Origin of the sequence: Pseudoalteromonas sp. Z9A6 (assembly GCF_011378805.1) — a bacterium.
GTDB classification, from domain to species: Bacteria; Pseudomonadota; Gammaproteobacteria; order Enterobacterales; family Alteromonadaceae; genus Pseudoalteromonas; species Pseudoalteromonas distincta.
This window is the reverse complement of sequence record NZ_WTKZ01000022.1, coordinates 1-57,671: the sequence shown is the minus strand read 5'-3', so window position 1 is coordinate 57,671 and position 57,671 is coordinate 1. Positions and strand designations below refer to the sequence as shown.

Annotated in this window: 48 protein-coding genes (1 of these 48 running past the window's edge); 27 read left to right on the top strand and 21 right to left on the bottom strand. The window is 39.2% G+C overall.

The window, feature by feature from the left end; all coding sequences use genetic code 11:
- Positions 1-649, bottom strand: the start of a protein-coding gene (locus GQR53_RS10355; protein WP_033020723.1) for a GGDEF domain-containing protein. It extends 1,232 nt beyond the left edge of the window; only the first 649 of its 1,881 coding nucleotides appear in the window; its start codon is at positions 647-649; its stop codon lies off the left edge, out of view.
- A 264-nt stretch (positions 650-913) separates the two neighbouring features.
- Between GQR53_RS10355 and panP the strand changes: the two genes are divergently transcribed.
- Positions 914-2,539: a pyridoxal-dependent aspartate 1-decarboxylase PanP gene (gene panP / locus GQR53_RS10350; protein ID WP_165743885.1), complete on the top strand. Its 1,626-nt coding sequence runs from the start codon at positions 914-916 to the stop codon at positions 2,537-2,539.
- 51 nt (positions 2,540-2,590) lie between these two features.
- Here panP and serA read toward each other — a convergent pair whose 3' ends face one another.
- The 5 genes from serA to metK form a co-directional block, all read right to left on the bottom strand.
- Positions 2,591-3,820: a phosphoglycerate dehydrogenase gene (serA, locus tag GQR53_RS10345; protein WP_024595232.1), complete on the bottom strand. Its 1,230-nt coding sequence runs from the start codon at positions 3,818-3,820 to the stop codon at positions 2,591-2,593.
- 9 nt (positions 3,821-3,829) lie between these two features.
- Positions 3,830-4,483, bottom strand: a complete 654-nt coding sequence (gene rpiA / locus GQR53_RS10340) for a ribose-5-phosphate isomerase RpiA (RefSeq protein ID WP_165743884.1) — start codon at positions 4,481-4,483, stop codon at positions 3,830-3,832.
- A gap of 53 nt (positions 4,484-4,536) precedes the next feature.
- Complete coding sequence (locus GQR53_RS10335) at positions 4,537-5,133, bottom strand: 5-formyltetrahydrofolate cyclo-ligase (RefSeq protein WP_165743883.1); 597 nt, start codon at positions 5,131-5,133, stop codon at positions 4,537-4,539.
- An 18-nt stretch (positions 5,134-5,151) separates the two neighbouring features.
- Positions 5,152-5,700 (bottom strand): hypothetical protein, encoded by a 549-nt coding sequence (locus GQR53_RS10330; RefSeq protein WP_165743882.1) that lies wholly within the window; start codon positions 5,698-5,700, stop codon positions 5,152-5,154.
- A 175-nt stretch (positions 5,701-5,875) separates the two neighbouring features.
- Complete coding sequence (gene metK, locus GQR53_RS10325; protein WP_002958976.1) at positions 5,876-7,027, bottom strand: methionine adenosyltransferase; 1,152 nt, start codon at positions 7,025-7,027, stop codon at positions 5,876-5,878.
- Positions 7,028-7,331: 304 nt separating this feature from the next.
- Between metK and tkt the strand changes: the two genes are divergently transcribed.
- The 7 genes from tkt to GQR53_RS10290 all read left to right on the top strand — a co-directional run bounded on the left by tkt (position 7,332) and on the right by GQR53_RS10290 (position 14,680).
- Positions 7,332-9,323: a transketolase gene (gene tkt / locus GQR53_RS10320; protein ID WP_165743881.1), complete on the top strand. Its 1,992-nt coding sequence runs from the start codon at positions 7,332-7,334 to the stop codon at positions 9,321-9,323.
- 184 nt (positions 9,324-9,507) lie between these two features.
- Positions 9,508-9,822, top strand: a complete 315-nt coding sequence (locus GQR53_RS10315) for a pyrimidine/purine nucleoside phosphorylase (RefSeq protein ID WP_002958974.1) — start codon at positions 9,508-9,510, stop codon at positions 9,820-9,822.
- A gap of 177 nt (positions 9,823-9,999) precedes the next feature.
- A complete protein-coding gene (gene raiA / locus GQR53_RS10310; protein ID WP_007584763.1) occupies positions 10,000-10,356 on the top strand; it encodes a ribosome-associated translation inhibitor RaiA in 357 nt (118 codons plus the stop codon).
- A 202-nt stretch (positions 10,357-10,558) separates the two neighbouring features.
- On the top strand, positions 10,559-11,734 hold the full coding sequence (locus tag GQR53_RS10305; protein WP_165743886.1) for a divalent metal cation transporter: 1,176 nt from the start codon (positions 10,559-10,561) through the stop codon (positions 11,732-11,734).
- Between the two features lie 72 nt (positions 11,735-11,806).
- Complete coding sequence (locus GQR53_RS10300) at positions 11,807-12,262, top strand: GNAT family N-acetyltransferase (protein ID WP_165743880.1); 456 nt, start codon at positions 11,807-11,809, stop codon at positions 12,260-12,262.
- A 95-nt stretch (positions 12,263-12,357) separates the two neighbouring features.
- Positions 12,358-12,504, top strand: coding sequence for a hypothetical protein (locus GQR53_RS10295; protein ID WP_240917461.1), 147 nt, complete (start codon positions 12,358-12,360; stop codon positions 12,502-12,504).
- 307 nt (positions 12,505-12,811) lie between these two features.
- Complete coding sequence (locus GQR53_RS10290; RefSeq protein WP_165743879.1) at positions 12,812-14,680, top strand: NACHT domain-containing protein; 1,869 nt, start codon at positions 12,812-12,814, stop codon at positions 14,678-14,680.
- Positions 14,681-14,813: 133 nt separating this feature from the next.
- On the opposite strand, the gene GQR53_RS10285 is transcribed toward GQR53_RS10290, so the two are convergent.
- The 3 genes from GQR53_RS10285 to GQR53_RS10275 form a co-directional block, all read right to left on the bottom strand.
- Positions 14,814-16,001 (bottom strand): VWA domain-containing protein, encoded by a 1,188-nt coding sequence (locus tag GQR53_RS10285; protein WP_165743878.1) that lies wholly within the window; start codon positions 15,999-16,001, stop codon positions 14,814-14,816.
- A gap of 266 nt (positions 16,002-16,267) precedes the next feature.
- Positions 16,268-17,113 (bottom strand): MoxR family ATPase, encoded by an 846-nt coding sequence (locus GQR53_RS10280; RefSeq protein ID WP_165743877.1) that lies wholly within the window; start codon positions 17,111-17,113, stop codon positions 16,268-16,270.
- Positions 17,114-17,165: 52 nt separating this feature from the next.
- Positions 17,166-17,405 carry a DUF1653 domain-containing protein gene (locus tag GQR53_RS10275; protein ID WP_039486721.1) on the bottom strand — a complete coding sequence of 80 codons (240 nt, stop codon included), beginning with the start codon at positions 17,403-17,405 and terminating at the stop codon, positions 17,166-17,168.
- A 60-nt stretch (positions 17,406-17,465) separates the two neighbouring features.
- Between GQR53_RS10275 and GQR53_RS10270 the strand changes: the two genes are divergently transcribed.
- From GQR53_RS10270 to rpoS, 11 genes are all read left to right on the top strand, one after another.
- Entirely contained in the window at positions 17,466-17,945 is a 480-nt protein-coding gene (locus GQR53_RS10270) for a DUF2947 domain-containing protein (RefSeq protein WP_024596335.1), read from the top strand.
- 75 nt (positions 17,946-18,020) lie between these two features.
- Complete coding sequence (locus tag GQR53_RS10265) at positions 18,021-18,656, top strand: hypothetical protein (RefSeq protein ID WP_165743876.1); 636 nt, start codon at positions 18,021-18,023, stop codon at positions 18,654-18,656.
- 37 nt (positions 18,657-18,693) lie between these two features.
- Positions 18,694-18,981 (top strand): cell division protein FtsB, encoded by a 288-nt coding sequence (gene ftsB, locus GQR53_RS10260; protein ID WP_002958963.1) that lies wholly within the window; start codon positions 18,694-18,696, stop codon positions 18,979-18,981.
- Positions 18,971-19,672, top strand: coding sequence for a 2-C-methyl-D-erythritol 4-phosphate cytidylyltransferase (gene ispD / locus GQR53_RS10255; RefSeq protein ID WP_165743875.1), 702 nt, complete (start codon positions 18,971-18,973; stop codon positions 19,670-19,672). The genes ftsB and ispD overlap by 11 nt, the downstream gene beginning before the upstream one ends.
- Positions 19,669-20,166 (top strand): 2-C-methyl-D-erythritol 2,4-cyclodiphosphate synthase, encoded by a 498-nt coding sequence (gene ispF, locus GQR53_RS10250; protein ID WP_024604077.1) that lies wholly within the window; start codon positions 19,669-19,671, stop codon positions 20,164-20,166. Before ispD ends, ispF begins: the two co-directional genes overlap by 4 nt.
- Entirely contained in the window at positions 20,163-21,215 is a 1,053-nt protein-coding gene (locus GQR53_RS10245; RefSeq protein WP_165743874.1) for a tRNA pseudouridine(13) synthase TruD, read from the top strand. The genes ispF and GQR53_RS10245 overlap by 4 nt, the downstream gene beginning before the upstream one ends.
- The gene (surE, locus tag GQR53_RS10240; RefSeq protein ID WP_024600608.1) at positions 21,196-21,960 is read left to right on the top strand and encodes a 5'/3'-nucleotidase SurE; all 765 of its coding nucleotides are present in this window, start codon (positions 21,196-21,198) and stop codon (positions 21,958-21,960) included. The genes GQR53_RS10245 and surE overlap by 20 nt, the downstream gene beginning before the upstream one ends.
- Entirely contained in the window at positions 21,950-22,588 is a 639-nt protein-coding gene (locus tag GQR53_RS10235; protein WP_165743873.1) for a protein-L-isoaspartate(D-aspartate) O-methyltransferase, read from the top strand. The genes surE and GQR53_RS10235 overlap by 11 nt, the downstream gene beginning before the upstream one ends.
- Before the next feature lie 9 nt (positions 22,589-22,597).
- Positions 22,598-23,176 (top strand): YqaA family protein, encoded by a 579-nt coding sequence (locus tag GQR53_RS10230; RefSeq protein ID WP_165743872.1) that lies wholly within the window; start codon positions 22,598-22,600, stop codon positions 23,174-23,176.
- A 40-nt stretch (positions 23,177-23,216) separates the two neighbouring features.
- The gene (locus tag GQR53_RS10225; RefSeq protein ID WP_165743871.1) at positions 23,217-24,041 is read left to right on the top strand and encodes a peptidoglycan DD-metalloendopeptidase family protein; all 825 of its coding nucleotides are present in this window, start codon (positions 23,217-23,219) and stop codon (positions 24,039-24,041) included.
- A 35-nt stretch (positions 24,042-24,076) separates the two neighbouring features.
- On the top strand, positions 24,077-25,051 hold the full coding sequence (gene rpoS / locus GQR53_RS10220) for an RNA polymerase sigma factor RpoS (protein ID WP_024604081.1): 975 nt from the start codon (positions 24,077-24,079) through the stop codon (positions 25,049-25,051).
- 253 nt (positions 25,052-25,304) lie between these two features.
- Here rpoS and mutS read toward each other — a convergent pair whose 3' ends face one another.
- Positions 25,305-27,890: a DNA mismatch repair protein MutS gene (mutS, locus tag GQR53_RS10215; protein ID WP_165743870.1), complete on the bottom strand. Its 2,586-nt coding sequence runs from the start codon at positions 27,888-27,890 to the stop codon at positions 25,305-25,307.
- Positions 27,891-27,911: 21 nt separating this feature from the next.
- Here mutS and GQR53_RS10210 point away from each other — a divergent pair, with 21 nt between their 5' ends.
- Both GQR53_RS10210 and recA read left to right on the top strand, forming a co-directional pair.
- On the top strand, positions 27,912-28,400 hold the full coding sequence (locus tag GQR53_RS10210) for a nicotinamide-nucleotide amidohydrolase family protein (RefSeq protein WP_165743869.1): 489 nt from the start codon (positions 27,912-27,914) through the stop codon (positions 28,398-28,400).
- A gap of 67 nt (positions 28,401-28,467) precedes the next feature.
- On the top strand, positions 28,468-29,511 hold the full coding sequence (gene recA, locus GQR53_RS10205) for a recombinase RecA (RefSeq protein WP_002958952.1): 1,044 nt from the start codon (positions 28,468-28,470) through the stop codon (positions 29,509-29,511).
- 189 nt (positions 29,512-29,700) lie between these two features.
- On the opposite strand, the gene GQR53_RS10200 is transcribed toward recA, so the two are convergent.
- Positions 29,701-31,824: a TonB-dependent siderophore receptor gene (locus tag GQR53_RS10200; RefSeq protein WP_165743868.1), complete on the bottom strand. Its 2,124-nt coding sequence runs from the start codon at positions 31,822-31,824 to the stop codon at positions 29,701-29,703.
- 219 nt (positions 31,825-32,043) lie between these two features.
- A complete protein-coding gene (locus tag GQR53_RS10195) occupies positions 32,044-33,240 on the bottom strand; it encodes a DcaP family trimeric outer membrane transporter (protein ID WP_165743867.1) in 1,197 nt (398 codons plus the stop codon).
- 442 nt (positions 33,241-33,682) lie between these two features.
- Between GQR53_RS10195 and acs the strand changes: the two genes are divergently transcribed.
- On the top strand, positions 33,683-35,623 hold the full coding sequence (gene acs / locus GQR53_RS10190) for an acetate--CoA ligase (RefSeq protein ID WP_039486744.1): 1,941 nt from the start codon (positions 33,683-33,685) through the stop codon (positions 35,621-35,623).
- A 104-nt stretch (positions 35,624-35,727) separates the two neighbouring features.
- Positions 35,728-36,378 (top strand): response regulator transcription factor, encoded by a 651-nt coding sequence (locus tag GQR53_RS10185; protein ID WP_007376082.1) that lies wholly within the window; start codon positions 35,728-35,730, stop codon positions 36,376-36,378.
- Between the two features lie 99 nt (positions 36,379-36,477).
- Here the strand turns inward: GQR53_RS10185 and purU are convergent, their stop codons facing one another.
- Both purU and GQR53_RS10175 read right to left on the bottom strand, forming a co-directional pair.
- Positions 36,478-37,308, bottom strand: coding sequence for a formyltetrahydrofolate deformylase (purU, locus tag GQR53_RS10180; RefSeq protein ID WP_024597310.1), 831 nt, complete (start codon positions 37,306-37,308; stop codon positions 36,478-36,480).
- A gap of 206 nt (positions 37,309-37,514) precedes the next feature.
- On the bottom strand, positions 37,515-39,401 hold the full coding sequence (locus GQR53_RS10175) for a hypothetical protein (protein WP_165743866.1): 1,887 nt from the start codon (positions 39,399-39,401) through the stop codon (positions 37,515-37,517).
- Between the two features lie 311 nt (positions 39,402-39,712).
- Between GQR53_RS10175 and GQR53_RS10170 the strand changes: the two genes are divergently transcribed.
- The 3 genes from GQR53_RS10170 (at position 39,713) to GQR53_RS10160 (ending at position 43,239) form a co-directional block, all read left to right on the top strand.
- Positions 39,713-40,690 (top strand): DNA topoisomerase IB, encoded by a 978-nt coding sequence (locus tag GQR53_RS10170; protein WP_165743865.1) that lies wholly within the window; start codon positions 39,713-39,715, stop codon positions 40,688-40,690.
- Positions 40,691-40,900: 210 nt separating this feature from the next.
- A complete protein-coding gene (locus GQR53_RS10165) occupies positions 40,901-42,226 on the top strand; it encodes a L,D-transpeptidase family protein (protein WP_024604087.1) in 1,326 nt (441 codons plus the stop codon).
- An 11-nt stretch (positions 42,227-42,237) separates the two neighbouring features.
- Entirely contained in the window at positions 42,238-43,239 is a 1,002-nt protein-coding gene (locus tag GQR53_RS10160) for a D-Ala-D-Ala carboxypeptidase family metallohydrolase (protein WP_024604088.1), read from the top strand.
- A 269-nt stretch (positions 43,240-43,508) separates the two neighbouring features.
- On the opposite strand, the gene pelG is transcribed toward GQR53_RS10160, so the two are convergent.
- Genes pelG through GQR53_RS10125 form a run of 7 tightly spaced genes read right to left on the bottom strand, consistent with a single transcriptional unit; the run spans position 43,509 to position 55,171 of the window.
- Positions 43,509-44,873, bottom strand: a complete 1,365-nt coding sequence (pelG, locus tag GQR53_RS10155) for an exopolysaccharide Pel transporter PelG (RefSeq protein WP_024604089.1) — start codon at positions 44,871-44,873, stop codon at positions 43,509-43,511.
- Positions 44,861-46,378, bottom strand: a complete 1,518-nt coding sequence (pelF, locus tag GQR53_RS10150; RefSeq protein ID WP_165743864.1) for a GT4 family glycosyltransferase PelF — start codon at positions 46,376-46,378, stop codon at positions 44,861-44,863. The genes pelG and pelF overlap by 13 nt, the downstream gene beginning before the upstream one ends.
- A complete protein-coding gene (locus GQR53_RS10145) occupies positions 46,371-47,354 on the bottom strand; it encodes a HEAT repeat domain-containing protein (protein WP_024604990.1) in 984 nt (327 codons plus the stop codon). Before GQR53_RS10145 ends, pelF begins: the two co-directional genes overlap by 8 nt.
- The gene (locus GQR53_RS10140; protein ID WP_165743863.1) at positions 47,351-48,649 is read right to left on the bottom strand and encodes a PelD GGDEF domain-containing protein; all 1,299 of its coding nucleotides are present in this window, start codon (positions 48,647-48,649) and stop codon (positions 47,351-47,353) included. Before GQR53_RS10140 ends, GQR53_RS10145 begins: the two co-directional genes overlap by 4 nt.
- Positions 48,646-49,161, bottom strand: coding sequence for a hypothetical protein (locus tag GQR53_RS10135; protein WP_002958938.1), 516 nt, complete (start codon positions 49,159-49,161; stop codon positions 48,646-48,648). The genes GQR53_RS10140 and GQR53_RS10135 overlap by 4 nt, the downstream gene beginning before the upstream one ends.
- Before the next feature lie 14 nt (positions 49,162-49,175).
- Entirely contained in the window at positions 49,176-52,463 is a 3,288-nt protein-coding gene (locus GQR53_RS10130) for a tetratricopeptide repeat protein (protein ID WP_165743862.1), read from the bottom strand.
- Positions 52,463-55,171, bottom strand: coding sequence for an endo alpha-1,4 polygalactosaminidase (locus GQR53_RS10125; RefSeq protein WP_165743861.1), 2,709 nt, complete (start codon positions 55,169-55,171; stop codon positions 52,463-52,465). The genes GQR53_RS10130 and GQR53_RS10125 overlap by 1 nt, the downstream gene beginning before the upstream one ends.
- A gap of 826 nt (positions 55,172-55,997) precedes the next feature.
- Between GQR53_RS10125 and GQR53_RS10120 the strand changes: the two genes are divergently transcribed.
- Entirely contained in the window at positions 55,998-57,590 is a 1,593-nt protein-coding gene (locus GQR53_RS10120; RefSeq protein ID WP_240917460.1) for a methyl-accepting chemotaxis protein, read from the top strand.
- Positions 57,591-57,671 lie beyond the last annotated feature (81 nt).

Here is a 57,671-nt window from a genome sequence, read left to right as displayed (position 1 = left end):
TTAGTAAATAAATATATATGGCGGCAACAAGTATCGCGATAAAAAAGAAGAAGCTAGCCATTGCAGCAGCTTTCGATACGCTTTCTTTAAGTTTCTCGTTTAAGTCATAAATAGTTATATCGGCACCCGTTAAATAGGTATTGCCGTTGATTGGGTCAACGTAAGGAATAAAAATTGTTTTAAAGTGGCCCCACTGATCGCTCGATATTTCAAATACTGGCTCTGTTGAATAAAAAGCACTTATATTTGCATCGGTAGCTTCAGGGTAGAGATCTAAAAATTGAGTTACCTTGCCATTATTCTGATCGTCTTGCGTGTAGCTTGATGAGCTAAAAAGCACCTTACCGTCTTTTAAAATCATTGAATAGACATAAGCAATATCAAGTGCTTGAGCAAACTCAGAGAGTTGTTTACTTTTATCTTGATAGTAAGAAAAACTTATATTATCGCCTTGATTAACCGCACTTAAATAATCGTCACCTAAAATATGTTTAACGCTGGTGGCGGCATTAAGTAAGCGATTATCAACCGACTGCATTATTTCAGCACGCGTGGTTTGGTAAGTGTAGTAAACGTAGGTTAGCAAGCTTATTAAAAACAAGCTAAAGCCTGCCACTATCCAACTAACTTTGACTCTTCCTTCTGGCATATGTGTCCCTTTTTTGTTATCAAATTTATTATACCCAAAATAAGTAAATGCCCAATAAATAATTAGGTTTGGTAGAGTTTTAATTAAATTATCATTTTTTTGTCATCGCTTTGATTGCTTTTATAGGTTTAAACGAGACATTTTAGTTATATTGCAGTAAAGTTAGCGCAATTTTTAAAGAAACACGATTGCTCCAAATGTCCTAATAAGTAGGCGTTTTTGATGGGTAAGCGCGTGTTTTAGCTACACACACTAGGTATTAAGATGGATCAAAAGCGTTGTGCCGTCGCCTCTAAAGAAAGCCTTAAGCGTATATTTACTGTACCTGAAGCGCCAGACTCAACTTTAAGCAAAATCGAGCTTGAAATTTCGAGTAATTTAGCAGGTTTTCTAAACGAAAATATAGCGGCAATTGAAAAACCATTACATGAAATAGAAAAAGATTTTCAATCGGCAGTGATCCCAGAAGATCCAACGTTTGTCTCTGCTTATGCCCAAGACATAATGGAGCAGCTTGTTGCACATTCTGTGCATACAGCTGCGCCTAGTTTTATTGGTCACATGACCTCAGCCTTGCCGCACTTTTTATTACCGCTGTCAAAATTGATGGTAGGGCTAAATCAAAATCTAGTAAAAATAGAAACATCTAAAGCGTTTACGCCTCTTGAGCGTCAAGTGCTTGGGATGATGCATCATTTAGCTTATGGGCAAGAAGACTCATTTTATTCTAAATGGATGCACAGTGCTAAAACCTCATTAGGTGCATTTTGCTCTGGTGGTACGGTTGCTAATATTACTGCGCTTTGGATTGCGCGAAACCGCTTATTAAAACCTGATGGCGATTTTAGAGGTATCGGCGCACAAGGCTTAATTGCCGGTATACTGCATTACGGTTATAAAGGTTTAGCGGTATTAATATCAGAACGCGGGCATTACTCGTTAGGTAAATCGGTTGATTTACTCGGCATTGGTCGCGATAACTTAATTGGTATTAAAACCTGTGAAAATAATAAAGTAGATGTAGGAGCTATGCGTGAAAAAGCACGTGAGCTTGAAGCGCAAGGCATTAAAGTAATGGCGATTATTGGGGTCGCGGGAACAACCGAGACCGGTAATATTGACCCACTTGATGAAATGGCCGACTTAGCACAAGACATTAACTGCCATTTTCATGTAGATGCTGCATGGGGGGGAGCGACCCTTTTATCGAGTACGCACCGTCCTTTACTAAAAGGGATTGAGCGAGCAGATTCAATTACCATCGATGCACATAAACAAATGTATGTACCAATGGGAGCGGGTTTGGTTTTATTTAAAGACCCCGCTGCAACTGATGCAATAGAACATCACGCTGAGTATATATTACGTAAAGGTTCAAAAGACTTAGGTAGCCACACGCTTGAAGGCAGCCGACCGGGTATGGCAATGTTAGTACACGCTTGCTTACGTGTTATTGGTCGCAAAGGTTACGAAATGCTGATTGATCGAAGCATCAAAAAAGCACATTACTTTGCTGATTTAATTAAGGCTGATGAAGACTTCGAGCTTATTTCGGAGCCTGAGTTGTGCTTATTAACGTATCGTTATGTACCTAAGCAAATTAAACAAGCAATAGCCGATGCAGATGCTGCAACTCGGTTAGATATTTTTGCTTCACTGAACCGTTTTACTGCCAGTATGCAAAAGCGTCAGCGAGAGTCTGGTCGCTCATTTGTATCACGTACACGCTTAACGCCTTCTAAATACGACAATCAACCAACGGTTGTATTTAGAGTGGTCCTTGCTAACCCGCTTACCTCAGGCGCTATTTTAAAAGAGATATTAGCTGAGCAAAAAGAGTTGGCTGCAACAGATCCGGTATTCAAAAAATACTTGAGAAAGTATATGTAATCTAAATACAAAAAGGGTCCATAAGGACCCTTTTTTAATATCAAAGAATGGTTAATGTAAGATACGTGCTCTAATTGTACCCTCAACAGCGCTTAGTTCTTTAAGTGCTACTTCAGATTGATCTGTATCAACATCAATAACTACATAACCAATAGATGCGTCTGTTTGTAGGTATTGCGCAGCAATATTAATACCGTGCTGTGCAAACGCTTGGTTAATTTGCGTTAGTACACCTGGGCGGTTGTGGTGTACGTGTAATAAACGGCTACGATTAGCAAGCTCAGGTAGCGATACTTCAGGGAAGTTAACCGCAGTAATAGTTGAGCCATTATCTGAATATTTAGCCAATTTACCCGCTACTTCAATACCAATGTTTTCTTGCGCTTCTTGTGTAGAACCACCAATGTGTGGCGTTAAAATAACATTGTCGAATTGGCGCAGTGGCGATACAAATTCTTCATCGTTAGATTTTGGCTCAGTAGGGAACACATCGATTGCTGCACCACTTAGTTTTTTCTCTGTAAGCGCTTCTGCAAGAGCATCAATATCAACAACAGTTCCGCGTGAGGCATTGATCAAAATAGACCCCTGCTTCATAACTGCAAGTTCTGCTGTACCAATAAGGTTTTTAGTTTGCGGTGTTTCTGGTACATGTAAGCTAATAATATCAGAGCGTTGTAACAGCTGAGTAAGGTTATGAACTTGTGTTGCATTACCCAGTGATAACTTATCTTCGATATCGTAAAACTCCACGTTCATACCGATATTTTCAGCCATAATACCTAGCTGAGTACCAATGTGACCGTAGCCAATAATACCTAATGTTTTACCACGTGCTTCAAACGAACCATTTGCTGTTTTTAACCAGCCACCACGATGAGCCGCTGCATTACGCTCTGGAATACCACGTAATAAAAGTAGAATTTCGCCAAGTACAAGTTCAGCAACTGAACGAGTATTAGAAAATGGAGCGTTAAATACAGCAATACCACGTTCGCGTGCTGCATCTAAATCAACTTGGTTTGTACCAATACAAAAACAACCAATAGCAACTAGCTTTTCAGCTGAGTCTAATACGGCTTGGTTAATATGAGTACGAGAACGAAGTCCTACAAAGTGAACATCTTTAATGCGCTCTTTAAGCTCGTCCTCAGGTAAGGATGTTTTAACGTAGTCGATATTGCTGTAACCGTTACGTTTTAGCGTTTCAACAGCGCTTTGGTGAACACCTTCAAGCAAGAGAATTTTAATTTTGTCTTTTGCTAACGATACCTTACTCATAACCTCATCCTATTTAATTTGTGGCCCATTTTTGGTACCGATAATCACTTTATCAGCACCTCGCATCGCAAATAGGCCGTTGGTAACTACGCCAACAATTGAATTTATTTGTGTTTCAAGTTGTTTGGCATTGGTAATTTTTAAGTTAAATACATCTAATATAACGTTACCATTATCGGTAACTACGCCTTGGCGATAAACAGGGTCACCACCAAGTTTTAATAATTCTCGTGCAACGTAGCTGCGCGCCATTGGAATAACTTCTACCGGAAGCGGGAAGTCGCCCAATGTATCTACCAGCTTTGTGTCATCAACAATACACACAAACTGTTTTGCAACTGCTGCTACTATTTTTTCACGTGTTAGCGCAGCGCCGCCGCCTTTAATCATTTCGTTTTGAGCGTTAATTTCGTCAGCGCCGTCAATGTATACATCTAAAGCATCAACGTTATTAAGTTCAAACACTTCAATACCTAACGCTTCCAGACGTGCAGTTGACGCTTCTGAGCTTGATACAGCGCCTACAATAGTGTCCTTTACTGAGCCAAGGGCATCAATAAAGTGATTAACAGTAGAGCCTGTACCGACACCTACAATGGTGTTTTCTTTTACAAACTCGAGTGCTGCCCAGGCAGCTGCTTTTTTTAATTCGTCTTGTGTCATTGCTTTGTGCTCATGTATGTCAGAAATATGCGGCTAGTAACCAAAATTAAATGTTACCAACAGTATGTTTTATCTGGGGTGATAATGGTTTCAAGTGGTACGTCCCATGACTCGATTGGTAGAGCATCAACTTTTTGGCATTCATGTGCAAGGCCAATTAGTTGCGGTTTTTGCCAGTTTTGTTCATGTAAACGCGCCAATGTCCGGTCGTAAAACCCACCTCCCATTCCTAGGCGATTACCTTGTTTATCAAATGCAACTAATGGCATAAGGAGGTAATCAAGCACTGGTAATGGGCATATTTGAGAGCAGTTCAGCTTAGGCTCCAAGATACCATAGCGATTTGCCCTCATGGGTGAGTTTTTCTCATAGCGCTGAAATAGTAAATTAGCGCCATTGAATGGGTGTATTATAGGTAGATAAACAGCATGGTTTAAGTTCCATAATTCTTTAATTAACAATGAAGTGTCTAGTTCTCCGTCGTTACTTAAATAAATGGCAATATGCTTTGAATTCGTTGTATTTTCGCTTTTTAAGTGTTGAATAAAATTCATTTTTAGCGATTGCGCAGCAATTATTTGCTGATTATTTGACAAGTTTTTACGGGTGTTACGAATTTCAGCTCTTATTTGTGCGCGTTTATTGCTCATTAAACTAATTAGCCATTTTTAAAAAGAGAATAAATCGGGAAAAATCAAAAAAACAGCCAGTACGACTAGCAAAATGGTGGCAGTTGCAATCAATGAATATAAAAGTAAGTTACTGTGTTTTTTAGGAGTCGCTAAATCCTCATCTAGCATTAGGTCGTCATTTTGCCATTCGTCTACACTTTCGTCTGGTGCATTTAATTGAGCTTCAGGAAGGCGTTGCTCTAGCTCATCTAGCTTTTCTTCAAGGCGTATTAAGCTGCTAGTGATGTAATCAAGTGCATCAAAAATACGTTCATCACGTTGGTTGTTATTTGCAGCTGCGGGGGAGCTATTTTGAATCGCATTTGAAACAGCTTGCAGCTTACTTTTAATACCTAAGCTTGCTAATAACTTAGTCTGTTTTAACGCTTTGTCTTTATCGCTTGGCGCAAACAGCGGCTTACCTTTAAAAAAAAGAGCTACTTTTTCATCTGACGTTTTTAATTTTGCAGCTAAGTTTGCGCACGCTGTTTTTATGTCAACGTTATCGGCAAGTCCTGCAAATATAACGCGAAAGTTATCGGCCATTTAACTATCCCTAAAGCTTTTATAATGAAATGAGTATATACCTAAAGTACAAAAGAATTCGAGGTTGATTTTATAGTTATTTTGTAGACGCACTATAAACAATGTAACTGATAAGTTTTAGATACAAAAACGGCCCTATTAAGGGCCGTTTTTAATTTACTTCAACACTTTTAGCTCAAAGGCCAGCAGCTGCACGAAGTGCATCAGCTTTATCTGTACGTTCCCAAGGGAATTCGTCACGACCAAAGTGGCCGTAAGCCGCTGTAGGAAGGTAGATAGGGCGCTCTAAATCAAGCATTTGAATTAAGCCGTAAGGGCGTAGGTCAAAGTGTTCACGAATAAGCTCGATTAAACGGCTTTCTTCTAACTTGCTTGTACCAAACGTTTCAACGCTGATAGATGTAGGCTCTGCAACACCGATTGCGTAAGAAACTTGTAATTCACATTTATCAGCAAGGCCAGCCGCAACTACGTTTTTAGCAACGTAACGTGCAGCGTATGCAGCTGAGCGGTCAACTTTTGATGGATCTTTACCAGAGAAAGCACCACCACCGTGACGAGCCATACCACCGTATGTATCAACGATGATTTTACGACCTGTTAAACCACAATCGCCCATAGGTCCGCCAATTACAAAGCGACCCGTTGGGTTAATGAAAAATTTAGTCGCGCTTGTAATAAGCTCTGCAGGAAGTACCGGCTTGATGATAGTTTCCATCACCGCTTCTACTAAATCTTTTTGTGAAATGTCTTCACTGTGCTGAGTAGATAGTACTACTGCATCAATACCTACTGGCTTACCATTTTCGTATGCAAAAGTAACTTGAGATTTTGCATCTGGACGTAACCAGTTTAGCTCGCCGCTTTTACGTACTTGCGCTTGGCGCTGTACTAAACGGTGTGAGTAAGTAATTGGCGCAGGCATTAGCACTTCTGTTTCGTTACATGCGTAACCAAACATAAGGCCTTGGTCGCCAGCACCTTGTTCTTCCGGGCTAGTACGGTCAACACCTTGGTTAATATCAGGAGACTGTTTACCAATAGTGTTTAAAATTGCACATGAATCTGCATCGAAACCCATGTCTGAATGCGTGTAGCCAATTTCACGTACTGTTTTACGTGTAATTTCTTCAATATCAACCCATGCGCTAGTAGTGATTTCACCACCAACCATAACCATACCTGTTTTTACGTAAGTTTCGCACGCAACACGGGCATGAGAATCTTGCTCTAGGATAGCATCAAGTACCGCATCAGAGATTTGATCGGCGATTTTATCCGGATGACCTTCAGAAACTGATTCAGAAGTAAATAAATGTTTTGCCATTGTATTTCTGCTCACAAATATTGCGCTTCACAAACGTCGGTATTAGCGCTAAAAAATTAAGGGGCGTATTTTATCGAAAACAAAACACCTTGCATAGTGTTTTTACGCCTAGACGTCTAAATAAAATTACTAATAACTTTTTGGTCTTAAAAAATATTCATAATGCCTCACTTTTATAGGGTTTTTAATTGCACACAGCCCCCACAATAAGTAAGAATGGTCGATATAAACAAACCCAAGTTACTTGGGTGCATAAACAAACACATAAATACCCGCGCAAATACACATAAAGGTAGGAGAATTCATGCCATCTCGCAAAGAACTTGCAAATGCTATTCGCGTCTTGTCAATGGACGCAGTACAAAAGGCCAAATCTGGTCACCCTGGAGCCCCTATGGGCATGGCTGATATCGCAGAAGTATTATGGCGCGATTATCTAAAACACAACCCAACAAATCCAGAGTGGGCTGACCGTGACAGATTTATTCTTTCAAACGGCCACGGTTCAATGCTTATCTATTCTCTATTGCATCTAAGTGGTTACGACTTACCACTGGACGAAATTAAAAACTTCCGTCAAATGCATTCTAAAACACCAGGTCACCCTGAATATGGCTATGCACCAGGAATCGAAACTACTACGGGTCCATTAGGTCAAGGGATCACAAATGCCGTAGGTATGGCAATTGCTGAAAAAGCGCTAGCTGCACAGTTTAACCGTGAAGGTCACGATATTGTTGATCACTTTACCTATGCATTTATGGGCGATGGCTGCCTTATGGAAGGTATTTCTCATGAAGCTGGTTCACTTGCAGGCACATTAGGTCTGGGTAAACTTGTTGCATTTTGGGATGACAACGGCATTTCAATCGATGGTGAAGTAGAAGGTTGGTTTACAGATGACACGCCAGCTCGCTTTAAAGCATACGGTTGGCATGTAATTAGTGGTGTTGATGGCCACGACAGCGGTGCTATAAGTGCTGCAATTGCAGAAGCTAAAAGTGTTACCGATAAACCATCACTAATTTGTTGTAAAACAATTATTGGTTACGGCTCACCTAATAAATCTGGTAGCCACGATTGTCACGGTGCACCACTAGGTGATGACGAAATTAAAGCGTCTCGCGAATTCTTAGGTTGGACTGGCGATGCGTTCGAAATTCCTGATGATATTTACGCACAATGGGATAGCAAAGAAAAAGGTCAGCAGCTTGAATCAAGCTGGGACGAAAAATTTGCAGCATACGCAAAAGCATACCCAGAGCTTGCGGCTGAATATAAGCGTCGTATTAATAAAGAACTGCCTGGCGATTGGGCTGAAAAATCTCAAGCGTACATTGAGCAATTACAAGCAAACCCAGCAAACCCAGCGTCTCGTAAAGCATCACAAAATGCATTAAACGCATTTGGTCCGTTATTACCAGAATTTATGGGTGGCTCAGCCGATTTAGCAGGCTCAAACTTAACAATTTGGGATGGCTCTAAAGGTTTAACACACGACGATGCAAGCGGTAACTACATTTACTACGGTGTACGTGAGTTTGGTATGTCGGCAATTATGAATGGTATTGCCCTTCATAAAGGCTTTATTCCTTACGGTGCTACGTTCTTAATGTTTGTTGAATATGCAAAAAATGCCGTACGTATGGCTGCATTAATGAAGCAACCAAGCATTTTTGTATACACGCACGATTCAATCGGTTTAGGTGAAGATGGTCCAACTCACCAACCAGTAGAGCAAATCGCAAGCATGCGTTTAACGCCTAACTTATACAACTGGCGCCCATGTGACCAAGTTGAGTCGGCAATTGCATGGCAACAAGCTATTGAGCGTAAAGACGGTCCTACATCGTTAATCTTTACTCGCCAAGGTCTTGAGCAACAAGCGCGTGACGCACAGCAATTAGCAGACGTTAAAAAGGGTGGTTACATCCTTAGCTGTGACGGCAACCCTGAGATTATTTTCATTGCGACGGGCTCTGAAGTGCAACTAGCACAAGATTCAGCAACTGAGCTACGCAGCCAAGGTAAAAAGGTACGTGTTGTATCTATGCCATGTACTGATGCCTTTGAAGATCAAAGCGCAGAGTACAAAGAAAGCGTATTACCGGCATCTGTTACACGCCGCGTAGCAGTAGAAGCAGGTATTGCTGACTACTGGTACAAGTACGTAGGTCTAAATGGCGCAGTAGTAGGTATGACTACCTTTGGTGAGTCGGCACCTGCTGGTGAGCTGTTTGAGCACTTTGGTTTTACAGTGGCAAACATTGTGAGCAAAGCAAACGAGCTTTTTTAATCGCTTTGATTAAATAAAGTAAGTAATTGAAAAACCCGCACATGTTGCGGGTTTTTTTATGCCCTTACATGAAGCAACTTCACCTTGAGCAATGCTACTTTCCTTGCAAGAAAGTAAGCTATCAGGCAAGGTAGTGCGATAAAATTTATAAATAAAAATCTTAAATTAATAGCAGGAGCTAAAAATGCCAAAGTTCGATAACGTGAGTGTAGTAAAAAAAGCCAATGTATATTTTGACGGAAAAGTGTCGAGCCGTACCGTTATTTTAGGTGATGGCGAAGCGAAAACGTTAGGTTTTATGCAACCAGGTGAGTTTGTTTTTGATACAAACCAAAAAGAGTGCATGGAGCTTTTAGCTGGCCAATGGGATATTTTATTACCAGGGGCAAGTGAGTGGAAAACATTTAACGCGGGTGAATCGTTTAATGTTGATGCAAATGTAAGCTTTAAAGTAAAAGTATCTGATTTTGCTGACTACTGTTGTTCGTACACAGATTAATCAATACAGCTAGACGTCTGAAAGCCCATGTACTATGGGCTTTGCATAAACTTTGCGCAACGCATGATTTAAATCACCAAAAACCGCAAATAAACCTCAAATATCTCTCTTTTTTCCTTGTGTTAATCTAAATAGCCCCCAATACTATTTATGAGGTAACAAATAAAAGGATACCCTATGAAAATTAATCTTTCTGGTCACCATGTTGAAGTTACTGACTCTATTAGAGAGCACATCAACGAAAAATTTTCAAAAATCGAGAGCCATTTCCCATCGCTTATTGCACTCGAAATTATTTTGTCTAAAGAACATCATAAAATCCAAGCTGAAATTAGCACTAATTATGAAGGCACGCGCATATCGGTAAAAGGGGAAAACGAAGTTATGTACCCTGCCATTGCAAGTGCAGCTAAAAAACTCGATGCAGCACTAAAACATCGAAAAGGGCAGATAAAAGCAAACTTACACGAAAAGCCTGTTAGCACTACACCTGAAATCGCACACGAGATCATCCAAGAGATGGATCTTAAATAAAATTTAGTCACAAAGTATTGTAAAAAAGAGCCGTATGGCTCTTTTTTATTGCCTGTAATTTAGGTAAGTTATGCGTTCTTGCAGTTTATTAATTATAAAAATTAATAAAAAGAACACACAACACACATATTTTGAGAAATTAATGCACACAACAAAAGCAGTATGGAAGTCTCGACTAGGTGCGCTTGGACCTGGAATACTCATGGCCACAGCCGCTATTGGCGGTTCTCACTTAGTTGCCTCTACGCAGGCTGGAGCAATATTTGGCTGGCAACTATTTTGGCTAATCCTCGTTGTTAATGTTTTAAAATATCCATTTTTTCGCTTTGGTATGGAATACACACTCGCCACTAAAAATAGCCTAGTGGAAGGGTATAAAAGCAAAGGCCCATTTTACTTCTACAGTTTTATTGGCTTAAACATCGTTGCCGCCGTAGTTAATACCGCCGGCGTGCTACTGCTTACCGCAAGTTTACTGCATTACGCACTGCCCGTAGTGATAGAGGTAACACTGCTATGTTGGATATTATTAGGAGTGTGCTTAGCCATATTATTGTTAGGCCACTTTAAAGCGCTCGACAGTGTGGCCAAAGGCATAATGGGGTTATTAACGCTGGCTACTGTTATTGCGTTAGTTATCGCGTTTAGTAATGGCCCAATGGCGCCTGCTGACTATGTTGGTCCATCACCTTACGAGCTGGCTATGCTGAGCTTTATGGTCGCTTTAATGGGCTGGATGCCGGCACCAATAGAAATATCAGCATTAAGCTCGCTTTGGCTTAAAGAAAAGCAAGCGCAGCAAACAGTGTCTAAAAGCCAAGGCTTGTTCGATTTTAACGTAGGTTACTGGCTTACAGCTGGCTTAGCCTTGGTATTTTTTAGCTTAGGTGTATTAGTGCAGTACGGGCAAACCAGCAGTATAGAACTTGGTGGGGTTGCGTTTGCCAAGCAGCTTATTGATATGTACGCACTTACAATAGGCGAATGGGCAAGGCCGCTTGTATCAGCCATTGCGTTTTTGTGTATGTTTGGTACCACACTTACTGTGCTTGATGGCTACGCCCGCACGCTTAACGAGTCTCATAAACTACTTGGCTTTGGGCAATCAAAACACAGCTTAAATATTTGGTTAATACTACAAGCACTTGCCGGTATGGCCGTTATTTTATTTTTTAAATCAGCCCTTGGCCCCATGCTTACGTTTGCAATGACACTTTCATTTGTTACAACGCCAGTGTTTGCATGGCTTAACTTTAGCCTTGTGCGCTCAGAGCCTGCTATAAAGCATAGCGTTTTACTACGTAGTTTAACGTGGTTAGGTTTAGTGTATTTAGTAGGCTTTGCTGTTGCGTTTGTAGTATGGAAACTAGCAGCCTAAATAGAGCCACTTACTTTAGGGTTTTTAATTAAAGCCCTCAAGCATTAAATTCTAGGATTAAACGAGGTATAAATGGATATTAGAATAGGTGAGCTTTCAAACCCACATGTTATAAAGTTACTACAAGCGCATCATAACGATATGTTAAAACACTCACCCGTTGAGAGCGTACATGCACTTGATGTGAGCAAACTCACTCAGCCCGATATAACTTTTTATAGCTTATGGATTGATAATAATTTAGCGGGTGTTAGCGCTTTAAAAACGCTAAATACAACGCATGGCGAAATTAAATCAATGCGCACATCATGCAGCTATTTACGTCAAGGCATAGCCGCTAAGTTACTCACCCATATTATTGAGCAATCCACTTTGCGAGGTTACAAAAAGTTAAGTTTAGAGACCGGCACGGCAAAGGCATTTTTACCCGCACAAAAGCTTTACACTCAATTTGGTTTTAAAGAATGCGAACCATTTGGTGATTATGAGTTAGATCCTTACAGCTTGTTTATGAGTAAAGGGCTTTAAGTTGTATGCGCTCACTATTTACAGTAAAAACGAAGTAACCGATTTAACAGCAGATCAGAAAAAGCAATTAAAAGAATTCTTAGAGGTGTGGCGCAATGAGCAAACGTGATTTATTTTCAGAATTAACTACAGCACTTGTGGACGCTAAAGCGCATCCACAAGGAAAGCTTACGTTACGTTCTCATACAGTAAATGATATCAACGATCTTGCTATCTCACCTGATGAAATAGTGGGTGCGTGAGAAACAGGTAATATGTCCGATTTGGTATTCAAAGAAGTTTACTTATATCGACAAGAAAGCCGGAGTAAGCGTATATGATATCTTGAAATACGAAGTTATAGAGCTGTGTTATAGTCCTTTAATTAGAGAAATGGGATAGAAATCGTTAGGCTTTTCCACAATAATTCATATATTGACGTGATGACTAGTGCGAACGAAAAAGAATAACTAGACCGACTCCCTTAATAGATTTGCAACTCACTGTCTAAGGAAAAACCAGTATGAATGTTCAGTATATACTCAGTATATTTAGTTGGAAGTTATAAACATGAGCATACTTGGTGTTATTGCCGTAAAAGCTGCCACTTCAAAAGTTGTTGGGAAGTCTGTAGAAAAAGTATTTTCCAGTGTGAAAAGGTCTCTTAATACAGCAAAGTTGAAGTCAGCCACTAAAAAATATATTCAAAGGCTTGATAATGATGTTCGTCTGCAAACATTCCTAGATAAGCAATCTATTGAATTAGATAAATTATACGTTCCCGCTAAAATTAGGAGTTTAATTGGTTCGAGTACCTATGAGCTTGATGACTCAAGTCCATTTGTATATGAGGGGCTTCAATTATTAGTAGGTGAGGCTGGTTTAGGTAAAACTACAGCCTTGAAAAGATTGTTAAGTATTCTTGCTAATACACATGGTAAAGTTCCTTTTTTTATTTCATTAAAAGAAATGCGGACAGGGGAATTATTTTCAGATTTTTTAGTAAGGCAGTTAGAGCAATGGGGCATATCACTTAGTTCTTTAGAGCTTAAAGGTTTTTTAAACTTTAAAGGTGTTACTTTATTATTAGATGGTTTTGATGAAATTAATGCCAATAATATTGATAGTGTGGCTCAGGATATTTACTCTATTTCATGTAACAATAAATGTAATTTAGTTGTTACAACTCGCCCAGATACATTGATAACGAAAATGGAGTATTCATACGAGTTTTCGATCCTTAGAATAGACAACTCTCAAAGAAAGCTGTTAATTGAAAAATATAAATTAGCTACAAAAATTGATTACGACATAAATAGAAAGTTAGAAAAAATAAGCTATCTTGACGAACTAATAGTTAATCCTCTCTTGATTGCTTTACTGTTTGTGATTTTTAAGTCTAAAAAATCTTTTCCTGAAAATGAGATAGATTTTTATGGTGGGATTTTTCTTGCGCTGTATAGAAATCACGATGATAGGAAAGGAGGCGTTAAGAGAGCTTTTAAAGCAAATCTAAGTTATTCAGATGCTGAAACTATCTTTAGAAAGTGTAGTTTTCTTTCATTTTCTAATAGAGATATAGAATTTAATAGATTCGAACTTGTTGATTATATTAGTAAATCAGTTGATAAGGGGTGCACGGTCGATCCAGAGCTTTTTTTAGAAGACCTAGTTGACGTAACAAATATAATTATGGAAACGGAATATGATACCTATAGTTATGTTCATAGAAGCATTCAAGAATTCTATGCCTACAAGTATATTTTAGACAGTGGATTGCTACCGAATTTTTTTAAGGAAAACTTGAAATATGGCTTTAAAAACAGCATTTGGAACAAACAAATAATAACTTTCGCGCTCAAGGACTTTAGTTCAAGTAATATTGCTGAGAGTTATTTATGTCCGCTATATAAAATCTTATTTTTAAATATGTTAGCTGCGGATTGCAAAGAGAATACAGACATGGGGCTTGCAGTTGATAAATACTTAAAAAACTGTTTTTTGGTTGTGCAGTATGGACATATAAGACAAAAAATTAAGTTAAATGAGCTCCCAATTGATTTGCAAAGAAAAGTAATTAATTATAAAGATGCAGAGGATTACGTAACTTTCCACGATGCTGTATTTAATTACGATAAATCAAAATTTGAAAACGATAACCCAGCTATTTGTTTTTGGAACTTCCAGCAAGATATCCAAAAAGCTATTATTCAGGTGCGTATTGAAATGAGTGAATTAGAGCTTCTTACTTTTACTGATCTAAATTATAGCAAAGAAGGTAAATATCGGCTTAGTCTTAGTCTGCTTGCAGAGATTTACGCTGGCAGTCTACCAACAAAAGATTATATTAAAGAATTACCTGATGTTAAAAGCCTTTGTTCTAATTTTCTAAATGACTCAGAGAGTAAGATAACTAGTTTAATCAGGAGGTTAACATGATTTTTTTGAAATGTATTTATATTTTAGAGCATGTTAATAGCACACTCAATTTTATCTGTGTGCTATTGGGATAACTCTTTTTTATTTTCACTTTAATCTTTTGATTCAAAGTTGAAATTATAATTTATTGGTACTAACTCAGCTCTTTTATCGCTCTACTTATCCCATCTAAACTCAGCGCATACATGCGGTTGTTCATTAACTCTTTTATAAAGCCAATTGATTGATAGTACGGCCAGTGTTCAACGGGTTGTGGGTTGAGCCACGCGACTTTATCAAAGTGATTAGTGATTCGGTTTAACCAGGCTCTGCCGGGTTCTTCATTCCAATGTTCTACTGAGCCGCCAGGATAAGCAATTTCATACGGGCCCATAGTGGCATCACCAACAAATATAACTTTGTAGTCACTGGTGAACTTGTTGATCAGCGTCATGGTATCAATAACGTTTGAATGGCGGCGCTGGTTATCTTGCCAAACATGTTCGTATAAGCAATTATGAAAGTAGTAAAACTCTAAATGTTTAAATTCGCCGTGGGCGGCGCTAAATAGCTCTTCACAGGTATGAATGTAGTCATCCATTGAACCGCCAATATCAAACAGCATCAAAACTTTTACTGCATTGTGGCGCTCGGGTGCCATTTTTACATCGAGCATGCCACCTTGTTTGGCGGTCGCGCGTATGGTTTCGTTTAAATCAAGGGTGTCACTTGCGCCAGTACGGGCGAACTTTCGTAGTTTTTTAAGGGCGAGTTTAACTGTGCGCGAACTAATTTCTCTGTCGGTGTCGAGGTTTTTGTATTCTCGTTTGTCCCACACTTTTACCGCTTGGCGGTTACGGTTGCCGTCTTGCCCTATACGCACACCTTCTGGGTTATAGCCGTATGCACCAAAAGGCGAGGTGCCGCCAGTGCCCACCCATTTATTGCCGCCAGCGTGGCGTTTTTGTTGCTCTTCTAAACGCTCTTTAAGAGTTTTCATAAGCTCGTCGAGCCCACCCATGGCTTTTAGCTGGGCTTTTTCTTTATCGCTTAGGTTTTTTTCAAACTCTTTACGTAGCCAATCTTCAGGTAAGTTGTGCTGTTGCTTTAAGCTCTCGAGCAAATCAAGATCGGCAATACCACTAAAGTAGTCGCTAAAGGCTTTGTCGAATCGATCAAAATGCGTTTCATCTTTTACCATTATGGTGCGTGCTAAATGGTAAAAGGCGTCTACGTCGGCAAATATAACGCCTTTTTTTAAGGCGTTAATTAAATCGAGTAGTTCTCGAAGGCTCACCGGTAGGCGGTATTCACGTAATTTGAAGAAAAATGCAATCAACATATAAGGGCCTGTTTATCTTTCGAGGTTAAATTTGCAGCAGTGAGTTTGGTATTTAGGTAAGGCAGAGCCTATGTAGTGTGGTTATTCCCCATAAATAGGCGATAACACAGCATAAATACCAAACACGCGCTGCCTGAAGGTTCGTCCTAGGGACGATTAACTCTTTGTTGCTCGGCTTTTACTTAGCCCACTAGGTTACAAACCTCGCGCCACGATAAAATCGTCCCTAGTTAGAACAAATTTTAATCCTGAAAGGTCAACAGGCCCTAGCGGCTCATAAACGCGAGCTTTTCGATTAGGCTTATGTCTTGCTCATTTTTAAGTAAAGCGCCAAACATTGGCATTAAACCGCCTTTTTTAGCTTTGTCGTGCAGTGTTTTAGCGTCTATGTCTTCAGCCATTAAAAGCTTTAACCAGTCGAGTAATTCGCTGGTAGAAGGTTTCTTTTTAAGGCCGCTTGCTTCGCGCAGGTTAAAAAACACTTCAAGTGCTTGGCGTACTAAATCTTGTTTAACGTTAGGGTAGTGCACGTCAATAATTTGCTGCATTTCGTCGCTGCTAGGAAAATCAATGTAATGAAAAAAGCAGCGGCGTAAAAATGCGTCCGGCAATTCTTTTTCGTTATTTGATGTGATGATTACAATAGGGCGCTCTTTTGCGACAATGCGCTCGTTAGTCTCATAAACATGAAACTCCATTTTATCGAGCTCAAGTAGTAAGTCGTTTGGGAACTCTATGTCGGCTTTGTCTATTTCATCAATCAAAAGCACTGGGCGTTTACCGTTGAGCTCTGCATATGTAAATGCCTGCCAAAGCTTACCTTTAACGATGTAGTTGCCAATATTGTGTACACGCTCGTCACCTAATTGACTGTCGCGCAGGCGCGAAACCGCGTCGTACTCGTATAAGCCTTGCTGCGCTTTAGTAGTCGATTTTATATGCCACTGAATAAGCGTGGTATCTAAGCTTTTAGCCAACTCCTCAGCCAGCATGGTTTTACCTGTGCCAGGTTCGCCTTTAATTAAAAGTGGTTTTTCGAGCATAATGGCAGCATTTACAGCTTGTTTAAGCGCGCTACTCGCTATGTAATTGTCAGTTGAATTAAATTGCACGGTGTACCCTTGTCTGGTCTGAGCAGTAAGTTATTTTGTTATAATGCCATAGTTAAGCAGCAGGTCCAATATAAGCAAAACGCTGTATGACCTCACCTTCTTTTTCAACAGTTTCTAAAAACATACTAAGTGGGCGCGCCCATATACCAAATTCACCATAAAGTGCTTGGTAAATCACAAGCTGTTCCTCGGTTTCGCTATGGGTGGCAACATGAATAACTTTATATTGCGGGCCTTTGTAGTGTTGGTATATGCCTGGTTTTAGGGAAAGTGGTTTTATTGCTGTAGTCATGTTTTGATCTCTTGTATAATTTGGCTTTGCACTTTTAATGTTAACTAATTTGCCAATACTATGAACTATATTTCTTTAGATGATTACAAAAAGGCGTGGGTTTTTCGCCACAAAGATTTACCTGTATCTGATGAAGACGCAGCAAAAATAAAGCCTATGAGCGACGAGCGCGCAGCCGTACTTTGGACAACCATGGTGAGCCGTGAGTTTGATCACCCTGATTTTTTTGAAGACACCGATTGGTGTGGTCAAGAAAAAAGCTTTAGCCAAGAAGTAGATTGGCAAGATGCGTGGGAAAATGGCGATGCGCAACCACCAGAAGCAATCTTAACGTTTTTAGATTGGGAAGCTAACACCACGGTTTATTTTTGTATGGCACGCGATAATATTATCGAAACGACGTTTGATGTATTTAAACGCAATTGGCAAAACTTTATGTTTTTAGCTGATGGCAGTTTATTGATTGGTAAAAAGCGCAATACGGTTGTGCAATTTTTAGAATCAGGTAAAGCAAAATTAGGTGAAAAGCCAAGCGCTTAAAATAGTGCGCTGCGCTTAAAAAATATTCAATACTGTGTTATAAAACATTTACCTGAATATTTTTGAGTACAGCTTTTGGTCGCTAAAAATCAGTCACTTGGTGCTCAACAGCAAGTTGAAATTTGGCAAACTGATGCACAAAAAGTGTTGTATGCACAATTGTGCAATGCGTTTTATCAGCGTGAGGTTCAGCGATTAGTTGCAGAGCCTAATGCCGATAAACTGCGCCGCCAGTTAAAAAGCCTACCTTATTATATTGAGCGAGCGGCAACGTTAGTTGCCAATGGTGACACGCCTTTTACGCTTGATGCACAAAATGGTACGTGGCTCGAAAAGCAAAAACCGACCTCACCAGATGTGAATGTTCAAGCTAATGAACTTTTTTATCAAACGTATGCCAAAGTGGGGCTTATAGTGCCCGTTATATTGCATGGCTACGATCAGGTGCGTCTTAGAATAGACAGTATCGATCAGTTAGGCGAAAATAAGCTGCATTGTAACGAGCTTGGTTGGTTTGATTTTTTAGGAAATGGGCTAGAGCAGCAAAATGCTCAGCTAATAAAGCCAAGTAAAGTGAGTTTAACCGCTGCATGTTGCGGGCATCAGTGGCAATTTTCGAAGCGTTGTATGCCACGGGTTTTATCACTACGCGAAATGCTTTTAGCGGGTAGTATTAATTGGCGCAATTTAAAGCGCCCCTTAGCGTATTAAAGTTAAGGTATTTGGAATTTAAAATAAGGAGTGTTAAATGCGTATTTTTCAAGTTGGCTTACTGTGCTTAGCACTGTTTGTACAATACAGGTTATGGTTTGGTCATAATGGTTTACAAGACTACACACGACTAAAAGGTGCAGTAACGTCGCATCATCAAACCAACGAAAAACTCATTAAACGTAATAAAGTACTTAAAGCAGATATTGAAGACTTAAAGCTTGGTCAAGAAGGCATTGAAGAGCGTGCACGCAACGAATTGGGAATGATTAAACCGGACGAAACATTTATTCGTGTTTTACCGGGCAAACAATATGACAAATAAACAGACTATTGCAGCAATTGTACCTGCGGCGGGTGTTGGCAGTAGAATGCAGCACAATGCGCCTAAGCAATATATACAATTAGCCGGTAAAACCATTTTAGAACACACCTTAGCTAAACTTTCTCAATTACCTCAATTACGCACTATTGTTGTTGCCCTTAGCGACAGCGACCCCTATTTTGACGAACTCCCACTGCTTGATAATCGCATTGTGCGAGCCAGTGGCGGAAAAGAGCGAGCCGACTCGGTGCTTAATAGCTTACTTTTTTTAGCGCCTAACCCGCCTACATGGGTGCTTGTACATGATGCTGCACGCCCGTTAGTTAATATTAGTGATATAGAACGTTTAATTGATGAATGTATACGCGCTGATGAAGGCGGTATTTTAGCTAGCAAAGTAAAAGACACCATAAAACGCGGCCACACTCATGCCCTACAAACGGTGCCGCGAGACGATTTATGGCAAGCACTTACCCCGCAGTTTTTTAAATATGACGAGCTTAAAAATGCACTGCAAAACGCATTAGCAAGCGGGGCTACTATTACCGATGAAGCCAGTGCAATTGAGTGGGTGGGTAAACCGGTTAAGCTTGTAGCAGGTCGTAGCGATAATATTAAAATAACCACGCCAGAGGATTTAGACCTGGCTGGGTTTTTATTACATAAACAACAAAACGAGAGTGGATTATGATACGAATTGGCCATGGTTTTGACGTACATAAATTTGGCGGCGAAGGCCCGTTAACTATTTGTGGTGAAAAAATTGATTACCCACAGGGCTTTTTAGCGCACTCAGATGGTGATGTTGCTATTCATGCATTATGCGATGCTATTTTAGGCTCACTTGCAATGGGTGATATTGGTAAGCACTTTCCCGATACGGCAAGTGAGTATGAAAATATCGATAGCCGTATTTTACTTCGCCATGTGGTGGGCTTAGCTAAAGAGCAAGGTTATGTACTTGGTAATGGTGATGTGACTATTGTTGCTCAGGCACCAAAAATGTTGCCACATATTCAAGCTATGCGCGCTAATTTAGCCAGCGATTTAAATTGCGACCTTAGCCAAATTAACGTTAAAGCCACTACTACCGAAAAGCTAGGCTTTGAAGGGCGCAAAGAAGGTATTTCTAGCCATGCGGTGGTTATTATGAGTAAAGAGCTTGCGAGTACAAAAAACGCATGAGCGATTTAAATTATTTATACGGTGCGCCGCTTTCTAAAGCTGATTTTAAAACCACAGCTGAAGACTTTATGGTTGATGAAGACTTAGGTATAGAATTTACCGGCAGTGGCGAACACGTGTGTTTGCAGGTGGTTAAAAAAGGCGAAAATACGCAATACGTTGCAAAGCTAATTGCGCAGCGTGCGGGTGTTTCACCGCGAGACGTAAGCTATGCAGGCATGAAAGATCGCCACGGCGTGTGCTCGCAGTGGTTTAGTGTAAAAGTACCGATTAAAAAGCCTATCGATTTTAGCGATTTAAATAGTGAGAGTATTTTTATTGTGTCGCAACAGCGCCACGACCGTAAGTTACGTACGGGCTGCCACAAAGGTAATAAATTTACTATTACACTTCGTAACGTAACCAACCCTCTTGATATTCTATGCCGTATTAATGCCGTGCGCGCAGGTGTGCCTAATTACTTTGGCGAGCAGCGCTTTGGTCATGGTGGTCATAACTTAGTTATGGCTGAAAAAATGTTTGCCGGTGAGCGTATTCGCGATAAAAAGCTGCGCGGTATTATTATTTCAGCAGCACGATCGCATGTATTTAATCAGTTAGTGAGCCTACGTGTAAAAGAGCATGGTTTAGCTAAAACAATGCACCGTGAAGTATTTATGCTCAGCGGCAGCAATGCATTTTTTGAAGATGCAATTAATGACGAAAACATAGAGCGATTAGCCACCGGCGATATTATGATGTCGGCACCTATGGTGGGAAAAAGCGAAAAAGGCTTAACCGAACAAGAAAAAATATGGCTCGAACCTTTCCAAACATGGTGTGATGGCTTAGGTGAGTTAGGCCTTAAAAATGAGCGCCGAATGCTGCGCTTAATTCCACAAAACTTAACTGTTGAAACACTTGATGAAACCACACTAAAACTAAGCTTTGGTTTGCCAAAAGGGTGTTTTGCAACCGCATTATTACGTGAGCTAGTGGATTACACAGATGCTAGCCCTCGAGAGCGCAAAGAAAAGGATAATGGCATAAATGAAGATACTGTTAAGTAACGATGATGGCGTAAATGCCAAAGGCATTGCGGTTTTATATCAGGCGCTTATACAAATTGCAGATGTAACCCTTGTTGCACCTGATCGCAACTGTAGTGGCGCGAGTAATTCTTTAACACTTATGAACCCGCTACGAGCAACTACACTCGAAAATGGTTTTATGTCGGTTAATGGCACACCCACTGATTGTGTACATTTAGGTGTAAATCAGTTAGCTGATGAAAAGCCAGATCTAGTTGTTGCAGGTATTAACCATGGTGCTAATTTGGGTGATGACACGCTTTATTCCGGTACTGTTGCCGCTGCAACTGAAGGTCGCCATTTAGGTCTGCCTGCAATTGCGGTATCGCTTTGCTCACATAATGGCGATCATTTTGAAACAGCCGCTGCAGTTACCGTCAATATTATTAAAGGCTTGGCTTCGCATCCGCTTCCAAAAGATCAAATAATAAATATTAATGTGCCAGATATTCCATTAAGTGAATTAAAAGGGGTGCAAGTAACACGTTTAGGTGCTCGTCATAAAGCCGAAACGATGACGAAACAAACCGATCCTTGGGGCCGTGATATTTATTGGTATGGATCGCTTGGCACCGAAAGCGATGCTGGTGAAGGCACCGACTTTTACGCAATCAATAATGGCTATGCCTCAGTTACGCCACTGAGTGTTGATATGACAGCTAAAGATAGCTTAAAGGCAGTAGGAGAATGGTTAGCCGATTTGGAGATTAATCGTGCTCGCTAATTATACCCGCAGTGCAAAAGCGCTTTCTGGCTTACTAAAGCGTGAAGGTGTTGAAGATACGCAAGTACTTAGTGCTATAGCTGATATTCCGCGCCATTTTTTTATAGATGATGTGCTAAAACACAAAGCCTATGAAAATACAGCGCTCCCTATTGGGCAAGGGCAAACAATTTCTCAGCCTTACATAGTAGCGCGCATGACAGAGCTACTTCGTTTAGCTGGTGTGCGCAATAAAGTACTAGAAATAGGTACAGGATCTGGGTATCAAACTGCAATATTGGCCAAAACGTTTGCAAAGGTTTACTCGGTAGAGCGTATTAAAACACTTCAGTGGCAGGCAAAAAGACGTTTGCAGCAACTCGATTTATATAATGTAACCATGAAGCATGGCGATGGTTGGCAAGGCTGGCAATCACAAGCGCCGTTTGATGGTATTATAGTGACTGCTGCGGCCTCTAAAGTTCCGCAAGATTTACTTGCTCAGTTGGCCGATGGTGGCGTGTTATTAGCGCCCATTGGTGAGAGCGATCAAAAATTAGTAATGGTTATCCGCAAAGGCGATAATTATAAAGAGCATGTTATTGCTCCCGTTAGATTTGTGCCGTTAGTACCTGGCGATATTGAATAGGAATTCATTTTGAAGTTGTTTACCAAGTTATACGATATGGCCCTAGTGTGGGCAAAACACCGTCATGCGGAACGTTACTTAGCTGCGATGAGCTTTGCAGAATCAGTTTTTTTCCCGATACCACCCGATGTAATGCTTGCACCTATGTCACTTGCGCAACCAAACAAAGCATGGCGATTTGCAAGCTTTGCTACGATAGCATCGGTTATTGGTGGGGTGGTTGGTTACTTGCTTGGCTTTTGGCTATTTGAACCCGTTGTAGAGCCATTGATTGCACAAATGCACTGGCAAGAAAAGTTTGATATAGCGCTAAACTGGTTTAAAGATTACGGTGTTTGGGTGGTGTTTTTAGCTGGTTTTTCGCCAATACCATACAAGGTATTTACGATTGGCGCAGGTGTTTTACAAATGGCATTTTTGCCATTTTTAATAGCATCAGCCATTGGACGCGGTGCGCGATTCTTTTTAGTTTCAGCCTTAATGAAGTGGGGTGGAGCTCAAATGGAGCGAAAATTACGTCAGTATATTGAAATACTTGGTTGGGGATTAGTGATATTAATTGCGCTAGCTTACTTTTTATTACGTTAAGCGTTAAAAATATCAATTTTCTAATTTAGGGGAAAATACAATGAATAAACAGTGTTTACTGTATGTAGCTATATTTATTAGTATTTTTCTCTTTGGTTGTTCTTCTCGCCATGTTCCTGCACCTGTTAGCAGCCTAAATAATAATGTTAATAATTTAGGTCATACTATTAACATTAATGGGGCTAGCTATAAAGTACAAAAAGGAGATACGCTTTATTCTATTGCCTTTAGTGCAGGGCAAGACTTTAGATTACTTGCAAAAAACAATTCAATTTCATCACCTTATATAATTTTTCCTGGGCAAAACATCTCCTTAATCCCCAAGCCCGAAAAAACAAAAAGGGATGGAAATTATACGAATTCGAGTAAAAAGTCTATAAAAAAACCACAAAAAAATAACATAATTTTAAAGAAAGAGCTTGATCCCCCAAAACAACGAGAGTATGTTCAGAAACAAGCCAGTAACAAAATTAGTAATACTAAACGCTTGTCGAGCAGTAAAGTTAAGTGGTTTTGGCCTGCAAAGGGCAAAATTACCAAACGCTTCTCTAATAAGGAAAACGGTTATAAAGGTTTACAGATTACTAATCGCAAAGGGGCTTCAGTCTTAGCTGCGGCACAAGGAACTGTAGTGTACGCGGGTAACGCCCTTCGAGGTTATGGTAGTTTAATCATATTGAAACATAATGATGATTACCTAAGTGCTTATGCACATAACTCGAAATTACTTGTTAAAGAAAAGCAGAAGGTTAAGGCAGGACAAAAAATAGCAGAAATTGGTAATTCAGAATCTCCGGTCACCGCGCTTCGCTTTGAAATTCGCTACCGAGGACAAGCTGTCAATCCTGCTAAGTATCTACCCTAATTTTCAGGTATTGATAATTGCTCGGGAGAAGGCTCATGGCTAGCGCAGCAAAACTTGACAAACACACTATGACTGACGAAAAATTCGGTGACATCGATGTTGATGAAAGCACCGCTCTACTAGATAAAATGGACGACGATGAAATCTTTGCTAAAGAAGAAGTAACTAAAAATCTTGACGCAACTCAACTTTATTTAGGCGAAATTGGTTTTTCTCCTTTGCTTAGTGCTGAAGAAGAAGTGTTTTTTTCTCGCAAATCACTTCGAGGCTGTGAAGCCTCACGTAAACGTATGATTGAAAGTAATTTACGTTTGGTTGTTAAAATAGCACGTCGCTACAATAATCGCGGCCTTGCTCTACTCGATTTAATTGAAGAAGGTAATTTAGGCTTAATTCGCGCAGTTGAAAAATTTGACCCTGAGCGTGGATTTAGATTCTCTACTTACGCTACATGGTGGATACGTCAAACAATTGAACGTGCCATTATGAACCAAACGCGTACCATTCGCTTACCTATTCATGTAGTTAAAGAACTTAATGTTTACCTGCGTACAGCACGTGAGTTAACTCAAAAGCTTGACCATGAGCCAACAGCTGACGAAATTGCAGCTTGCCTAGATAGACCCGTTGAAGACGTTACTAAAATGCTACGTTTAAACGAAAGAATTGCATCAGTAGACATGCCTATTGGTGTCGAAAACGACAGTGTACTACTTGATATCATCCCAGATGAAAAAAGTGCTGGCCCTGAAGGCGAAGTACAAAATAATGATATTAATAAACATATTGTAGACTGGTTAGGAGAATTAAACCCTAAACAACGTGAAGTATTGGCACGTCGATTTGGATTGCTTGGTTATGAGCCATCAACACTTGAAGATGTAGGTCGTGAGATAGGCTTAACACGTGAGCGTGTAAGACAAATTCAGGTAGAGGCATTACGTCGTCTAAAAGACATTTTGCAACAAGAAGGTTTAAGTACAGATAGCTTGTTTAATCAGTTTTCGTAACTAGTTAAATAGTTTAAGAGACTATGTGTGTTAAAAAGCCGAAGAGTTTATTCTTCGGCTTTTTTTATGCTTGTAAATTAGATGATATAATACTAATCTGCTTATATATGGGGTCTATTTAACGTTAAGAAAATTACGCTAGAACTAGGCAAAAATTTTTGTATCTAGTTGTTCTAAATAAAAAATTTTTAACGACGTTATAGTGCAATTTAATTCGTTAAATTGATCAAAGATTTATGCAGGTTGGTATAAATTACAGCAATGCTTTTAGTTTATATAACAAATCGTGCGCTTGGCGTGGCGATAAATTATCAGGGTCGATTGCGCTTAACTGCTCTTCAACTTCTGAAGGTGTACTTTGTGCAATTTCGTTATTAAAAGTAAAGGCTTGTTGCTCTGTATTTGGTGCAGTAACGCTTTGATGATTTTCAAGCAACTTAAGTTTTTGCTTTGCTTGTGCAATCACAGCTTTTGGCACACCTGCAAGAGCGGCTACTTGCAAACCAAAGCTTTTACTTGCTGCACCGTCGAGAACTGTATGCATAAATGCAATCGTGTCGTTATGCTCTATTGCATCAAGGTGCACGTTTACAAGGCCCGTAGTTTGCTCAGCAAGTTCTGTTAATTCAAAGTAGTGCGTAGCAAACAATGTTTTAGCAGATATTTTTGACGCTAAATGATCGGCTGTTGCATACGCAAGAGAGAGTCCATCGTAAGTACTTGTACCGCGACCAATCTCATCCATTAACACTAAAGACTGCGCCGTCGCATTATTTAAAATCGTTGCTGTTTCGGTCATTTCTACCATGAAGGTTGAACGCCCTGATGCTAAATCATCGCTTGCACCAATACGTGTAAATATACGGTCGATATTACCGATTTTAGCGCTGTCAGCGGGCACATAACTGCCAATGTGAGCCATTAGAACAATAAGTGCTGTTTGGCGCATATAAGTTGATTTACCGCCCATGTTTGGACCGGTAATAATTAGCATTTTACGCTGAGAATTTAACTCTACAGGGTTGGCAATAAACGGTTCTTTCATTACTTGCTCAACAACAGGGTGACGACCTTGTTTAATGCTTATATTGTCGTTATCGCACAATTGTGGTTTTGCATAATTGAGTGCAAATGCACGCTCAGCTAAATTGTTTAAAACGTCCAGATCAGCCAGTGCTGCAGCCATCATTTGTAATTGCTCAATATGCGGAGCAATAAATCTAAATAGCTCTTCATATAATTGCTTTTCAAGCGCGAGAGCTTTTGATTGGCTACCGAGTACTTTATCCTCGTGCTCTTTAAGCTCTGGAATAATGTAACGTTCGTTATTTTTAAGCGTTTGGCGACGAATGTAGTCGGCTGGCACTAAGTGCGCGTTAGCTCTACTTACTTCTATAAAAAAGCCGTGTACTCGGTTATAGCCAATTTTTAATGTACTAATTCCTGTACGTTCACGCTCGCGTTGTTCAAGCTGTTCAAGTACATCGGTGGCACCTTTGCTTAAGTTACGCCACTCATCAAGCTCACTGTTGTAACCAGGGGCAATAACACCACCGTCACGAATTAGTACCGGTGGGTTATCGATAACTGCACGTTCTAATAATTCTCGTAAATCAGGGAGTTCAGGCGAGTGCTTGATAATACCTGCTATACGAGGATCGTTAGCGTCAGCTAACAAAGTATGCAGTGGTGCAAGTGCTTGTAGAGCACTACGCAGGCGAGTTAAGTCGCGCGGGCGAGCTGTGCATAAAGCTAGGCGTGCAATAACACGTTCTACATCACCAATTTCTTTTAATGATTCGTGTAATTCACCGCAAAGTTGTACGTCTAAAATTGCACTAATTGCATTTAAACGTGAATTTAGCTCGTCTTTATTACGAATTGGTGTATGAATACGGCGCTTAAGTAAGCGAGAACCCATTGGCGTTGCTGTTTTATCAAGTACTTGAGCAAGTGTATTTTCAAACCCGCCCGATAGATTAACGGTAAGCTCTAAATTTTTACGTGTTGCGGCATCTAAAATAACTGCATGCTCGTTGTGCTCAAGCGTAATTGCACGAATATGCGGCAATGCAATACGTTGTGTATCTTTTACGTATTGCATTAAACAACCTGCAGCAACAAGCGCGCTGTGGGCTTTATCTACCCCAAAACCCACTAAATCCTTAGTACCAAATTGATCGCATAATAAGTGCTGAGCCGTATCTAAATCGAACTCCCATTCTGGGCGACGGCGGGCACCTTTTATATGTTCAATTAAATGAATGTTCTCAAAGCTTTCGCTATACAGAAGTTCTGCTGGTGATAGGCGTTGAATAGTTGAGCTAAAGGCTTCGTCGGTATTTACTTCGACAATATTAAAACGACCAGAGTTAATGTCTAAATAAGCAATACCGTATAAGCCTTTTTTACTTTGCCAAACACTGGTAAGGAGATTGTCTTGACGCTCTTGTAAAAGCGCTTCATCAGAAATTGTACCGGGTGTAACTATACGCACTACTTTTCGATCAACGGGGCCTTTACTGGTTGCGGGGTCACCCACTTGTTCGCAGATAGCGACTGATTCACCCATTTGGACTAGACGTGCTAAGTAGTTTTCTACCGCATGGTAGGGTACGCCCGCCATAGGGATAGGATCGCCGCCAGCTTTACCACGATGAGTTTGCGAAATATCGAGTAATTGAGCGGCGCGTTTAGCGTCATCAAAAAAAAGTTCGTAAAAATCGCCCATACGATAAAACAATAAAATATCGCGATGCTCTGATTTTATTTTTAGATACTGCTGCATCATAGGGGTTTGTTGTTTTATAGTGTGTGGTGCATAAAGATCAAACGACATGTATTTACCCAAAGGCTGAATATGGAATTACATCAAGAGATTAAAACACTTGCTGCGCAATTAGGCGCTATTTTAACGGATAAATGCTTATGGATCACTACTGCTGAGTCATGTACTGGTGGCGGAGTGAGTTATGCGCTTACCGATACACCTGGAAGTTCAGCTTATATCGACCGTGCATTTGTCACTTATAGTAACCAAGCAAAGCAAGATTTGCTCAATGTTAGTGCTAGTACATTAAATCAATACGGTGCTGTGAGCGAGCAAACAGTCCATGAAATGGCAGTAGGTGCTATTAAAGCAACAAATGCTAATATATCCATAGCTGTATCGGGCATTGCAGGGCCTGGCGGGGCAACAGAAGGTAAACCTGTTGGACTTGTATGGTTTGGCATGCAAATTAATGACAAAGTACTGACCTTTAAACAAATATTTACTGGTGATAGGGCTCAAGTAAGACTGCAAGCTATTGTATTTGCATTAAAAAGTGTAATAGATGAGATAAAATGAAAAAATTAGCTTGATACTGTGATTTCATACAGTATACTTGTTCGCATTAGCTGGATTGGAGAACAAAATGAACGATAACAAACAAAAAGCGTTAGACGCAGCACTATCACAAATTGAACGTCAATTTGGTAAAGGCTCAATTATGAAATTGGGTGACAACAAAGCGTTAAACATTGAATCTGTATCTACAGGTTCACTAGGTATTGATATTGCCTTAGGCATAGGTGGCTTACCTATGGGACGTATTGTTGAAGTGTATGGTCCTGAGTCATCTGGTAAAACAACGCTTACTTTACAAGTTATCGCAGAAGCTCAAAAAGAAGGTAAAACATGTGCCTTTATTGATGCTGAGCATGCTCTAGATCCTGTATATGCACAAAAACTAGGTGTAAATATTGATGACCTTTTTGTATCTCAACCTGATACAGGTGAGCAAGCACTAGAAATTTGTGACATGTTAGTACGTTCAAGCGCAGTAGACGTTGTTATTATTGACTCGGTTGCTGCACTTACACCAAAAGCTGAGATTGAAGGCGACATGGGCGACTCGCACATGGGCTTGCAAGCACGTTTAATGTCACAAGCATTACGTAAGCTTACTGGTAATATTAAACGCTCTAACACGTTATGTATTTTCATTAACCAAATCCGTATGAAAATTGGTGTTATGTTTGGTAATCCAGAAACAACAACGGGTGGTAATGCACTTAAGTTTTACGCATCGGTACGTATTGATATTCGTCGTATTGGTTCGGTGAAAGAAGGTGATGAAGTTGTTGGTAACGAAACCCGCGTTAAAATTGTTAAAAACAAAGTAGCGCCGCCATTTAAACAAGCTGAATTTATCATCATGTATGGCGAAGGTATTTCTAAGCAAGGCGAGTTAATTGATTTAGGTGTTAAGCATAAAATTGTTGAAAAAGCAGGTGCTTGGTACAGTTACAGTGGCAACAAGGTTGGCCAAGGTAAATCTAACTCAATTAAGTTTTTGAAAGAAAACCCAGAAATTGCAGATGAGATTGAAGGTAAGTTACGCGAAATGCTTTTACTAAAAGCAACTATTGAACCTGAAGACGGTGAAGATAAGTTAGGCGACGATCCAGACCTTTAAACTGCACCCAAATGAGTTTTTAAGCTTGATTTGACCCGAGCTTTGAAAAGCGCTAATCAGTAATGATTAGCGCTTTTTTGTTATTAAAAACTTACATCAGGTTAGATAAAATAAAAACGACACATTAAAAATGTGTCGTTTTTTAATTCAATAGAAAAAAATCTAGAGTCTTTAATTAATCAAATATATTTATAATTGCCAGTTTACAGATAGGGCGTAGTTACGAGGTGCACCGTAGTAACCTTGTGCCCAGTACAGGCTGTGCAAATATTTTTCACCGGTGGTGTTATTTACGTTGAAAGTGACTCCTACGTTATCTGTAATTTCGTAAGTGGCCATTAAATCAAGTAACCCGTATGCATCTTGGTGAGTAGTGACGCTTGCAATACCATTTGTATCTTCGACTTGAACTCGGCTAGTTGAATCCTGCCAGCGATAGTTTGCACCAAATGATAAACCATCAACTAAAGGTACTTGGTAGGTTGCGGCCACTTTAAGTTGATTTTCAGGTGTGTAATCTTTAACTAAATCATCACCATCAATAGTTAGGTTACTAAAACTTACACTTGCGCTTAAATCATCTGTTATTCGACCACTTAGTTCAACTTCAAAGCCGTTGCTGTTAATACCATTTGCTGCATAATAACGCGTATCACTAGGTAGTGAGTCGGGTAAAGCTATGGCAAGCCCTTCCTGCTTTGCATCGAAGTAAGCAAAAGTTACGAAAATTTGGTCATCAAGTAACTGTGCTTTTATACCAACTTCACTGCTTTTACCTATTACGGGAGCTAATTGGTTGGCATTAATATCAAGCTCTTTTTGCGGTACAAATGTTTCTGTGTAGCTTGCATAAGCTGATAGAGACTCGTTAAAGTCGTACACCGTGCCAATATAAGGAATAACTTCAGAGTCGCTTCTTGTTTGTTCAACACCGTAAGCACTCCCTTTTGTTTTCCAATCGGTATAACGCACACCAGCGAGCACACTTAAAGGCTCACTTAATTTAATGCGAGTAGATATGTAAGCTGATTTTTGCTCGTTAGTAATATCACTACCATCTAAGCCATCAGCAAGTGTTGCCTCTGGTACTACACCATCCCACGTTTTAAGTGATGGCATATCTGGAAAACCATTGCCTGTAGTGTAATCGTAAAGAGACTGCTCGTTGTAATCCATTTTAGCTTGGCTAACACCAAATGATAGGTCGTGCTCTTGGCCAAATAAATTAAACTTACCACTGGCATATAAATCAAATAAGTCATGCTTATCTTCGTAATCATAACGGCTAGCATAACCTGTTAAACCAAGTTCAGTATCTTTATCAGGGGTGCCGTATACGTAGAACAACTCTGAGTCTTGTTCGTTTTCGATGTGAGCATAACGTGCTCTAGCTACCCATGTTGCCGATAAGTTTTGTTCAAGTGTTACATATACTTGCTCAGCACTGTTATCCCAGTAAGACCAGTCAGCAGCGGTGCTGGTTGATTCGTCGTAATCGGTTGCTGTTCCGTCTGTATAATAAAGAGGTAGTGCACCCCACAGCGGGCTATCTGCGTCTTTTTGTTGGTTAACGTAGTTAACGCTTAATAATGTGTTGTCTGTTAATTTGCCTTCGTAGGCTAAGTAAACAATGGTTTTATCTGTTTCGTAGCGATCTAAATATGAGTCAGCTTTTTGCTTTGTAAATACAGCGCGTACAGCGTGGTCTTCATTTATTGGCGTAGATACATCTAAATCTAAACGTTTTTTATTCCATGAGCCATAAGATGCTGATGCATTTGCCTGTGTTGTATAAGTTGGCTTTTTTAAAACCATGTTTACAGTTGCAGAAGGATTACCAGCGCCGGTCATTAAACCATTAGCACCGCGAACTATCTCTACACGGTCATAAATTGATGTATCAAGACTACCTTGAATAGAGCCTGAGCTTTGTGGGATCCCTAAGCCATCAACTTGAAAGTTCGTAATTTCAAAACCACGGGCCTTAAAGTAAGTACGATCTGTTTCTATTTGCTCTACTGTTACGCCTGGCGTGCTTTCAAGTACTGAGTTTATATCGTCTAGTGAAAAGTCGTCCATTAATGCACGAGAAACAACGGAAATACTTTGCGGCGTTTCTTTAATTGATAGGCCTAATTTTGTAGCAGATTGTGCATCTTCAGTTATGTAGTTTTTATGATGCTGACCATATACCGCAATTTTTTCGAGAGGTTCAGATTTTACATTTGCCTCATCAGCAAGTGCATAACCAGATAAAATTAAAGAAGTAGCAAAGCTTAGTTTAGATAAACGCAAAACTTGAGGGGACGACATAAGTTTTTCCAGTTAGTTCAAAAGAAGTGTGTAACTTAATCTAAATGATATCGATTTGCAATTGTGTTTGGTGTTTTTATCAATAATAATTCTATTTTTTTGGATTTTAGCGCCACATATAAAGATTTTAGGTACGAATTGATGAATTATATAGAACTCAATCTCGCTTATAAAAAAAGCGGCCTAGGCCGCTTTTTAAAGTAGTTAGCTTTTTAGCTATTAAAAAGAGTATTTAACAGAAAACTGTAAGCGGTCTAAATCGCCATCAACGCCGCTTTCAGTTTCACGCTCAGCATGCTTTAGCTCAGCACCAAAAGTTAGACGTTTAACCGGTGAGTATAGAATGTTAGCGCTATAGCTTTGGCTTGATTCAGTCGGATCACCAGAAATAGCTAATAAATCAGTGTTGTTATCAGCACTGAAGAATGAATATAAGAACGTTGAACGCCATTGGCTTGTCCACTTGTGCTGGTAAGCAACAAAACCAGAAGTTGAATCAATAGCATCTAAATCATCGCCATTGAGTACTGCACCATGGGCTACATTAACACCAACATAACGGCCTAAGCCTTTACCTTGTGTAAGCATAAACTTAAAGTTGTCTTCGCCTAGTTTAACCATACCCGATGCACTAACACCAAATGATGTTTCATCGGCATCAATAGCACCTACTTTATAAGTAAGTTGACGGGCAAGTGCAGCAACTACTAAATTACCCCAGTCAGCTTTATGGGTATAACGTGCAGTAAAGTCAGGAAGTGAAGCATCGTCGGTTACAGCCATTGATGAACTTTTAATACCCTGTGGGTTTGTAGTAAAACCTGTAGTAATGGTACTTTCTGGATTTTCTAATGAGAAAGACCAAGCGCCAGTAGTGTATTTAACTTGAGTTTGGCGTACAAACACTGTGCCCTCTGCTGGGCCTATAAAATCAAGTGCTTCAGGTAGTGCGCCAACGTTTTGAAAGTTAGACCATGTTTGGCCAAATAACCAGCCATCGTAGCTAATAAATGCATGACGTACACGTGGAGCGTAAGAGTTAGATACACGTTCATTGCCACCAGGCGCTGATGCTAAAAAGTCTAACTCAATTTTGGTTTTTACTGTTTTACCGTTATCCATTAACGTTGAAGTACCAAAGTTAAAGCGAGATTCACGTGCATGCATATCAAATACAGCATCAGAGTCATTGTCATCACCAACAGTAAGTGTACTTGGTACGTAAAAATCACGACCTACGTTTGAGCCTGCAGGCGCACCCGCTGAATAATCACTCCACATAGAGTCGAGTTTAATGTATCCACCGTAAGTAAATTCCGTATCACCAATTTTTGCGGCAGTCGCTGCATAAGCAGTGCTTGTTAGTGCACATAATACAGCGCTTGCTGCTAATGTTTTTAATGGGGTAAATTTCATTGTGGTGTCCTTTATAGGCTACTTGTTGTTTGTTGCTTTTTTTTTTCATGTAAGGTTGTATTACTTGCTACTAGTATTTCTTACGAATAAAAAAGGGTGTTAGTTTGGCTTCTCAATACACATATTGTTTTCATTCGTTAAATAAAGCTTTGGCAAGTAATACCGCAAATATCTTTATTAAAGTACACAAACACTTTTGAATATGTGCAATATTTACTCAATTACCTATTGGTCTATAAGACTAAGGTTTTAGAGTTGATTAGTTTGCATTTACTTACATTTAACGCGTTGTATTATTTATGTAAAAAATTGAAAGCAGGTGGATTATAAACTACAAATGAGTAAATTGGAGTAGAGTACAACTAAGGTCTAATACTTAATAAAGTACTGCTGAGTAATCCTTGATAAAAGCTTAAGGCAAGTAATTTAAATGGAGACGAAGATGTCACAAAGTATCTATCCAGTTCCTGCGCATATTAAAGATGCGACTCTCATTGATAAAAATAAATATAATACGCTTTATAAGCAATCTATTGATGACCCTGAAAGTTTTTGGCGTGAGCATGGCAAACGCCTCGATTGGTCTACTCCTTACACTAAAGTTAAAAACACCTCTTTTGATAAAGGCCACATCAGTATTAAATGGTATGAAGATGGCTATTTAAATGCGTCTTACAACTGTATTGACCGCCACTTAAAAACGAAAGCAGACAAAATTGCGCTTATTTGGGAAGGTGATGATCCTTCTCAAAGTGAGAACATTACTTATCAAAAACTTCATGACGAAGTGGCTAAATTTGCCAATGGTTTAAAAAAACTGGGTGTACAAAAAGGTGACCGCGTAGCTATTTATATGCCAATGACCCCACAAGCGGTGTATGCAATGCAAGCTTGTGCACGTATTGGTGCTATTCATTCTGTTGTATTTGGTGGTTTTTCACCATCGGCTATTGCTGATCGTATTAGAGATTCTGGTGCTAAGGTTGTTATTACTTCTGATGAGGGACGCAGAGCAGGAAATTGTGTTCCATTAAAAGCAAATGTAGATGAAGCGGTAGCGCAAGAAACTGTAACCACAATTGAACACGTTATTGTGCATCAATTAACAGGCGGTGAAGTTGATTGGAATGAGCACGATATATGGTGGCACGAGCTAGTTGCTGACTTACCGGCACAGTGTGAGCCAGAGCCAATGAATGCTGAAGATCCTTTGTTTATATTGTATACATCAGGTTCTACTGGTCAGCCTAAAGGTGTTGTACATACTACAGGTGGCTACTTAGTTTACTCATCAATGACACATGAATACGTATTTGATTTAAAAGAAGATGATGTGTATTGGTGTAGTGCCGATGTAGGTTGGATCACAGGCCACAGTTACATTGCGTACGGGCCATTAGTAAACGGTTGTACTCAGGTTTTATTTGAAGGAGTCCCCACTTATCCAACTGCAGGGCGTATGGGCGAAGTAGTTGATAAACACGGTGTTACTATTTTATATACCGCCCCTACAGCAATTAGAGCACTAATGGCTAAAGGTGATGAGCCTACAGCTTCGTCACATCGCGATAGTTTACGTATTTTAGGTTCAGTAGGTGAGCCAATAAATCCAGAAGCGTGGACATGGTATTACGAGAGTATTGGTAAATCTAATTGCCCGATTGTTGATACATGGTGGCAAACAGAAACCGGTGGCATTATGATCACACCACTTCCGGGCGCTACTGATACAAAACCAGGTTCTGCAACACATCCATTTTTTGGTATTGCGCCTGCATTATTTGATGCTGAAGGTAATACACTCGAAGGTGCCGTAGATGGTAATTTAGTTATTTTAGATAGTTGGCCATCGCAAGCTCGAACTGTTTATGGCGACCATGAACGTTTTGAACAAACTTATTTTAGCGCCTACCCAGGAGTTTACTTTACAGGCGATGGTTGTCGTCGTGATGAGGATGGTTATTACTGGATCACCGGTCGTGTGGACGATGTACTTAATGTGTCTGGGCACCGCCTTGGTACTGCCGAAATTGAAAGTGCGTTAGTTGCGCATGAAGCGGTAGCAGAAGCTGCTGTTGTAGGTTACCCGCATGATATTAAAGGCCAAGGTATTTATGTTTACATTACGCCTAACGAAGGTATAACAGTCAGCGATGAATTAACTAAAGAGGTACGTAATTGGGTTCGTAAAGAGCTCAGCCCAATTGCATCTCCAGATATGATTCAATGGTCACCTGGTTTGCCAAAAACACGTTCAGGCAAGATTATGCGTCGTATTTTACGTAAAATCGCTGCAAATGAGCACCAACAACTCGGTGATACGTCAACGCTTGCCGATCCTTCAGTTGTCGATGAACTAATCGAGAACAGATTAAATCGTTAAATGTGCGTTAAAAACTTGATTACAAGTTGATTCTAAACGTAGTATATCGGCTGTCAGTAAAGGTTTTAAACCTAACTGGCAGCCGAATTTATTAGGAGTGAACCATGAGTCAGTTTTTAATAGCGGACGATCATCCGTTATTTCGTGAAGCACTAAAGGGCGCACTGAGCGCAAAATTTGAGGGTTTAGCCGTTTTTGAATCATCCGATTTTGACAGCACACTGCAAGTGTTAAGCGAGCAAGAGGATCTTGATATATTACTGCTAGACCTTCACATGCCAGGTAATGGTGATTTATATGGTCTTATTCGTATTAGAGAAGAATACCCAAGCTTACCTATTGCCGTTGTTTCGGGTAGTGAAGACGTGAATATCGTTTCTAAAGTAATGGGTTACGGCGCTATGGGTTTTATTCCTAAATCATCATCGTCTGATGATATTGCCAGTGCAATTAACCAAATACTTGAAGGCGATACATGGCTACCAAAAGAGCTAAAAAACAAAGTAGCTGAAATTGAAGGTGAAGATAGAGAAATAGCAGCGCAAGTTGCCTCATTAACGCCTCAACAATACCGAGTGCTGCAATATCTGCACGAAGGTTTACTTAATAAGCAAATTGCTTATGAACTGCACATATCAGAAGCGACAGTAAAAGCACATATTACAGCCATATTTAGAAAACTCGGTGTGTACAATCGTACCCAAGCCGTTTTAATTGCCGCTAAATTAAAGCTCGAACCAATAGAGCAGGCATAATTTACATTTAAAAAGTTATTAGCTTATTTATGATAAAAAAATGCCAGCAACAATGCTGGCATTTTTTATATGTAGAATAATTAAGCAGTTGGATTAATGCTAAGAAAACACCACGGTTTTATTACCATTAATAAATAGCTTATGCTCTGAGGCAAGTTGAAGTGCTTTACAAAACACTGTTTTTTCAACATCTTTGCCCATTTTAGCCATCATTTCGGCGGTATTAGCATGTGTAACGCTGGTTACATCTTGCAAAATAATAGGCCCTTCATCAAGCTCATTATTAACAAAGTGAGCGGTAGCACCAATAATTTTTACACCGCGCTCAAATGCTTGATGATAAGGTTTAGCCCCTATAAATGCTGGCAAAAATGAGTGATGAATATTAATTATTTTACCTTCAAATCGACCCACAAATTCAGGACTTAAAATACGCATGTATTTAGCAAGACCAATAATGTCAGGATTGTAACTGGCAATTAAATCGCCTACCTTTTTATCATGTTCGCTACGGGTTAACCCTTCGTGCGATACAACATGAAATGGCACACCAAACCCTTTAGCTAGCGGCTCTAAATCAGCATAGTTAGCAATTACAGCGAGTACTTCAATATTAAGAGTTTGTTCAAATTGCTTTAACAGCATACCACCTAAACAATGAGCTTCTTTAGTTGCCAGTAAAACTACTTTAGTTTTTGCGCCGCAATGTAGCGCAAGTTTAGCGCCTTGTGGCAACAGTGCGCGTAATTGATCTAAAAAGTCGCTTTGTGGCTCACCTGTAAGCTCTGTACGCATAAAAAATCGCTGCGCGTCTTTATCTACAAATTCGTTGTTACGCGTAATGTTTAAATTATTTTTATGGCAAAGCCCTGTAATTTTAGCTATTAAGCCTACATCATCAGCACATTGGGTGGTTAGTATATAGCTCATTGTCCTCATTCTTACCCTGTAATTAATCCTTTCATTATTTGTGTTTTGGCACATAAAGCAAGGGCTTTGTGAACTAATCCAATATTAATCATGTTGTTGAGTGCAAAAGAGGTAATAAAGTTAAAAAGTATTGAATAGAGGTTAAAAAAAATGCCACCTAAGTTAACAAGGTGGCATTTATAAAAGTTATCTAGGTTTGAGGTTAATTAACCCTTGGGCTCGGGAGATAAGTTTTCTTCTTGTCTTAAATACCCGGCAGCTTCTTCATCATCTTTCGCTATTGCTTGCTGAGTAGGTATAGCGCGCGTTTGTTGGTTTAGTTGATGTATTTGTGACGCATTACCTAAATCACGCTCACTGGTGATTGAGGCGATAGATTCGCGGTCTTTTAAGAATGAAATAACGTCTTTTTTGATTGCTTGTAATTGTCCTTCGTCTTTATGCATTTCCATAATGTGGCGAGGATGTTCAAGGTTTTTCATACCTGTTGCAGCAAACGTAGTAGAGATAACACGAGAAACAATAATCCAAGGCGTTATGCTACTGCGTACTAAAGTATTTTCTGAGCGGGTGCTATCGTGAATACCAGTACCTGTTGATATTTTAGACTCAGTAAACGTGCCTTCACATTTAAAGTACACAAGCAGTGACTCAAATTGCATTTCTGCAAAAAATAGATGCGCTGTGTTTGCAAGTAACTGCGCAAATGCTTTAATAAGTACGCCTATTAGCAATAAGTGAAAGCTTGTCATTAATAGCTCACTAAATTGAATGACATGTTGGTTATTAAATGCCTGTTTAAAACTATTAATATTTGCCGCATCAATGTAATGGTAAATATTAATAAACGAATACGCTAAAAGTACAGTAAATGCTAACGCTACAATATAAAGTAAGTTACCGCTCACCAAAGCAAGTAATCTCGCGAGTGTAAAGTTTTTACCTAAGTCCATTGAGTGCAGTTTAGGCTGAATCTCTTGGATCATTTCACCTTTAAAACCGCCTTTACCTTCTATTTGTTCTTGAAGCTTAGGGTCTAATTCTCTGTAAACTCTGTTAGGTACTTCTTTATAACGGCGATTAGCCATTACTAGGTTATCGAGGTTTATGAAAATCTCGTCTGGATGAACAGACTCTTGCCAGTTTTCACGTAGTTCAGATACTTCAGCTGAAGGGGTAACTGAATTTAAACGCGCTTTAATCATGATAAAAGCAAGCACACAGCTTAGAGTTGCTAATATAATAATTGCAATTAAGTACATTCCAGCATGAAGACTAGGTAGTTGCTCAAGCCAGCTATCTATTTCTTGTTTACTAATGTGCTGCTCTTTCATCAACCATGACATAGAAAGACCAATAGCGATGGGTAAAATAAAAGATAAAGAAATAATTTTAGCAAGCGCACCAGTACCAAGTGCTTCAATATTCTTTTCTGCATTTCGAGAGATAGGTTTACCTGTAGAGCGCCAAGAAAAAAGCACGTAAAACATTAATATTGCACTATAAACCGGAAATGCTAATTCCCCAGCTTCACCGGTAAAGCCCGACAAAGATACAAATGCAACAAGGCCATAAGCAATAAGGGCGACAAAGGTGCTTACCCATGAGCCAAATAATCGCTGGGCAACATTTCGGATAGGATATGGTAGAAACAATAACTTAGGGATTAAGCTGTGAAGTAAGCGTGATAAAAAACCATTAGGCTCTTTAAATGTACTGTTTTTACGACCAACCAGCATTTCTTCAAGTGATTGCGCTGTGTAGGCTACTTCTTTTTGTTCTTCTTGAGCGGTTGATGCTTGCGATTTACTGTAGTTATAAGCAAGTGAAGTTGGGTGGTTTCTACCTACAAAGTATTTAAGTGTTGCATAAATACCTGACGATAGTGAGCGAATGCCGAATGCTAAAATAAGCATGCCAAACACCATTAAAATCCAACCTGCGGTTGTATCTTCTTTCACAGAGCCTGCAGCAATAACAAGTAAACTAATACCTGCTATAGACTCAATGAGTCCTCTTAATGCTGTTACTTTACCTTCCAGTTTGAAGGGGTTTTTTAGTCCAAGATCAATCGATCCATAATCAAAAGCCATTGAATTCTCCATTTAAACAGCACCCCAATTGCAGGGGACAAAGTGTAATTAATCTGAACTTAGGATAATAAATCTATCTCAAGTAGCTTTTTTAGCGCTAAGTGCATCGAGTTTAATCGTAATAGACTTGTTGCTGGCGCGTAAGTTCGACCTACTTTTACGAAAACCTAAATAGAATTATTAATATATATTAAGTATTTATAATTGTTGTTGGTTTTTTATTATATATCAATAATCTTGTTCAGTTTAAGGTTATTTTAAAGTGATACATTTTATATTCCGACGCATGCTTAAATATAACTGGAGGGTTAATGAAGCTAATTTATGTAGACGATAATTTACCAGGGATCACTCGTAAACTTAAACAGAAAAGTTGGCTTTACTTTGATCCAATCGGTAAGCAAATAAAAGAGCAAAATGTGATTGATCGTTTGAATGGATTGGCATTTCCGCCAGCCTATAAAAACGCTTGGTTTTGCCCAGAAGAAAACGGACATATTTTAGCGACAGGATTTGATAGTAAGGGGCGAAAGCAATACCGCTACCATCCTGAATTTAGGGCGCAACAAGAAGCAAAAAAATACCAAGCATGTGGAGTATTTGGTAATAAACTCCCTTTGTTAAGAGCGCGTTTAGAAACAGACTTACAAGGCGATGAGCTTAATATTGAGCGCACTTTAGCGGCAGTTGTAAGACTTATGGATTTAGGTGCATTGAGAGTAGGTAACGAGCGTAACGTAAAGCAAAATAAAAGTTTTGGTGCTACAACATTACGAACACGCCATGCAAAACTCACGGGCAAAAATATTCAGCTAAAATATCGTGCCAAATCAGGTAAAGAACGTGAAGTAAATATAACCGACAGGGTGCTTAGCCATGTTATAAAAGACTTGCAAGATTTACCCGGGCAGCATTTATTTCAGTATATAAATGAAGGTGAGCGCACAAATGTAACATCAAGTGAAATAAATCAATACATTCAGCAAATAATGGGCGAGGAGTTTAGTGCAAAACACTTTAGAACTTGGCGAGCAAGCGTTATTGCATTCAAACAATTAGCTAAAGCTAAAGGGGCGCTTACTTTAAAAAGCATGCTTGATAGCGTATCTGAGCAACTTGGTAATACTCCCGCTATAGCACGCAAATCTTATGTGCATCCCGATTTAATTACGCTGTGTAAAGAAGATGAAGATACTCAAACTGCGTGGAGAGAGTCCCTTTCATTACCACGAAAAACAAAGTACTTGAGTCGTTATGAACGTGGTTTTTTAGCTTTTTTAAAAGATTAATTGCCATAGCAACTTTACACACTTGAGCATATTAATTACATATTCTCTAATTTAATTTATTAACGTTTAGAATAAGGGTTTTTAAAAAGTCATTAAATTTCAATTGTTTATTTTGAAACTTTAATTTGGCATTACCGTTGCACCTCCAGAGTACTACTTAGTGGTAAGTACAAAAGCATTTATCAACGATATTTAGCGAGGAGGTACACAGTGAAGGGGTTATTTTCAAATCAAGCGCTTACTAAAGCAAAGGGCTTTACTTTAAAAACTGCATTGTTTATTGGCATGAGCGGCTTATGCTCAGCACCAACACTCGCTGCCAATGAGCTTGAAAGTGTGGTACTCGCTAACTCTTCACTAACTACTTATAACTCACAAAATTACATGCAAGCTGATGACACCTACTACTTTGACCAATATTCAGCGCAGTTAATTGAACGTACAGAAAAAGCCATTAATTGGTATCAAGAAATAGTTAACAAAGGTGGTTTTACACACTTATATAACGATGAATTGCTTGAACTAGGCAGTAATAATAAACAGGTGAGCTTACTTGCACAGCGTTTATATCAAGAGCGTGACTTAAAAACTAATGTGTGCGACGAAGCTATATGCACGTTTGATAAAGATATAGAGCAAGCTGTTAAGCAATTTCAAAGCCGCCATGGTTTAAAAGTTGATGGCCGAGTGGGTAAGCGTACTTTTGCATCGCTTAATGTGCCCGCACAGCAAAAACTCGATAAATTAAAACTTAACTTTTATAGAATAACTAACTTTGCAGGCGCAAGTGATGAGCAGTATGTGTATGTAAATATTCCTGAATACAGCTTACGATTTGTAAAAGCTGGCGATGTAAAATTAAAAAATAACGTAATTGTAGGTAAACCGAGTTGGGAAACACCTGCATTTAGCGACGAAATAGAAAAGTTTGTAGTTAATCCTGAATGGCGTATACCCACCTCAATTGCCACCAAAGAAATTGCTCCAAAGGTAGCCGAGGATCCTGACTACCTTGTAAAAAATAATATTGAAATTAGAAAAAACAGCTACCTAGACTCACAAACTGTTAATCCAAGCAACATTGATTGGGATTCTATTAAGCCGTACCAATTTGATCACTTTTTAGTAAAACGTGCTGGTGAAGAAAACCCCCTAGGGGAAGTTAAGTATTTATTCCCCAATGCCGAAGCAATTTATGTTCACGATACACCAGCAAAACACCGTTTTAGCCAAGCAAACCGAGCCTTATCGCATGGCTGTATAAGAATAGAAAAGCCTTTTTCGTTAGCGCGTGAAATTATTAAGCACGAAGGAGAAGCGCAAACACTCAATAATATGGACAGCGCACTTGCTCAAAACAGTACTCAGACGTTTTATTTAGATGAGCCTCTTCCTATTCATTTAGTTTATTGGACTGCATGGGTTGACGAAAATAAGCTGGTTAACTTTAGAGATGACATATATCAACGCGATAAAAAAGCACTATTAAAAAATGATGAACAGTCGGTGATTGCCGCTTTGTTAAAAAATAAATAATGAGAGGGTTTATGCAATTTATTCATTATATTTTTATCGCCATATTCACAATTATATTTAGCAATAGTGTATTTGCTGCAGCGCCTACAAAGCCTGCACATCAGGTAGTTGATATAAAAAACAAAGCCAACTTTGAAGATGCAGAATTTAGCCTAAAAATTAACGACATAGTTATGCCATATTCGGTGTTTTCAGTATTTGTAATGCCCAAAGAGCAAGTTGAGTTTGAAGTGCTTTTTGCGCAATCAAAAAACGCTTACACGCTAATTAATACTCAAGGGAAATCTAAGCTTACAAACACCAACCGCTGGCAATGGCAAGCACCCAAAGAGCCCGGTTTAACAACGGTAATTATTGAGTCGCCCGATAAAAAACAGCGTATGAAAATCAACGTATTTGTAAAAGTACCGGCAGACAATGTTGAAGGAGGAAAGCTCAAGTATTACCACATTGGGCACTATCCTAAACCTTCACAGATTAAAGACGCTTCATACTACATAGTGCCCGATGGCTTTGTTAAGGTAACGCCTGAAAATGAAAACGTAAAAATATCACCTCACTTTTCACTAAAGGAATTTGTTAGTAAGCAGCGAAGTAAGTACCCAAAGTATTTATTTTTACAAAATAAGTTGTTACTTAAACTAGAAAAAATACGCAAAGAACTGATTTTAGAAGGTATACCGGTTAGTAATATGGTGGTTATGAGCGGTTATAGAACTCCGTACTACAACAAATCAATTGGCAATGTAAAACTTAGCCGACATGTATTTGGTGATGCTGCCGATATTTTTATAGATAACGATGGCAACTACCGTATGGATGATATTAATAATGACGGTAAGCATTCAATTGGTGACGCTAAAGCGATGGCCGATATAGTGGAGTCGTTAGCTAGACGTGAATCATTTAAAGGTTTACTAGGTGGTTTAGGTATTTATGGGCCTAAGTCGCACAGAGGCGCATTTATACATGTTGATACGCGTGGCTTTAAAGCGCGATGGGTGAGTAAGTAATGGCAGCGTCTACGTCATTTAGCATAATGCTAAACCAGTTAAATCTAATTGTACGAGAGATTAGCTAAGCCAAGGTAGCTTGGTTTTTATAAGCCCTTTGTTTATTAACATTTTATATCTTTACTGAGCTAGTCTTTTTTGCTTTAAACTGAGGCGCTTATATGAGCTATAAACATGGTGTGTATCAGCCGCTTTCCAATAATTAATTATTTTAATTTTGTACGAAAAGCTTTAAATATAAAGGCTGCATAAGCAGCCTTTATATTGTGCTATTGCAGCATAAACGTTTCGTATTCTAAATCTTCAAATTGTTTAGAAAGCCAAAATAAGCCAACAACAGAGGTAATAATAGTTGAGAGTGCAAAGCCGTAACCATAAAACTGCGGCCCAAAAGCGATTGATAGCAAAGTTAAAACAACGTTTATTACCAAAAATAGCCCCGCTAAAAATAGGACGGTTGAGCGTTTATCTAAATAAAACAAAATATTTAAAATAGACAAAAATATAACTTGTACACCCACACCAACTACATCAATAAATAAAAGCGTTTTATAGTTTGGATCAATACCAATAAAGGTAAGTATTTGCTCGCCCCATAATAATAAGCAGGCAACGGTAATACCTTGAATTTTAAATATATCGTATAAACCGGCACGTGCAGTTTGGATCATATTGTCTTTTAAATAGTAAATTTCTTCTAACGATGAACCCTCTCGAATAGCTGTGTAAAAACGGTCGTATTCTTCTACAAAGTCGGTTTCCATTTTTACTAAAAATACTGCCATACCGGGAATAATAGACAAATAGGCTAAAAATATAGGCAAGTCGTAAATTGGGCTGGCTCTTAACGTGCCAATAATTTGAATTGATGTGCTTGGTGAATACCAAAAAATGATTTTATCAGCCCACACACCAATGTTATAAAACAGACCACAAAAGAATAGGCTGTAATACACTTTTTTATTGCTTAAAAAGTCAAAGCTTATAAGTTTTTCACCTGGGTAGCGGCGAATAATCATAAACAAAAAGCTAAAAAAGAGCAGAGCTTCGCCTGCAAAAAACGCAAAAAATAAGCCGTCTAACTGCCAGTCTCTTAATAAGTATGCAAGTAATACCATAAAGGCGTAACCACTTAGCATGGTTATTAAAATTAACCGGTATTCTTTCATACCTGATAGAAAAATAGCGCCAAGCCACTGATTACATAAGCTTACAAAGGCACCTAAAATTATAATCTTAGTAACAACGGGTATAGGGAGCATAGGCCATACAGCCAAGCTTACCAATAACGCGGCTATTGTTGTTATAAGTTGCGCACCAAGTAAATTAGGCAGTACCTTTGCCTCTTCTTTTTGAAAAAATAAATCGGCAATAAATCGAGTTAGTAATAACTGCAAACCACCCGTTAAAATAAGTGAGGCGGCCATCATGTAGGTAACAAGCGTTAAAAATTGAATAATAAGTACTTTAGGTAATACAATTCCCAAACTTAAAATACCAATAAGCATTAACGCTACAATAGAGAGCAGCCAAGGGCCTGAGCCTATTAAACCTGCGTAGCCGTATGCTTCAAAAACTGAGAGCAGGGTATTTTTTTTGAGAATTTTTCGTATCTCAAAACCTATTCCAGCCATGCTATTGTATCCTTATAAAGTTTATCGTAACGGGCAAACATGTGGCTCTCGTCATAAAATTTTTGTACGCGGTCTAAACCACTTTTTTGATACTCAAGCCAAGCTTGCTCATTTGTTAGCATGTTTGATATTTGCTTTGCTGTGTCGTTCGGAGAAGCAATTGGGACAACTTCACCGGCTTTACCTAACGCTCTATCTTCATCGGTTCCGCCTTCGATTATTTCGCGGCACGAGCCAACATCACTAGCAAGTACAGGCACACCAGCCGCCATTGCCTCTAAAAGCACTAAAGGCTGCGCTTCAGAAATCGAGGTTAAAGCTACAATTCCGAGCTGAGGCAAAATTTTAGTAATATCTTGCATACCTAAAAACTTAACACTGTTTTGTAAATCAAGGCTGCCTACCAGTAGCTCACACTCTTTGTAGTATTGTGGATCTTCTTCGAAAGGGCCGATGATCCAGCCTTCGACCTCTGGTAATATCGATTGCGCTTCTTTAATCGCACGTATAAAGGTTTTAATATCTTTTATAGGCACTACACGTCCAATTAACCCAACAACCGGTGGTATCTGTTTTGGACGCTGATCAAGCGCTTCAATAAAGCGCACTGTTTTAATGCCATTAGGCACAACAAATGCTTTTTCAGGTGCTGCACCATCTTTTATTTGGCGCTGCCTGTTACCGTCGTATAGCGAAATGATCTTATCTGCTTCTTGGTATGTTGTTCGGCCAATTTGCTCAAAAAAGCTGATCCACATACGGCGAATAAAGCCCATCTCGGTATTTAATTTTTTACCTAGGCTTTGTTCTGACTCTTTGATCCAACTGGCTTGAATAAGATCTATTTTTCTCTCTTTGGTGTAAATACCATGCTCGGTCAACAAAAAGGGAGTATTACTTATTACACTGGCGCCAGCTCCTAAAATACCCGCATACCCGGTAGATATTGAGTGAATAAGTTTAACTTTAGGAAGCCCTCGTGCAATTTCGGCTATTTTAAATAGCGGCTTATATAAATTGCGATATGACCAAAAAAAGTCAATAAAAGAAGATTCATCACAAAAAGTTGAATAATAATTAGTGAGTACTTGCCATGAAGATTCACTATATAAAAAGTCGGCTTCATTAATACCGTCTTTTTTAGCTAAAGTTTCAAATGCAAACTTTAATAATTCAGTCGGGATTGGCTCGTTACAATCTCTAAAATAATTTTGTAGTTGCTGCCAAAAATCAAAGAGTTCTTTTTTATATTTAACCCCATGCTTAGCTTTTATTTCAGAGGTATCATTTTGTACTAAATAATGAACATGCAGCTTGGTAACGTTTTCAGGCAAGGTATATTGAATCTCGCCATAATGCTCTGGCGCTCCACCTATAAAAACAAGCTCAAAGTTATAATGAGGTAACCCTTCAATTATTTGATGAACCCAGCTAGATACGCCACCACGCACATAAGGGTAAGTACCTTCTAAAAGCAGTAAAATGTCTGCATTTTTGTTACTCATGCCAATACTCCTGTAAATGACGTAATTCACTGCCCTTAGGTTGTTCTGGGAGTTCTTTTAAGTAGCGTTTACAGTCGTCAAACTTGTTCATACAAAAGGCAACTTCGGCTTTATAAGGGAGAACATGACGCCTTGCCATGCCCGACTCAGTTGCTTTGAGTAGGTACTCATGGGCTATTTCGTATTTGTCTAAGGCTAAAGATATACGCCCTAAAAATATAAAAGTTGCAGGTGTTTTTATGTGCTTAATACTTTGCAATGCAAGTGCTTCTGCTTTTTCTAAAACGTATTTACGCAGTGCGCCTTGTGCTAAGCCTAAATAGCTCAGTTCCCAATAAAGTTCGGCTAGCTGTTTTTGTAAATGACTCAATTTTGGCTGCTTAGTTGTAACTACTATTTCTTGCTGGTACAAACTGATTTTTTCGTTAAGTTTGATTTCTTTACCATCAAGGGTTGAGTAGGCGAGTAGTCGAATATCATCTTCTAAATCTTTAAGTGCTAGCTTTAAAATAGGAATAGCTTGTGAGTCACTCATGTGACGAGCCGCCATTACAGCACTTAAACGCTTGTTTGGCTCATTAGCGTGCTTCAAAATTGCTTTAAGTCCGCCCATAGAATAGGTTGGATTTGCTGATATTGCTCTGGCTTCAAAAGGAAGCTCAGGTATTTTATGCTCCTCTATTTCTATCTCGTCATTCTTGAGAGGTTTACAAAGAGCAAATGTAAGTGCTACTACAACACCTATAATTCCATGTACTGGTAATGTAAGCAATAATAAAAACATGAGTAGCAAAGAGCTATAAGGAGTCGTTTTGTATTTTTTAGGTATAAAAACATAACTAACAATAGCAAAAAAGATGCTAGCAATAGCATGCAATAATATAGCTAAAAACCAATTAGGTGTTTCCAGTACTTCTATTAGTGCAAAGTACTGACAAATAAACCCTAATATAGCCGCTACAATAATTATAATCATGAAAGTGAAACCAATCTCTTTATGTCATCTGAGCTTATAGGTAGTGCAAGTTGCTGCTCAATAACAATATCAAGCTCAGCTAAAGTGCTACCAGTGCGCTCTTTACACCAAGTGTTCATTCGGGCGATAAACCCTGCTTTTTCAAGTTCATCAGCTAATGGCATCAATAGCAGTAATACCTGATTTTGATTATCGTACAAATAAATGTCTAAACCACGGCGTGCTTCACTTAAATAACTCATAAGTTGAGTGGATTTATCAGTAATATTATTAGCTTTTATTTTTAGTAGCTGCGATGGAATGTTGTATCGTTTTGCTTCTTTATTCGCACGTTTAACTTGGCGAATAAAGTATGGATACTCTTCATAAGTCATTACTGGGTTTGTTATTTCATGGCGCAGTAAATCGCCTATATGCCCAGCCATTACAGCAAGTAATGTTAGAGTTGTATTTTTAAGCGCAAAAAATTGTATTCTTTCAACCAAAATAGCGCCGTAAATAGTATTGTTTACGTCGATAAGTGGGATTGCCATATGGTATTTACTTATACCCGATGATGCTTTTTCGTCTTTTACCGATACTAATTCTTTTTCTTCGATCATTGCTAATATAAGAGGATCGTTTTTAGCTATTGGACTCATTTTACCTATAGAGGCAAGTGGTGGCTCTAAAACACTGTCGTTTTCAACTTTATATAACCCCGCTCTTTCTAGCGAACCGTACTCAACAAACAAGTCGATTATTTTTTGCGCTGCGCTATCAAGTCTTCTTTCTTTTAATAGCCCGATAGAGGTTCTTACTGCTTGTAGTGATTCACGTAAACTTAACGTATGGCCAGCTAGCATTTGCTCAATTCTATCGTGAGATGAATTAATTAAATGATACTGACGAGTAAATGTTTCAAGACGATCTGTTACGTACTCAAGCTGAATACTTTGCTGTTGATTAGTACGCTCCCACACATCTCTAAATTCGCCTGTGATCATAATTACAATAATGTAGCCAATCATAGCGTTAATATTGAAGTCGCTTTGCGGTGATAAAATATTTGCTTGAAGTAAAAAAAGTTGGCCAACAAGCAAACATAAAATACTAATAAAGCCTTTTGAAAAGCCATAGCGTAAAGAAACTAAAAGTGGGCCAAGTACAGGCCACGAAAACCCTCCCTCAGTCCAAAATGGGTCCTGTGCGTTAAATAATACAGGCAGCCCTAAAGCAAGCGCGGTAAATATAAATACCTCAGCCCATATTTGTAGCCCAGGAACGTCTCTTGGTCTAAGGAAATGTGTTTTCACTCACTAACCTCTATATAAGAAATTAAATCGGCAATCACATCTTGTGCTGTTGCTGCAATGCTATCGCGGCCCCAGCCACTTTTAGCAATAGTACCTGTCCAAACTGGTGTGGTTTGTCCATTTACAGTGAGTGATAATGTAAGTGCAACAACAGGTTCGCCATCAAGCCCTGCTTTATAGCGCCACTCTTCAATGCTGCCTGTTAGTACATAGTCAGCTTGTTGAGTGCTTAACCATTGCATAGCATTGTCTAAACGGTATTGATCATCCAGTGGTGGAAGCTCTTTGCTGTTTACGCGAGGTGCACGTATTAGAGTTGGTAATTTATTTTGTTGCCAAATACTGGCTAAAATATCTTCAGCACGCTCACCGGCAAGCGGTGTTTGAGCATGATTAACAAGCGGCATTAGTGCCACTGTTTTTGAAGGGCTAAGCTCTATATCATCAGCAACTCTGCTGGTGGTACATGCTGATAATAGTAATACCAAACACGGTATAATTAAACGAAACATACTCTCTCCTAACATTAAAAATGTACGTAATAACCTAATTGTAATTGTGTATCTGAGTTACCCACTTTATTACTACTTTGGTAACCCAGCTGTAATTTAAATAAATCATCGCCCAGTACAGACCAACCTGCGCCACTTGAAACTGATACATCTACTGTATCGTTAAGTGTTTGATAGCCAGTACTTATATCAAATAACCACGAAGGGCTTGCGCCTAGGTATGGTGGTTCTAAAGAACCAGTTGAAGCAAATGAGGTCCCTAGTGCAAAACGTCTAAATGGTTGAAGGTCAACTCTTAGCGGTCTTCTGCTTGCATCTGTATTTATTAATGCATTAACACGTTCAAAGTCTTGCCATTGCGCACTAAAATAAGCGTTCCAAATTGGGCGGTCTTTTAAAATACTGTATTGGTAACGAGCATTATATTCTTGGCCGTTTATTAGTGAGCTGCCATCGCTTCTTCGAGAAAAAGACATCGCTGCTGCTGATAGCTGTACGTTTTGTCTACCATCAATATTGTAGTTAACATAGGCCGTGGCTTTATCTAGCTGAGCATAGCTAAGTAGTGCTTTTGATTGGCGGTTTTCAACATTATATTCAAGCTTTAAACCTACCTGTGTTCGTGAATCCCATTGATAACGAGAGTCTAAGCTAAGACCTTGGCGGCTAACTAAGCTGCCTTGGTGCGAATCTATTTTTGCATCAAAATACCAACGACCAAAGGTCATTTTATCTTCTATCGCAAACAGTAATCCGTTGTTATCAAGGTTTTGCTGATTACTTAAACTTAATTTCCATTGCCCATTAGCATAAGGAAAATAAACGTTTACATCGTACTGGCTACTGTTTAAACCAGCCTCTGGCGATAGGTTAATTTCAAGCGCTCTAAAATAGGATGAGCGTGCATTTCTAAGTAAACTCAATTGCGATTGACTTGGTTCTTCAGTGAGTTCTTCGTACCAACGTTGCATGGTGGCATAGGGTTGTTTTAAATAGAGTAGGGCGTTTAGCTCATCTAATTTGCTTAGTGAACCCTCAGCTATAAGCTGTTTCGCTTTATTAAACTCGCCGTTGGTTATATAAAGTTGTAGCTTTTGCCATGGCTCTAATTTTTGTGCAGCCCTGCGCGCTAACCACCAGTTTGTTTGAGGTTCACCAATAGTGTCGGGGGCAAGTTCTTCCATTGTGTTTAATTGCATTAAATGAGGAACTGCCATCGCGCCCGCCCAGCGGAACATTAGGCCTCTGTAGGCATATTTATCTTTAGGTAAGTGTTGCAGTAAATAGTGATTAAGTTCAGCAGCATTTGCATAATAGCCAAGTTGTTTCATTACACCGGCTAAGTTAACCAGTGTTGTTAAGTCACTTGGATCTGCAATGGCCAATTTACGCAAATAAAAGTAGGCACTGTTATATGATTTTTCATAAATAGATAGGCTAGCTAAGAGTTGCGTCCACGCATAGGAAGTGTCGCTTTGAGAATAGCGCGTTAAAATGCGGCCAATCATTACAGTGTCATGCATTTGCAGCGCTAACCAACCTTGTGCAAGCACAACATCAGAGTCATATTCGCTTAATTTAGCAGCGCGGTTTAAAGTTGTATAAGCTGAATTTAAATCACTTTGGTTTTGATACCAATTAGAAAGAATTAACCAAGCAGGATAGAGAGCTTTATTATATCGTTGTTTATCAAGTTCAGCATGAATACGTGCAACTGATTTAGCATCATTTACTTGTGTGCTTAATAATGCAATTTGAATCAATTGACGGTCAGTTTGCGACTCACTTTTCCATAAATAATCAAGAAGCTCCTGAGGCCTACCTTCAAAGCGCAATTGTTGGTAGTGCAGCATGTCGCCTACGCTTAAAGGGCTTATTTGTTGTAACTGCTCTAATGCATATAGCTCATGAGCTTTGTCTTGGACTCGCATTGCCATGTCTACATTGGCACTCCAAAACTCATCGTCAGAACTTTCATGTTTGTTTTTTAGTACTTGCAGAGCTGTAGAAAAGTCATCTTCTAGCCAAAATGCGCGGGCAATCCAAAGTAAATCTTCTTCATTTTTAGGCCCTTTATATGTAGGCCACAAAGCTCTTAATGCTTTTAAATTACCAGTATCGTGAAGTACTTTTGCTTTCCAATATTGTGATAATGCACTTTTACCATTTATTTGCTCAAAGCGTTCAATATTATTTAACTCTTGCTTTGTGTTACCAATAAATTCGTTAGCTTGCATCCAATTAGCAAAGCCATTTCCTTTTAGATTTCTATTTTGGGCTTTATATTCGTATATATCATTAGCATCTTGGTATAAATATAAAGCGGTGGCATCGTTAATACTATCGGTAAGCATCGAAGGGGTTACGGCTTTGTTAGACATTAGCCATTTAAACTCTCGAAGTGCCTCTTTAGGCTTGTTTTGCCAGCGCTTTATCTTCCAATTTAATAAATGTAGCTCTTTGTCATCTGGGCTTTGTAGTAATAACTTTGCAAGTAATTGCTCAGCCCCTTTTGCATTTCCATTTGCTAAACGCAGGTGCATTGCTTGTGTTAAGTACTCGCTGTTATTTGGCTCGCTCTTTAATAAGCTTTCAATGGCTTGAGCTGCATCTTCTGTGTTGCCAGCCAAGTTTGCTAAATAAAGGGTGCGTTTAACATCGGCTTTGTCACCGTAGGTGTTCCACCATGCATAAGCTTGAATCGGATTATTTGCGCCAAGTGCAGTTTCAATCGCTTTAGCTGCAATGTCAGCATTTATATTTGTTTTATAAATAGCGAATGCTTTGTCAGGTTCCCCTGCGCTTAACCAGTAATCGGCTGCAAGGAGTGGCTGTTTATTTTTTTGATAATACTGAGCAACTTTTGCGTTTAACCCAACGGCTTTTGCAACAGTCAGTATTTGTTCGTTCCAATTTTTATGAGCTCCTATTTTTAATGATAGCTCTTCAAAGCGGTCGTCAACTTTAGCACCACTTGCTAGCCATAATGAGTAAAGCAGCTTTATTTCAAGTGTTGCTTTGCGCTCGCCCCTAGGTAGCTTTTCAAGCTCGTTAGTGGCTTGTGAATACTCACTAAGCCCTATATGTAGCTCAACCAATTTTGCGCGAAGCTTTTCGTTGTCGGGCTCTGCATTGAGTGCTGCATTGAGGTAAGATTTCTCAAAGGTATAATCTTGTGAAAGTGCATCATCTTCAAAAAATAAGGTATGGGGAAATAACGCATAAAGTGCAAAACAACTTACAGCTAGTATCGCTAATATTGTTTTTATAGAAATTAACTGAGGGCGCTTTTTAGTATTCATTATAGAGCAGATCCGTTGCAGTTAAGGTAACCATAAAAGTCACCTGTAGGTATTTTAAAATGTGTTAATTTACCCCGATTAATACCTTTGAAGCGCTCACCCAAATTAGATACAAATTCGCAAGAACGTGCATTAATTAAATCAAGTGAAGCGGGCACCCATGCTTTAAAACTAACCGGTCCGTTAACTTGCCAGTTATCAATAACAACATTTGCAGACGCTAAATAAGGTTTTTTACTATTTTGGCTATGATCAAAGCTAAGGCGAGCTATGTTATTTATAATATGTATGTAGTCACCTTTTTCAGTTACACCAGATACTCCTTCACTTTGAGCTATGTTTGGCACATCAAAATCGCTAGGTATGCGCAGAGTGCGAATGTACTTTGAGCTAAATAACCATTCATTATTACTGTTTTTTGCAAGTGCAGAAAAGTAAAAATCTTTTGCTACTTTTGCATAGTGGCTTAAATGCACCGGTGTATTTGGCCTTGCTAAAACATAATCAATGTTGTGTTTAAGGGCGTCTAAGCCCGCAAGAACTTCACCTGAATAAAAGTGATAATAAATAGTGTAAGGTTTTAACCTATATGGCTTTTCTGTTATTTCGAATGTTTCGGTTAAGCGTCTAAAGCCGTAATAAGGGCCATGCCATAAGTTTGTGTAAACATTTTCATTTAATATGGGGGCGTAAATTTGATACAGCAAATCTCTTTCAGGGCGACCGATAGGGGAGATGTGAGAAAGGCTTGGGTTATCAGCATTTACATCAGTATTACCACCGTTGACATTTAACACGCCAGCGTCACGAGCAAGTTCAAGTGCTTTTGGGCCAGGTGTTGCATCACCAGACCATAGCATCATTACTGTTTTTTTATTTTTAGGTGCGAGCTTGTCATTAATGTACTTTATCGAGTCGGTAATTTCTTTTTTAAGGCTAATTGTGTTGTAGCTAGGCACGTCTAGATGAAAACCGTAATCTGTGTCGTCTTCATCTATTTTTTTCCGCCCAGATAGGGCTGTCCAAAAATAGGGGTGACTATAAGTGTGTGAAGCAACTTCTACGTAAGGCAGGTTAAAAATACTACGCGCAATGCCTTCGAGTTTGGCACTTTGTTTAGAATGAATACCGCCTTCTTCAATATCAGCTTGGATCACTGATGACGTTAACGGTAGTTTGTAGTGTTTAATTATTTCATCTCGAATTACTTCTGCTGAATAAGGCTTACCTGCGTAGTGGGCAACACTTGTAAATCCATCTCCATCGATATGCAAAGTAAGCATTCGCCTGCCGCTTTCGGTGGTTGTATCTGGCACTAATATAGGTGGTAACCCCATTGCTTGAGTAAGCAATGTACGCGGATCAATAACCCATTTGCTGCCTTCCATCGGAAATGTGTCAATTAACCAAGGAGCGGCCACGACTGCACCATATTTAGTTTTAGCCGCTTGTAAAATACTTATATTATTAGCAGACTTTATTGTTATTAGAGGAGTCGCATCAGTTGCTAATTTAAGTAAGTATGGTTTAACAATAGGGGGAGGTTTTGTTGACTCCCCTTTGAGCCAAGGTGCAAAGCTATCTTGTTTATATGGACCTTCAGGTAGTGTGTTTAACGACTCAATACCTAAGCTTAATAATAATTTAGTTGATTGTGGTAACTCGCCTAAAATGAGTTCTGGTACAACACCTAAATTAGCTTCAAGCCAATTGTTTAGTGTTGGTGTGTAAAACGTATCGCTTGTGGTCCACGAGATAATACCTGCATGCAAGCTAGGATCAACTAAAGGTAAGTCGCGCTTTGCCATATCTATGTAGTCAGGTATATATCCCAAATACTCAATCATGGTCGCTAGTTTTAAATGTACGGTAGTGTAAATGAGTGGCTTTACGTTACTGTTGTACGGAATGAGGATGCGTCTTGGTACTGGTGATATAGTTGATGTACCCCATGTTTGTAAGTGTCCATCAGTTACCCAAGGGGTAAAACCTGCCTGCTTAATTTTTTGCGCCATAGTAAGACGGTTGTCAGGCTGTGTATAATCAATAACTTGTACTTTAAAACCAAGCTTTTGTGCCGTTTTTAATTGTGCACTTAGCCAAGCTTGATCGTTCTCGGTGGTTAATTTGTAGCTATTATTGATTGGGTTGTAATGGCTATATAAACCTTCAGCCACTAAATCGCTGGCTAAACCGGTAAGTCTAGGTAGTAACTCAAAGCCTCGGTTGAGGATAAGGTGTTTATTAAACGTGCCAGACAGACTTTTTATAATTGCGACTAAGCCATTTTGTTGGTCTGATTTACTGTGCTTATCATCTAAAAGTTGATAGCTGTCTAGAGTATCTAAAAACAAGCCACTGAAGCCTCGTGCTTTTAAAGTAGCTGCGTTATTTTGCACATGTTGTTGCCAATGCGTAGATGTTAAATCGGCAATGTGGCTATTCCAATTAGGGTTAACTGCGAGTGAAGACTCACTTTCAATAAACGACTCACCAACACTTAAATAAGCATAAACAGCCATGTCACGCTGTTTAAACCAATTGAGTTCGTGCTCAGTCACAAGGTCAGGCTGAACTACAACGCGAGAATAAAAGGTCATTTCAGCTAATGGCATCGGCGCTGAGTAGTAAAAAGCGATACTATTATTTACAGGCGTTGCGAATGCGTGAGCCGACACTAAAAGTGCAAGGTATAAAATATACTTCATTAATAATTCATTTTTATTAGATTATAACTGTGGCTCAAAGTGATGTGTTCCAATTTTGTTCTAGTTGTTTGGTATTAGGAATATAGGACTATTATATGTTAATGGAAGTTTAATATCCATATGTTCATTATTTATATGAACCTAAAACCAATACTAACATGACTAATGAGTTAACTCATAACATACGAAGCAATCGAGCGGCTCAGTACGCTATCAAATTAATTTTAGATCAATACAGTCGTTAGAATTTTGAATATAACAAAAAGGCTGGTAAATAATATATTGATTAATACAAAGGTCGCAGTGTTTTTAGTGTTCAAATACCTCCTTTGTGACTATAATATCAGCACGCAGAGCAAGGTATGGGTATACTCCCACCAAATTTTTTATTTACTACGTTTTAAACCCAATAAAACATAGTAAACAGTCGTAATTTAACTTTGGCAATTGTCGCTATATATGCATTTATACACCTCGGGGAAAAAATGAGTAATTTAAGCTTGAAAAACAAATTGCTGTTACTAGGGCCTGTTTATCTTTCGAGGTTAAATTTGCAGCAGTATGTTTGGTATTTAGGCAAGGCAGAGCCTATGTAGTGTGGTTATTCCCCATAAATAGGCGATAACACAGCATAAATGCCAAACATGCGCTGCCCGAAGGGTTCTACCCAGGGGCAATTAACTCTTTGTTGCTCGGTTTTTACTTAGCCCACTAGGTTACAAACCTCACGCCGCGATTAAATCGCCCCTAGATTGAACAAATTTTAATCCTGAAAGGTCAACAGGCCCTAGCTATTTTACCGCTAATGCTACTTTTGATCAGCTTAATGCTGAGTTCTTATTATTTAGAGAATAAAAATCAGCAACAAAATTTTGAAGCATTTCAAACTAAGTTAATAAGTGACAAGCAAACGTTACTAAGTACCGAAATTGAAATTGCTAGCAAAATTGTTCGCTATCAATTAGCAAATGGCTCTGAGCAAGATGCTAAAAACGCTTTAAGAGACTTAACATTTGGCCAAGGTGGTTACTTTTTTATATACGACACCAATGGCATTAGTGTTTTTCATGCATTACTAGGTGATGCTATTGAAGGACAAAATAAAATAGGGATGACTGACCCTAACGGTAAAAAAATAATAGTGGGCTTATTAGAGCAAGCTAGAAAAGGCGGCGGCGCTTTTAACTATCATTTTCAAAAACCAAATACCACAGGCTTAGTTGAAAAGATGGGCTATGCAGCAATGATACCAGGCACAAACTGGATGATTGGTACTGGCGCATATATGGATGATATAGATGCAGAGCTACTTAAATACCAAACAACAATGCAAGAGCACATGAATGATAAGGTAATGACCTTATTATTAATTGCTTTGTTTTGGGTTGTTTTAACAATTATATGTGCGTTAGTTGCCGCAAACACAATGGTAAAACCAATACAGCGCATGGCGCAAAGCCTTGACGATATTGCAAAAGGTGAGGGCGATTTAACTAAGCGCCTAGAGATTGATACTAACGATGAAATAGGTCAACTTGGCGAAGCATTTAATATGTTTGTAAGTAAGCTACATGGCATTATTGCTAATGTGGTTGATGTAACACACGATGTAAAAACAGCTTCTGGTGATATAAATACACAAACACGATTAATTGAAGACAAGTTACTTAATCACAATCATGAAACAGACCTTGTTGCGACGGCTATTACTGAAATGTCGGCTACTTCTCATGAGGTGGCTCAAAATACAAACCAAGTGGCAGAGTCAACCCAAGCGGCAACGCAAGAAGCTGCTAAAGCGCAAGAGTGTGTTGATATTTCACTCAGTGAGGTTTCAAACTTAATGGGAGAAATTAACTTAGCTGCTGAACAGGTTGATTCACTCAGTGATCAATCTAAAAAGATTAATAGCGTACTAAGTGTAATTGGTGGAATTGCTGAGCAAACAAATTTACTTGCACTTAATGCTGCAATAGAAGCTGCGCGAGCAGGTGAGCAAGGCAGAGGGTTTGCAGTTGTTGCTGATGAAGTAAGAAGCCTAGCAAGTCGCACTCAAGTTAGCACACTAGAGATTAGCGAAATGTTGAGTGAGCTACATAATTTAGTATCAGATGCGGTTGCTGCAATGCAAGCAAGCCAAAGTAGTTGTAATCGCTCTGTTGAATCCTCTCGTGCTATTTCAGAAAGTTTAGGCGCGGTAACAAGCTCAGTTAGATCAATTAACGACATGAGTACGCAAATCGCGACAGCAGCGCTGGAGCAAAGTAGCGTTACAGAAGAAATAAACCGTAATGTGTTTGCCATTCAAGAAATAGTTAATGAGCTAACTATTTCAAGTAAAACGACCTCTTCGGTCGGTCAGCATTTGGCTGCGCGTGGTGAAAACTTAGGCCAGCTTGTTGGTCAGTTTAAAATTTAACAAAGCTTGAAGCTCTACACTAAAAGCCGCTAATAGCTGTCTCTTGATCACAAGTCTGACTCAAGAGATTTTGCTAAATCG

Coding starts and splice junctions, on each gene's coding strand:
- panP (WP_165743885.1), top strand. CDS start 914: ATGGATCAAAAGCGTTGTGCCGTCGCCTCTAAAGAAAGCCTTAAGCGT.
- serA (WP_024595232.1), bottom strand. CDS start 3,820: ATGAGTAAGGTATCGTTAGCAAAAGACAAAATTAAAATTCTCTTGCTT.
- rpiA (WP_165743884.1), bottom strand. CDS start 4,483: ATGACACAAGACGAATTAAAAAAAGCAGCTGCCTGGGCAGCACTCGAG.
- GQR53_RS10335 (WP_165743883.1), bottom strand. CDS start 5,133: ATGAGCAATAAACGCGCACAAATAAGAGCTGAAATTCGTAACACCCGT.
- GQR53_RS10330 (WP_165743882.1), bottom strand. CDS start 5,700: ATGGCCGATAACTTTCGCGTTATATTTGCAGGACTTGCCGATAACGTT.
- metK (WP_002958976.1), bottom strand. CDS start 7,027: ATGGCAAAACATTTATTTACTTCTGAATCAGTTTCTGAAGGTCATCCG.
- tkt (WP_165743881.1), top strand. CDS start 7,332: ATGCCATCTCGCAAAGAACTTGCAAATGCTATTCGCGTCTTGTCAATG.
- GQR53_RS10315 (WP_002958974.1), top strand. CDS start 9,508: ATGCCAAAGTTCGATAACGTGAGTGTAGTAAAAAAAGCCAATGTATAT.
- raiA (WP_007584763.1), top strand. CDS start 10,000: ATGAAAATTAATCTTTCTGGTCACCATGTTGAAGTTACTGACTCTATT.
- GQR53_RS10305 (WP_165743886.1), top strand. CDS start 10,559: ATGGCCACAGCCGCTATTGGCGGTTCTCACTTAGTTGCCTCTACGCAG.
- GQR53_RS10300 (WP_165743880.1), top strand. CDS start 11,807: ATGGATATTAGAATAGGTGAGCTTTCAAACCCACATGTTATAAAGTTA.
- GQR53_RS10295 (WP_240917461.1), top strand. CDS start 12,358: ATGAGCAAACGTGATTTATTTTCAGAATTAACTACAGCACTTGTGGAC.
- GQR53_RS10290 (WP_165743879.1), top strand. CDS start 12,812: ATGAGCATACTTGGTGTTATTGCCGTAAAAGCTGCCACTTCAAAAGTT.
- GQR53_RS10285 (WP_165743878.1), bottom strand. CDS start 16,001: ATGTTGATTGCATTTTTCTTCAAATTACGTGAATACCGCCTACCGGTG.
- GQR53_RS10275 (WP_039486721.1), bottom strand. CDS start 17,405: ATGACTACAGCAATAAAACCACTTTCCCTAAAACCAGGCATATACCAA.
- GQR53_RS10270 (WP_024596335.1), top strand. CDS start 17,466: ATGAACTATATTTCTTTAGATGATTACAAAAAGGCGTGGGTTTTTCGC.
- ftsB (WP_002958963.1), top strand. CDS start 18,694: ATGCGTATTTTTCAAGTTGGCTTACTGTGCTTAGCACTGTTTGTACAA.
- ispD (WP_165743875.1), top strand. CDS start 18,971: ATGACAAATAAACAGACTATTGCAGCAATTGTACCTGCGGCGGGTGTT.
- ispF (WP_024604077.1), top strand. CDS start 19,669: ATGATACGAATTGGCCATGGTTTTGACGTACATAAATTTGGCGGCGAA.
- GQR53_RS10245 (WP_165743874.1), top strand. CDS start 20,163: ATGAGCGATTTAAATTATTTATACGGTGCGCCGCTTTCTAAAGCTGAT.
- surE (WP_024600608.1), top strand. CDS start 21,196: ATGAAGATACTGTTAAGTAACGATGATGGCGTAAATGCCAAAGGCATT.
- GQR53_RS10225 (WP_165743871.1), top strand. CDS start 23,217: ATGAATAAACAGTGTTTACTGTATGTAGCTATATTTATTAGTATTTTT.
- rpoS (WP_024604081.1), top strand. CDS start 24,077: ATGGCTAGCGCAGCAAAACTTGACAAACACACTATGACTGACGAAAAA.
- mutS (WP_165743870.1), bottom strand. CDS start 27,890: ATGTCGTTTGATCTTTATGCACCACACACTATAAAACAACAAACCCCT.
- GQR53_RS10210 (WP_165743869.1), top strand. CDS start 27,912: ATGGAATTACATCAAGAGATTAAAACACTTGCTGCGCAATTAGGCGCT.
- recA (WP_002958952.1), top strand. CDS start 28,468: ATGAACGATAACAAACAAAAAGCGTTAGACGCAGCACTATCACAAATT.
- GQR53_RS10200 (WP_165743868.1), bottom strand. CDS start 31,824: ATGTCGTCCCCTCAAGTTTTGCGTTTATCTAAACTAAGCTTTGCTACT.
- GQR53_RS10195 (WP_165743867.1), bottom strand. CDS start 33,240: ATGAAATTTACCCCATTAAAAACATTAGCAGCAAGCGCTGTATTATGT.
- acs (WP_039486744.1), top strand. CDS start 33,683: ATGTCACAAAGTATCTATCCAGTTCCTGCGCATATTAAAGATGCGACT.
- GQR53_RS10185 (WP_007376082.1), top strand. CDS start 35,728: ATGAGTCAGTTTTTAATAGCGGACGATCATCCGTTATTTCGTGAAGCA.
- purU (WP_024597310.1), bottom strand. CDS start 37,308: ATGAGCTATATACTAACCACCCAATGTGCTGATGATGTAGGCTTAATA.
- GQR53_RS10175 (WP_165743866.1), bottom strand. CDS start 39,401: ATGGCTTTTGATTATGGATCGATTGATCTTGGACTAAAAAACCCCTTC.
- GQR53_RS10170 (WP_165743865.1), top strand. CDS start 39,713: ATGAAGCTAATTTATGTAGACGATAATTTACCAGGGATCACTCGTAAA.
- GQR53_RS10160 (WP_024604088.1), top strand. CDS start 42,238: ATGCAATTTATTCATTATATTTTTATCGCCATATTCACAATTATATTT.
- pelG (WP_024604089.1), bottom strand. CDS start 44,873: ATGGCTGGAATAGGTTTTGAGATACGAAAAATTCTCAAAAAAAATACC.
- pelF (WP_165743864.1), bottom strand. CDS start 46,378: ATGAGTAACAAAAATGCAGACATTTTACTGCTTTTAGAAGGTACTTAC.
- GQR53_RS10145 (WP_024604990.1), bottom strand. CDS start 47,354: ATGATTATAATTATTGTAGCGGCTATATTAGGGTTTATTTGTCAGTAC.
- GQR53_RS10135 (WP_002958938.1), bottom strand. CDS start 49,161: ATGTTTCGTTTAATTATACCGTGTTTGGTATTACTATTATCAGCATGT.
- GQR53_RS10130 (WP_165743862.1), bottom strand. CDS start 52,463: ATGAATACTAAAAAGCGCCCTCAGTTAATTTCTATAAAAACAATATTA.
- GQR53_RS10125 (WP_165743861.1), bottom strand. CDS start 55,171: ATGAAGTATATTTTATACCTTGCACTTTTAGTGTCGGCTCACGCATTC.
- GQR53_RS10120 (WP_240917460.1), top strand. CDS start 55,998: ATGCTGAGTTCTTATTATTTAGAGAATAAAAATCAGCAACAAAATTTT.